Origin of the sequence: Nostoc sp. LEGE 06077 (assembly GCF_015207705.1) — a bacterium.
In the GTDB taxonomy this organism is placed as follows: domain Bacteria; phylum Cyanobacteriota; class Cyanobacteriia; order Cyanobacteriales; family Nostocaceae; genus Nostoc_B.
On record NZ_JADEWI010000047.1, the window covers coordinates 1 to 57,671 of the forward strand.

At 40.2% G+C, this 57,671-nt stretch carries 51 protein-coding genes and 1 tRNA gene (1 of these 52 running past the window's edge); 34 read left to right on the top strand and 18 right to left on the bottom strand.

Annotation, left to right across the window (positions count from 1 at the left end; all coding sequences use genetic code 11):
* Positions 1-96 precede the first annotated feature (96 nt).
* Together IQ244_RS23720 and IQ244_RS23725 are read right to left on the bottom strand one after the other, a co-directional pair.
* Entirely contained in the window at positions 97-534 is a 438-nt protein-coding gene (locus IQ244_RS23720; protein ID WP_193898551.1) for a hypothetical protein, read from the bottom strand.
* Positions 535-547: 13 nt separating this feature from the next.
* The gene (locus IQ244_RS23725) at positions 548-1,513 is read right to left on the bottom strand and encodes a hypothetical protein (protein WP_193898553.1); all 966 of its coding nucleotides are present in this window, start codon (positions 1,511-1,513) and stop codon (positions 548-550) included.
* 371 nt (positions 1,514-1,884) lie between these two features.
* Between IQ244_RS23725 and IQ244_RS23730 the strand changes: the two genes are divergently transcribed.
* From IQ244_RS23730 to IQ244_RS23745, 4 genes are all read left to right on the top strand, one after another.
* Complete coding sequence (locus IQ244_RS23730; RefSeq protein ID WP_193898555.1) at positions 1,885-2,199, top strand: DUF6825 family protein; 315 nt, start codon at positions 1,885-1,887, stop codon at positions 2,197-2,199.
* A 179-nt stretch (positions 2,200-2,378) separates the two neighbouring features.
* Positions 2,379-4,067 carry an ABC1 kinase family protein gene (locus IQ244_RS23735; protein WP_193898557.1) on the top strand — a complete coding sequence of 563 codons (1,689 nt, stop codon included), beginning with the start codon at positions 2,379-2,381 and terminating at the stop codon, positions 4,065-4,067.
* An 18-nt stretch (positions 4,068-4,085) separates the two neighbouring features.
* Entirely contained in the window at positions 4,086-4,814 is a 729-nt protein-coding gene (locus tag IQ244_RS23740) for a PP2C family protein-serine/threonine phosphatase (protein WP_193898558.1), read from the top strand.
* Between the two features lie 618 nt (positions 4,815-5,432).
* Positions 5,433-5,630, top strand: a complete 198-nt coding sequence (locus IQ244_RS23745) for an NblA/ycf18 family protein (protein WP_190684639.1) — start codon at positions 5,433-5,435, stop codon at positions 5,628-5,630.
* Between the two features lie 403 nt (positions 5,631-6,033).
* Here the strand turns inward: IQ244_RS23745 and IQ244_RS23750 are convergent, their stop codons facing one another.
* The 4 genes from IQ244_RS23750 to IQ244_RS23765 all read right to left on the bottom strand — a co-directional run bounded on the left by IQ244_RS23750 (position 6,034) and on the right by IQ244_RS23765 (position 12,713).
* A complete protein-coding gene (locus IQ244_RS23750) occupies positions 6,034-7,599 on the bottom strand; it encodes a serine/threonine protein kinase (RefSeq protein ID WP_193898559.1) in 1,566 nt (521 codons plus the stop codon).
* Between the two features lie 309 nt (positions 7,600-7,908).
* Entirely contained in the window at positions 7,909-8,358 is a 450-nt protein-coding gene (locus IQ244_RS23755) for a hypothetical protein (protein ID WP_193898560.1), read from the bottom strand.
* Between the two features lie 82 nt (positions 8,359-8,440).
* Positions 8,441-9,604 carry an anhydro-N-acetylmuramic acid kinase gene (locus IQ244_RS23760; RefSeq protein ID WP_193898561.1) on the bottom strand — a complete coding sequence of 388 codons (1,164 nt, stop codon included), beginning with the start codon at positions 9,602-9,604 and terminating at the stop codon, positions 8,441-8,443.
* Between the two features lie 388 nt (positions 9,605-9,992).
* Entirely contained in the window at positions 9,993-12,713 is a 2,721-nt protein-coding gene (locus tag IQ244_RS23765; protein WP_193898562.1) for a DUF3536 domain-containing protein, read from the bottom strand.
* Positions 12,714-13,467: 754 nt separating this feature from the next.
* On the opposite strand from IQ244_RS23765, the gene cax reads away from it, so the two are divergent.
* Together cax and IQ244_RS23775 are read left to right on the top strand one after the other, a co-directional pair.
* Entirely contained in the window at positions 13,468-14,559 is a 1,092-nt protein-coding gene (cax, locus tag IQ244_RS23770) for a calcium/proton exchanger (RefSeq protein ID WP_193898563.1), read from the top strand.
* 414 nt (positions 14,560-14,973) lie between these two features.
* Positions 14,974-15,576 carry a peptidoglycan-binding domain-containing protein gene (locus tag IQ244_RS23775; RefSeq protein ID WP_228059115.1) on the top strand — a complete coding sequence of 201 codons (603 nt, stop codon included), beginning with the start codon at positions 14,974-14,976 and terminating at the stop codon, positions 15,574-15,576.
* 45 nt (positions 15,577-15,621) lie between these two features.
* On the opposite strand, the gene IQ244_RS23780 is transcribed toward IQ244_RS23775, so the two are convergent.
* Positions 15,622-18,042, bottom strand: coding sequence for a sucrose synthase (locus tag IQ244_RS23780; RefSeq protein ID WP_193898635.1), 2,421 nt, complete (start codon positions 18,040-18,042; stop codon positions 15,622-15,624).
* 1,101 nt (positions 18,043-19,143) lie between these two features.
* Positions 19,144-19,216 (bottom strand) — tRNA-His (locus tag IQ244_RS23785).
* A 128-nt stretch (positions 19,217-19,344) separates the two neighbouring features.
* On the opposite strand from IQ244_RS23785, the gene IQ244_RS23790 reads away from it, so the two are divergent.
* The 4 genes from IQ244_RS23790 (at position 19,345) to IQ244_RS23805 (ending at position 23,684) form a co-directional block, all read left to right on the top strand.
* A complete protein-coding gene (locus IQ244_RS23790) occupies positions 19,345-19,725 on the top strand; it encodes a DUF4359 domain-containing protein (RefSeq protein ID WP_193898637.1) in 381 nt (126 codons plus the stop codon).
* Between the two features lie 59 nt (positions 19,726-19,784).
* Complete coding sequence (locus IQ244_RS23795; RefSeq protein WP_193898567.1) at positions 19,785-20,507, top strand: sirohydrochlorin chelatase; 723 nt, start codon at positions 19,785-19,787, stop codon at positions 20,505-20,507.
* A complete protein-coding gene (gene cobA, locus IQ244_RS23800; protein WP_193898569.1) occupies positions 20,504-21,328 on the top strand; it encodes a uroporphyrinogen-III C-methyltransferase in 825 nt (274 codons plus the stop codon). Before IQ244_RS23795 ends, cobA begins: the two co-directional genes overlap by 4 nt.
* Before the next feature lie 1,402 nt (positions 21,329-22,730).
* Positions 22,731-23,684 carry a hypothetical protein gene (locus tag IQ244_RS23805; RefSeq protein WP_193898571.1) on the top strand — a complete coding sequence of 318 codons (954 nt, stop codon included), beginning with the start codon at positions 22,731-22,733 and terminating at the stop codon, positions 23,682-23,684.
* 218 nt (positions 23,685-23,902) lie between these two features.
* On the opposite strand, the gene IQ244_RS23810 is transcribed toward IQ244_RS23805, so the two are convergent.
* Entirely contained in the window at positions 23,903-24,280 is a 378-nt protein-coding gene (locus IQ244_RS23810; protein WP_193898573.1) for a response regulator, read from the bottom strand.
* Between the two features lie 53 nt (positions 24,281-24,333).
* On the bottom strand, positions 24,334-25,434 hold the full coding sequence (locus IQ244_RS23815; RefSeq protein ID WP_193898576.1) for a response regulator: 1,101 nt from the start codon (positions 25,432-25,434) through the stop codon (positions 24,334-24,336).
* 1,369 nt (positions 25,435-26,803) lie between these two features.
* Between IQ244_RS23815 and IQ244_RS23820 the strand changes: the two genes are divergently transcribed.
* The 18 genes from IQ244_RS23820 (at position 26,804) to IQ244_RS23905 (ending at position 41,480) form a co-directional block, all read left to right on the top strand.
* Complete coding sequence (locus IQ244_RS23820) at positions 26,804-27,742, top strand: RluA family pseudouridine synthase (protein WP_193898578.1); 939 nt, start codon at positions 26,804-26,806, stop codon at positions 27,740-27,742.
* A gap of 782 nt (positions 27,743-28,524) precedes the next feature.
* A complete protein-coding gene (locus IQ244_RS23825) occupies positions 28,525-29,043 on the top strand; it encodes a phycocyanin subunit beta (protein WP_193898580.1) in 519 nt (172 codons plus the stop codon).
* Positions 29,044-29,116: 73 nt separating this feature from the next.
* Entirely contained in the window at positions 29,117-29,605 is a 489-nt protein-coding gene (locus tag IQ244_RS23830) for a phycocyanin (protein ID WP_015113949.1), read from the top strand.
* Between the two features lie 136 nt (positions 29,606-29,741).
* Positions 29,742-30,578 (top strand): phycobilisome linker polypeptide, encoded by an 837-nt coding sequence (locus IQ244_RS23835; protein ID WP_193898582.1) that lies wholly within the window; start codon positions 29,742-29,744, stop codon positions 30,576-30,578.
* A gap of 118 nt (positions 30,579-30,696) precedes the next feature.
* Positions 30,697-31,467 carry a HEAT repeat domain-containing protein gene (locus IQ244_RS23840; protein WP_193898585.1) on the top strand — a complete coding sequence of 257 codons (771 nt, stop codon included), beginning with the start codon at positions 30,697-30,699 and terminating at the stop codon, positions 31,465-31,467.
* A 380-nt stretch (positions 31,468-31,847) separates the two neighbouring features.
* Positions 31,848-32,477, top strand: coding sequence for a HEAT repeat domain-containing protein (locus tag IQ244_RS23845; RefSeq protein WP_193898587.1), 630 nt, complete (start codon positions 31,848-31,850; stop codon positions 32,475-32,477).
* Between the two features lie 590 nt (positions 32,478-33,067).
* Complete coding sequence (locus IQ244_RS23850) at positions 33,068-33,589, top strand: phycocyanin subunit beta (RefSeq protein WP_015113944.1); 522 nt, start codon at positions 33,068-33,070, stop codon at positions 33,587-33,589.
* Between the two features lie 78 nt (positions 33,590-33,667).
* Positions 33,668-34,159: a phycocyanin subunit alpha gene (cpcA, locus tag IQ244_RS23855; protein ID WP_015113943.1), complete on the top strand. Its 492-nt coding sequence runs from the start codon at positions 33,668-33,670 to the stop codon at positions 34,157-34,159.
* A 156-nt stretch (positions 34,160-34,315) separates the two neighbouring features.
* Positions 34,316-35,176, top strand: a complete 861-nt coding sequence (locus tag IQ244_RS23860; RefSeq protein WP_193898589.1) for a phycobilisome linker polypeptide — start codon at positions 34,316-34,318, stop codon at positions 35,174-35,176.
* A 46-nt stretch (positions 35,177-35,222) separates the two neighbouring features.
* On the top strand, positions 35,223-35,465 hold the full coding sequence (locus IQ244_RS23865; protein WP_015113941.1) for a phycobilisome linker polypeptide: 243 nt from the start codon (positions 35,223-35,225) through the stop codon (positions 35,463-35,465).
* A gap of 10 nt (positions 35,466-35,475) precedes the next feature.
* On the top strand, positions 35,476-36,306 hold the full coding sequence (locus IQ244_RS23870) for a HEAT repeat domain-containing protein (RefSeq protein ID WP_193898591.1): 831 nt from the start codon (positions 35,476-35,478) through the stop codon (positions 36,304-36,306).
* Between the two features lie 73 nt (positions 36,307-36,379).
* Complete coding sequence (locus IQ244_RS23875; protein ID WP_193898593.1) at positions 36,380-36,979, top strand: HEAT repeat domain-containing protein; 600 nt, start codon at positions 36,380-36,382, stop codon at positions 36,977-36,979.
* A 40-nt stretch (positions 36,980-37,019) separates the two neighbouring features.
* Positions 37,020-37,859: a phycobilisome rod-core linker polypeptide gene (locus IQ244_RS23880; RefSeq protein WP_193898595.1), complete on the top strand. Its 840-nt coding sequence runs from the start codon at positions 37,020-37,022 to the stop codon at positions 37,857-37,859.
* A 118-nt stretch (positions 37,860-37,977) separates the two neighbouring features.
* Positions 37,978-38,721: a phycobilisome rod-core linker polypeptide gene (locus IQ244_RS23885; RefSeq protein ID WP_193898597.1), complete on the top strand. Its 744-nt coding sequence runs from the start codon at positions 37,978-37,980 to the stop codon at positions 38,719-38,721.
* Between the two features lie 220 nt (positions 38,722-38,941).
* The gene (locus IQ244_RS23890; protein WP_193898599.1) at positions 38,942-39,628 is read left to right on the top strand and encodes a phycobilisome rod-core linker polypeptide; all 687 of its coding nucleotides are present in this window, start codon (positions 38,942-38,944) and stop codon (positions 39,626-39,628) included.
* 112 nt (positions 39,629-39,740) lie between these two features.
* Complete coding sequence (locus IQ244_RS23895; RefSeq protein ID WP_193898601.1) at positions 39,741-40,508, top strand: phycobilisome rod-core linker polypeptide; 768 nt, start codon at positions 39,741-39,743, stop codon at positions 40,506-40,508.
* A gap of 117 nt (positions 40,509-40,625) precedes the next feature.
* Positions 40,626-40,790: a hypothetical protein gene (locus IQ244_RS23900; RefSeq protein WP_193898604.1), complete on the top strand. Its 165-nt coding sequence runs from the start codon at positions 40,626-40,628 to the stop codon at positions 40,788-40,790.
* A gap of 228 nt (positions 40,791-41,018) precedes the next feature.
* A complete protein-coding gene (locus tag IQ244_RS23905) occupies positions 41,019-41,480 on the top strand; it encodes an orange carotenoid protein N-terminal domain-containing protein (protein ID WP_193898606.1) in 462 nt (153 codons plus the stop codon).
* A gap of 131 nt (positions 41,481-41,611) precedes the next feature.
* Here the strand turns inward: IQ244_RS23905 and IQ244_RS23910 are convergent, their stop codons facing one another.
* Positions 41,612-42,421 carry a carbonic anhydrase gene (locus tag IQ244_RS23910; protein ID WP_193898608.1) on the bottom strand — a complete coding sequence of 270 codons (810 nt, stop codon included), beginning with the start codon at positions 42,419-42,421 and terminating at the stop codon, positions 41,612-41,614.
* Between the two features lie 32 nt (positions 42,422-42,453).
* A complete protein-coding gene (locus IQ244_RS23915) occupies positions 42,454-43,965 on the bottom strand; it encodes a hydroxysqualene dehydroxylase (RefSeq protein WP_193898610.1) in 1,512 nt (503 codons plus the stop codon).
* A gap of 451 nt (positions 43,966-44,416) precedes the next feature.
* On the opposite strand from IQ244_RS23915, the gene IQ244_RS23920 reads away from it, so the two are divergent.
* Complete coding sequence (locus IQ244_RS23920; RefSeq protein WP_193898612.1) at positions 44,417-45,130, top strand: tetratricopeptide repeat protein; 714 nt, start codon at positions 44,417-44,419, stop codon at positions 45,128-45,130.
* Positions 45,131-45,401: 271 nt separating this feature from the next.
* Here the strand turns inward: IQ244_RS23920 and IQ244_RS23925 are convergent, their stop codons facing one another.
* The 3 genes from IQ244_RS23925 to IQ244_RS23935 all read right to left on the bottom strand — a co-directional run bounded on the left by IQ244_RS23925 (position 45,402) and on the right by IQ244_RS23935 (position 49,708).
* Positions 45,402-45,812 (bottom strand): hypothetical protein, encoded by a 411-nt coding sequence (locus tag IQ244_RS23925; RefSeq protein WP_193898614.1) that lies wholly within the window; start codon positions 45,810-45,812, stop codon positions 45,402-45,404.
* Between the two features lie 297 nt (positions 45,813-46,109).
* Positions 46,110-46,553, bottom strand: a complete 444-nt coding sequence (locus IQ244_RS23930) for a hypothetical protein (RefSeq protein ID WP_193898616.1) — start codon at positions 46,551-46,553, stop codon at positions 46,110-46,112.
* 170 nt (positions 46,554-46,723) lie between these two features.
* Positions 46,724-49,708: a valine--tRNA ligase gene (locus IQ244_RS23935; RefSeq protein ID WP_193898617.1), complete on the bottom strand. Its 2,985-nt coding sequence runs from the start codon at positions 49,706-49,708 to the stop codon at positions 46,724-46,726.
* A 109-nt stretch (positions 49,709-49,817) separates the two neighbouring features.
* Between IQ244_RS23935 and IQ244_RS23940 the strand changes: the two genes are divergently transcribed.
* From IQ244_RS23940 to IQ244_RS23955, 4 genes are all read left to right on the top strand, one after another.
* Positions 49,818-50,207, top strand: a complete 390-nt coding sequence (locus tag IQ244_RS23940) for a GxxExxY protein (RefSeq protein ID WP_193898619.1) — start codon at positions 49,818-49,820, stop codon at positions 50,205-50,207.
* A gap of 47 nt (positions 50,208-50,254) precedes the next feature.
* Positions 50,255-51,523, top strand: a complete 1,269-nt coding sequence (locus tag IQ244_RS23945; protein WP_193898621.1) for an AmpG family muropeptide MFS transporter — start codon at positions 50,255-50,257, stop codon at positions 51,521-51,523.
* Positions 51,524-51,529: 6 nt separating this feature from the next.
* The gene (locus IQ244_RS23950; protein ID WP_193898623.1) at positions 51,530-52,471 is read left to right on the top strand and encodes an N-acetylglucosamine kinase; all 942 of its coding nucleotides are present in this window, start codon (positions 51,530-51,532) and stop codon (positions 52,469-52,471) included.
* 75 nt (positions 52,472-52,546) lie between these two features.
* Entirely contained in the window at positions 52,547-53,365 is an 819-nt protein-coding gene (locus tag IQ244_RS23955) for an Rpn family recombination-promoting nuclease/putative transposase (RefSeq protein WP_193898625.1), read from the top strand.
* A 45-nt stretch (positions 53,366-53,410) separates the two neighbouring features.
* Here IQ244_RS23955 and IQ244_RS23960 read toward each other — a convergent pair whose 3' ends face one another.
* From IQ244_RS23960 to IQ244_RS23970, 3 genes are all read right to left on the bottom strand, one after another.
* Entirely contained in the window at positions 53,411-53,650 is a 240-nt protein-coding gene (locus IQ244_RS23960) for a hypothetical protein (RefSeq protein WP_193898627.1), read from the bottom strand.
* Between the two features lie 156 nt (positions 53,651-53,806).
* Positions 53,807-54,355 (bottom strand): phosphate-starvation-inducible PsiE family protein, encoded by a 549-nt coding sequence (locus tag IQ244_RS23965; protein WP_193898629.1) that lies wholly within the window; start codon positions 54,353-54,355, stop codon positions 53,807-53,809.
* Positions 54,356-54,441: 86 nt separating this feature from the next.
* A complete protein-coding gene (locus tag IQ244_RS23970; RefSeq protein ID WP_193898631.1) occupies positions 54,442-55,368 on the bottom strand; it encodes a tetratricopeptide repeat protein in 927 nt (308 codons plus the stop codon).
* Between the two features lie 266 nt (positions 55,369-55,634).
* Between IQ244_RS23970 and IQ244_RS23975 the strand changes: the two genes are divergently transcribed.
* Positions 55,635-57,671: the 5' portion of an elongation factor G gene (locus tag IQ244_RS23975; RefSeq protein WP_193898633.1), read on the top strand. 9 nt of this gene lie beyond the right edge of the window; the window shows 2,037 of its 2,046 coding nt (coding positions 1-2,037); its start codon is at positions 55,635-55,637; the stop codon falls past the right edge of the window.

The following is a 57,671-nucleotide window of genomic DNA, read 5'->3' on the forward strand; positions in this document are numbered from 1 at the left end:
ACCCTGCCCTTGGCAAGGGGAGGGTGCGCGACAGCGCGGGTGGGGTGTATTTCATCTGCTTGGGAATTGCTATATCAACTACATAGCCAAATTTTTCTAAAGCAAAATTCGCCCAGATAATAGCTTACGCAAAAAGCTAAACAAACCAATTGCTACATTAATCTGCATCTGGGTTTTGCGTGCTTCATCGATATTTGCTAATATTTTTTGCATTTCTTGGACATTTTCGGAATTTACCCCGATCACAATTTTATTAATAATTGCGGCTCTCACACTATCTATTGTGTATTTGCATTCATGAATTGCTGGTCTTAATGTATTCACTAAATCCCAATTACTTTTATCTTTAGCTTGCTTCAATTCAAATTGCAGTATGAGTAATATATCTTCTAATTCATCTTCGGTTTTTTGTAATTTCGTTAAATCAATACTATCTCTCGGCTCTGTTTGCAACTGAGCGATGATTGTCGTTAAACCATCGATTGTTTTATTACCTACCGCTGATACTATGTTATTAACAGGTTGATTATCCATAAAAATTACTTTTTTAAATTTGGCATTTAAGTTGAGATTGATCTGGCTTTGATTGCCCATTGACAACATCTATAAAAAAACTACTCAGAGTTCTATCTGATTTTATCTCTTGCTCAACAATGTTGATTCTACCTGTCAATGAACTGTAATTATTTCCAGTAATATTTGTAGTTAAACTTAAAATTTGGGTAATTCTAGCCGCTATCACATTAAAGCTAAGACGAGGATATTCATCAATCAGTTTTGATAGTCTTTGTCCTTTATCTGCTGCTACTATAAATTTAGCGATCGCAGCTTCGATTATTTCTTTTTCTTCTATATCTAAACTGCGCCATTTATTAATTAATAAACCTACTTGCTTTTCAATTTTTTGCTTCTCAGTTTCAGATATATTTGCTTGTCTATATTCTTGACGCAGCTTAATTAACTCTAGCCCAATTTCTGCTCTTTCAGGATTCTTCGGCTTTGGCGGATTTTTTTGCAAGAGTTGAGCAAGGCGGAGCATTTTTACTGTTAAACACCTTGCAGGTTGAGCAGTTTGCGCTACTATCCGACTACTTCCATAATCAACTGTTTCTAGATTTGTAAATATCTCCACAGCCTGATCATATTCTGCTTGTAAATTATCTAATGCTGTATCAAGCTCTGATGGCTGCTTTTTCTCACCTAAAATAATTAAATCTAACTGTTGAAAATTAATACTACCATCATCACTATTATTTTCAATAATCGGATTATTAAGTAATTCATCGATCATTTGCTCTAGATCATCTCCAGTTGAGTCTCTCAGTTGCAGTTGATTAATTTCTCTATATGACGTAATAGCTTCAAATGCTTGATTCCGAAAGTTTTCCGCCGTTGCTCTGAGTATGGCTCTTTTTTCAGGTGTACAGCTACTAATAGTTAAACTAAGCGCCACAAAAATTAAGGCTAATTTACAGACTGGACTTTTTGGCAATCGACAAAAACTAATAGACATAATTATTCTAGAGAAATATGCCAATTTTAAAAATCGTTATTATTGAATATTTTTTACTATAATCTTTTAGTCGCTAGATTTTTTAAACCTTAAATAAAATTCAGTAGTTTATCTTTTTTAAATGCCATTTTTTTCTAAAGAAATCAGCACATTAGGGGAGCTTTTAGGGAAAATAACCTAATATTTTTAGATTTTCTTAATATATGAGTTATTAGTTAATTGCTTTAATGGATATATATTTATATAGTTATAAATAAAAATAGTAAAGTTTATAACTTTAACTTGTACAATTAACTCCGAACTCTCAGATAGAAGCAGCAACGCATACGAGCAAGTTATAATTTTCTTGCGGACGAGCGTAACAAAAATTTATGAGTAACCCTCTTTTACAAGCCTTTTTCGTAGGCAGAGCAGTAGCTGAAGTCATTAATGAGCGCCTAGAAGTTGCTTTGACCGATGCGTTGAGTGAATTAGGTAAGTTTGATGCCGAAGCCAGAGAGCAACTGCGTCAGTTTACAGAAGAAGTCACACAACGAGCAAATCGGGCATCAGAAGCAGCTAATGTTGGTCAAACAACTGCTTCTGGGCAAGATCCTGTTGATTTGCAAGCAAATATTGATGAGCTACGAGCCGAAATTGCTCTATTGCGTAATGAATTACAGCGCTATCGCAGCAGTTCTGTATAGTCAATAGTTATTTAGTCAATAGTCAATAGTCATCACAAATGACATAGACGCGTTAGCGACTTCCCGCATGGTATGACAAATGACAACTAACAAATGACACCTTTATCAAACACAGTTTAGGAATCAGAGTGTCTTATCTTCCAGTTGATTCAGTGACAAACCAACGGTACGCAAAAGATATGGAACAGAGTTATTCAGACAAAGCATACCGTTGGAATCGTGAAAACTACTCTAGCAAACGCCGCTTTGTAGACATTTGGTCTTTTGTGTTGACCTTTATGTTCAAATTGTGGCGTTACAACAAGTCTTGGAGTTATCCAGGTGGTGTAACGGAAGCAAAACAAGCAGCAAGGCGCAAAGCCCAAGCCATTTGGGTTCGTAACACCCTACTAAATTTAGGGCCGACTTTTATTAAAGTTGGGCAATTGTTTTCGACTCGTGCTGACATATTCCCTAGTGAATATGTTGAAGAGTTATCGAAGCTGCAAGATAAAGTTCCAGCGTTTAGCTATGAGCAAGTAGAAACGATTATCGAGCAAGAACTGGGAAAAAAAATTCCTGAACTTTTCCAAAGTTTTGAACCTATTCCTCTAGCGGCTGCGAGTCTAGGACAGGTGCATAAAGGTGTGCTGCACAGTGGGGAAGCTATTGTAGTCAAAGTACAGCGTCCCGGACTAAAGAAGTTATTTGAAATAGATTTACAAATTCTCAAAGGAATTGCTCGTTACTTCCAAAACCATCCCAAATGGGGTAAGGGACGAGATTGGATGGGGATTTACGAAGAATGTTGTCGCATTCTTTGGGAAGAAATCGATTATCTCAGTGAAGGTCGTAACGCTGATACATTTCGTCGCAACTTTCGTGGTTATGACTGGGTGAAAGTGCCAAGAATCTATTGGCGTTACACTTCGCCACGGGTTCTAACTTTAGAATATCTTCCGGGGATTAAAATTAGTCAATATGAAGCGTTAGAAGCTGCGGGTTTAGACCGTAAGTTAATTGCGCGTCAAGGCGCTCAAGCTTATTTACACCAACTGCTGAATAATGGCTTTTTCCATGCTGACCCCCATCCAGGAAATATTGCTGTCAGTGCAGATGGTGGTGGGTTGATCTTCTATGACTTCGGCATGATGGGGCGAATTAAGTCCAATGTCCGAGAAGGATTGATGGAAACTTTGTTTGGGATTGCTCAAAAAGATGGCGATCGCGTGGTAGAATCACTGGTTAATTTAGGAGCGATCGCACCAGTTGATGATATGGGGCCAGTACGGCGTTCTGTCCAGTATATGCTGGATCATTTTATGGATAAGCCGTTTGAAGCCCAATCAGTAGCAGCAATTAGTGATGATCTATACGAAATAGCTTATAATCAGCCATTTAGATTTCCCGCAACTTTCACTTTTGTGATGCGAGCTTTTTCCACCCTAGAAGGGGTAGGTAAGGGCTTAGATCCAGAATTTAATTTTATGGAAGTTGCCCAACCTTATGCAATGCAGCTTATGACAAATATGAATGGCGCTGACAGTAATAGCTTCCTCAATGAATTAAGTCGTCAAGCAGTACAGGTGAGTACGACAGCATTTGGGCTACCACGTAGGCTAGAAGATACACTGGAAAAATTAGAGCGTGGTGATATGCGCGTGCGGGTGCGTTCTATAGAATCAGAACGCCTGCTGCGGCGACAGGGCAATATTCAACTAGGAATTAGCTACGCTTTGATAATCAGTGGATTTACTCTGTCAGCAACCATTTTATTGGTGAATCATTATGTATGGTTGGCACTGCTGGCTGGTTTGATTGCAGCAGCAGTCTCAGTAATCCTGATCCGCTTACTTATTCGCCTCGATCGATATGAACGTATGTATTAATTATTGCCTTAAAAAATTATGAAATTGAAATTCACGGGTTTTAGTGATCCGGGACTTATTCGTTCTAGTAACCAAGATGCTTATTATGTTGACCCTGAAGGGCGATTTTTTATCGTTGCTGATGGGATGGGTGGTCACGCTGGCGGTGAAGAAGCAAGCCACATTGCAACACGAGAAATTCAAGCCCATTTAGTAGCCAACTGGAATTCTGGGGAATCAGACCCAGAATTGCTCGAAAAAGCTTTGTGGCAAGCTAATGAGGCAATTTTACTAGATCAGCAAAACCATCCAGAACGCGCTGATATGGGTACTACTGTGGTTGTAGTACTTTTTCGCCAAGCAGAATCTCCTTGGTGCGCTCACATTGGCGACTCTAGATTGTATCGCTTGCGAGATGCACAACTCACCCAAATCACGGAAGACCATACCTGGGTAGCAAGAGCAATCAAAATTGGTGACATCACTTCCGACGAAGCCCGAATTCACCCCTTCCGCCATGTTTTATCGCGTTGTTTGGGTCGAGAAGACCTCCATCAATTTGATGTGCAACCACTGGATGTTACAGCAGGCGATCGCTTGCTATTATGCAGTGATGGTCTCACCGAAGAACTGGTAGATGAAAAGATTGCTGACTGTCTACAAAACATTCCCTTGCTAGAGAAAGCCTCTGTCTCCTTGATTGAAGCGGCTAAAGAGCAAGGAGGACACGATAACATCACAGTCGTCATTGTAGAATTACAAGGTTGAACTACAAAACAGTCAAGAGTCACTGGCCACAGCCGAGAACAGGGAATAAGGAAATCTCCTTATTCCCTGTTCTCGGCTGGGTATAAGTTACTTTTGACTTTGGAATTTTGACTTTGGAAATTTTTTAGTAAATATACTTAGCAATTTGTTCAGCCTGAGCATTTTTATTCTTTACAACTTGATAAAAATACTTTTAACTTCCAAAATTTAGCTGTTGGAGGCTGAGTTTATATAATTTGTTGAATTGACATCTTGCAGATAATACGGTAGGGCGCATATAATTCAGGTTTAATACCTTTCACTTCCCCTTGCTTCTATAAGTTTCTCCCTGCCAGAGAAGCTTCAACTCTGCATGGTTAAAGTGAGGTATTTAATTTCACTATTTGTGAAATTTCCCGGAATTTGCCTGAGCATACTTGAGTTGTATACCAGTAGGTTTAGGCAAAAGCTGTTAAAGACACCCAAAGTTTATCCCAAAGAGTGTGGGCAAACAGTCAAACAATTGTTATCTTTCTTAATACGTAGGAACAAATGTAGAGCTACTGTTAGTCCCATATCAATCCTTTGTAGGATTTTCCCCCTAAATCTCTCTTTTACGCGTTGTTTTCGGAGTTTACTATGAACCAACCAATTGAATTATCTTTGGAACAACAATTCAGTATCCGTTCATTCGCTACCCAAGTGCAAAATATGAGCCATGACCAAGCTAAAGACTTTTTAGTCAAGCTCTATGAGCAAATGGTTGTGCGGGAGGCTACTTATCAAGAGTTACTCAAGCATCAGTGGGGCTTAGATTCTGGTTCCACTCTGGCATAGAGTTCTTTTGTGTCTTAGTGGCGACCTCCTTCTCTTGCTCGGTTCCAAGAAGGAAAGGAGCTGGGGATGCTGGGGCGTCAACTTTAGTTCAAGAATTGTAAATTGATTGTTTTTAATCTAACTCTATGCCTAGCCAAAATAAAGGCTGCACATATTTGTTAAGACTAAATTTGTATTGTAGGGGATAAATTAGCAATCATAACTAGCCAAAACATTGTAGTTATGGCTATTTAAGTAAACTAATTTATGTGCTGTATTGGATACATAACACGATTTGCGTAGATCCAATTAATCACAGTTGAACACTTGCCATCGCTAATCATTATATTTGCTATAACGTAAGGCTTACAACCGAATATAGATTTATTGTTATAAAAGTTTACACTTTGCAATCAGCCACATTCTAGCTCGAAAGATCGAGGGGAACGTCTGTAGCCATTGCTTCTAATTTAGACAAGATTTGGGGTTTAATTTTTTCGTACTCACTTTTTAGTACATTTTTACCAAGTTGCGGATCTACAGATGAAGCTGAGACTTTACTTTCTTCTGCCCACTGTTCTAGGTTTTGGCGTTGAGCCGTAGCGATACTAGAAAGTAGGATATGAGAACAGCGACTGGGTGCTTCCCGCGCAAAGAATAACAACCGATAGTAACCAGTTTTTGCTAATAATCTAGCTACTTCTTGCCCGAAACTAGTCTTGAGATCCAGATAGTAAGGCAACCACTTAACACCGTGTTTGCGATTGTAGATAACCGTAATCCATAGTGCCATAGGGTGAGGCGCAGGCAGAAATAGGAATTGATTATAACGATCGCAGGCAAACCTTTTAAGAATTTCCCGCTGTGGTAGCATCACCCAGAGAGTTGGTAAAACCTCATTATTAACGCGCATCGTCTGGGGAAACACAATATCAGCAATTGGCTTATTGTCTGGCCAAGCAGCAGAACGTAGGATTTCATCATGTGAAGACAACACCTGGACATCAACTTTTGTCTTTGGCTGCTGCTCAACGGGAATGGTTAAGCTACGAGTAGCCACAGGTTTAGGTGTTGGGTTACTTGGTTGAACTATGGGTGAGCGATAATTCTGTTCAATAGATTCTAGCGCCTTTAAGATTTCACTCACCTTCTGAGGGCGATCGCTTGGTGCTTTAGCTAAACAACTCATCACTAAATTTTGTACTTCTTTGGGAATTTGCACCCCAGGATTAACTTCAGTAAAGGAGCGTGGTTCGAGACTGTGATGGGTTTTATACCATGCGCCAAAGGAATGAGTAGGTGCTAATAACGGCATCTTGCCAGTCAGCATCTCAAACATCATCACACCTAAACTGTAAATATCCGACCGATTGTCTAATTCCTTACCCTCCATCTGTTCGGGAGAAGAATAAGCCAAAGTTCCTAAATAAAATTTTGTCTGGTCGCTATTGGCTTGGAGTAACTTAGCAATGCCAAAATCCAGAATTTTGATTAATTCCCCAAAGCTGGAGTCCTGAATTACCAGCATATTACTGGGTTTAATATCACGATGAATGATGGGATAAACAGTGCCATCAACTGGTATACCATCATGGGCGCACTGTAAACCGAGTCCGATTTGACGCACCATACTCAAGAATCTGGGTAAAGCTAGATAGTGCTGACGAATAATCTGACTCAGGCTATGTCCTTGAAGATATTCCATCACGTAAAAGGGCGTATTATTTTCATCTACGCCATAGTCCATGACTCGCACAATGTGAATGCTTTTTTGCCCTAGCAAAGCACAGGTTTTCGCTTCTCGCTCAAAGCGTTCTTGTAACCGCATTTTTTCATTTTGAATCGAGAGGGCGAGAAACTTGACAGCAACAGGTACTCCTCCCAACAAAATATCTTTAGCACGATAAACTCGACCCATTGCTCCAGTACCAATTAATTCTTGAAGCTGATAGCGTTTGCCGAGTAAGCGTCCAATGTTGGGGTCTGACATAAAACATTCGACTCCAAAAGCAGATTGATTGTAAGTGTGTAGGAAAATAAGTACGTTAAAACTGGCATTTTTTGATTTATCTAGAATCTGTTTCTAGATAAATCACTGTTGACAATTGCTGAAAGATGGCAATTCAAACCTACGGAATGGTAGATTCATCCTGAAGTTTGCTAACATTCCGCACTCTGATGTTGATGTATTTTTAGTCTGCCCAAATTTAACTAAATAATTATCTATGGTTTCTATTGATTTACAATCGCTCGTCCTGGCTTCAATCCCCTAGTTTTAACTCTGGGGTTGTACTCAGCACTATTTCAGCGGTTGACGTTCTAAGCTGGCTTCCATTGTGCTAGTTAAAGAATGACCTGACATAACACCACAACTTAAATAGTAAGTGTCATTGGAGAGACGATAGATTGTTTCAAAGCCACTGCGACGTTGGCGATCGCTCAGTACCCAATAGCGCTGGACAATTGTATCTAGACCAATCCAGCCTTCGCCTTCTATTTGCCCGAAAAGATTATGCTGAAGCAAGAAAGTATACTGGCGTTCGCCTTCATGCAAACGCCCTTTGTATTGTAAAGAGATTTCCGAGCGATCGCTGCCGGGAAAAATCAGCTTTGTGGCCATTGTGAACCAGTTATCTCGATTCCAAGCAACTAAGGTCATACCCTTTACGCTGATTGGCATCCCATTGCGTTCTAGCCAATTGCCTTGTAATATCCAGCGTCCTGGTTCCATTAGAAAAGTGTGACCCACCTTCTCAGTTCCTTGTCTTGATCGAGTACCCTTACGACTCAAAGATATATTTGAAACCTGAAAATGTCAGGTGCTTAAGTCATCAAAACTTATTTTCAGCTGGGTGAATTTCGCCGAGTAGCACTTCATGGGGTGCGCCTGTTGCTGATGGCAGGTTGCCGGGGATACCTAGCTGTCGCCAGTAGGCTAAAACTGCAAATGCGATCGCTTCTTTAAAATTTGCACTCAAGCCGATTTCATCGGTAGTTAAGACGGGGATTGTTTTTAATAATGATTGTATTCTTTGTTTTAAATACAAATTGCGACTACCACCACCACATAAAAAGATGCGTTCTGGCATTTGTGGCAAAAACGTTTGGTAACTGTGAACAATAGAAGCCGCTGTCAGTTCTGTTAAGGTTGCAAGAAAGTCGGCTGGGCTGAGTTGGTATGGCCCGGCATCTTTTAAACATTGATTTAAGTAATCTACACCAAATAATTCCCGTCCTGTAGATTTGGGTGGTGGTAAATGAAAATAATCTTGCTGTAACCATTGGTCAACTAAAAATTGGCAAGCAGTACCAGTCGCCGCCCATTTACCATCTTCATCATAGGTTTTTGTCCCATTGGTTAAATGCTCCACAGCTAAATCTAACAGGCTATTTCCTGGGCCAGTATCCCAACCACGCATTTTTTCCAACCAATTATCGCGGCGAGGTGGGATATAAGCTACATTACCAATCCCGCCAAGATTTTGAATGCAACGTCCTTCTTCTGGATGACTAAGTAAATAAGCATCAACTCTGGGTACCAGTGGTGCGCCATGACCACCAATAGCAATATCAGCCACACGAAAATTACTGATAGTGGTAATTCCGGTGATACTAGCGATCAAATCACCACGTCCAAGTTGCAGAGTATAACCTAAACAGGAGTTCTGTTCTCCTGTTTTGATTGGTGGTCGATGGAAGACTGTTTGTCCGTGGGAACCGATTAAAGTGGCTGGCTGATGACCTGTTTGAATATTCTCAGCAGCTTGAGCGAAATTCAAGGCGATCGCATCATCTAATTCGGCAAATTCTGCCATTGAGATGGCTTTACCGGCACAGACAGCTAAAATACTTTCTCTGAGTTCAGCCGGATAAGGATATGTTTGTCCTGCTAACAACTCCACATTTAGATCTAAATCTGTACCAGAAATATCTACTAAAGCCGCGTCAATGCCATCTACTGATGTGCCACTAATTAAACCGATAATCCGAGTCATAAATAATTTGTTAATAGTTGTATTGGTCAATAGTCATAAGTCAACGGTGTGCTTTCAGTCAAGTATTACTGCATCAATCAAAAATCACAATCTACCCAAGAATTCTGACAACTCATTGAAGATGGCCATATCAGCCTAATGATATATAGTAAATCTATCCTAAGTATATTAAATAAGATTGCTACTCAGTAGATAATTGCGAATGTTCCACTTTTGTTTGTGCAGCGATCGCTCCTCTAAATTTAGGCTAATAGGAGCGATCATTTTTCTAGTGCAGGTGAAATCTCGCTCAATGCGACATAATGGGTGAACAAAAAAATCCCCAACTTCTTTGATAAATTGGGGATCGGAATATATTGATGGACAATGCAACATTTCTCGGCAGTACCTAATCCAACTGTCTTAAAATTGCATTGACATCAACACCTAATTTTTGACCCAATTTCAACAACTGTCGACACTGATTAGTATCTTCTTGATTAATCAGGCTGGTCATACAAGCAGGTGCTATCTGACTGTGCAGACAACTGAAATAGAGTTCTTGGGAACGATAGAGAGAAATACCCAAGTTGAGTTGATATCCGACATCAATCAATCTTTCTAACAATTGGATATCTGTAGTAAAACTACCGTTGGCATCGTGTAATAATTGCCAGAGCGATCGCAAAATCAATTGCTCTAAAATTTGCTTACCTTCAGGAATATTTAAGCGACAATGCAGATGTTTAGCTTCTGTGGCGATCGCGTTTAGTTCTACAATGTGATTCCAACAAGATTGTGGTTCAGCGATATCTTGCTCTAGCGATCGCAATGTGGTCATACAGCGATATCCTAAAGCAATCTCTGCTGCTACTTGCAATTCTTGGGGTACTTCTAGTTCATCCCGATGGAATGCCATGAGTACGCCGTAATTTTCTCGGTATGTCTGAGTATATAGTTGGTCTAATCGGTTCAATGTTTCTTGATTAATTAACCGCATAATTCGATGACGTTCTTCGGCAAAGAGATTCTGTAAGCTGAAGGTTTCATTGCCAAATAACTGTGTCATCACCAAAATGGTGTGGGCTGCGCTGGCTTGTTGGAATGCGGTAAACAATTTTTCTTTAAATTGGCTGTAATCACGTCGCCCAGTAAATTGTTGAATGCAGCAGTGAAAATCCCAACCGCCTAAATGCAACACGGCAAATACTAAATGTTCACTTTCCCAAGTAATTTCGGAAACTAACTTTAAATGTCCAACAACCAAAGTTAGCGCCCCCATACTTTGCCGTTGGTAGTCTAACTCATTGCTGGTGTAGCAATAAACTCGCTTTTGGCAAGGATGATGCAGAGAACTCGAAGTATCTAGTCCTGGGAAATTGCAAGTTTCTGCTGGTCTGTGATTATTAAACAGTGAAGTAATCGCATAGTGGGAAGCAACTTGCTTGAAGCTAACTTGAGCCGTTAGTACCAACTGACGATAAATTTCGCCACCATGCTTGAAAAAGTCTACATTGCTGGGTGCTAAACCCAGGCGTTTGACGAAACCTTTTTCTAATTGCACACCAGCCACATCTCCCGCCAGTTCTAACGCACGGGAGGCGTAACGGAGAATCTGAGTTCCTTCGGGGCGAGATAGTTCTTCAAAAAACCAGCCGCAACTGGTGAACATTAACAAGGCGTGACGCTGCATTTCCAATAAACGCAAAGCATCTACTTGTTCGGCGGCGGTGAGTTTGTGCGTTTGATGACGGGACAGGAAGCGGCTGACATTGGTAGAAGAGCGATCGCGGATAACTTTGATATATTCATCTCTGGCTAACCAGGGATCTTTGAAGAAGTGCTGGCCATATTCTTCATACACTTCAACTAATTGATCCCGCAGCCAATTTAAGGCATTGCGTAAAGGCCGCCGCCATTTTTGATGCCAAACACCACCTTCACCACCACAACCACAGTCATCTTGCCATCTATCGACACCGTGAGCGCAACTCCAAGCCGTGATGGGCTTGAGTTCTACTTCCCAGGTGGGAGGATTTAAGCTGAGGTAGTGGGCAAAGTTTGTGACTGTCCAATCATGACGCGGGAATTCTTGGGTAAAGGCGTAAGCTAAGGTTTTTTCGGTACCTTTTTTATGATGTCCAAAAGTTTCCCCATCGGTGGCGACAGAAATCAATTGGGCTGGCCGATGATCCCCACGCACCGCTGAACCAATACGTCCAGCCAAGTAATTGGAACTGTAGGTAACATCTGTAAAACCCATATCCCGCGATATCGGGCCATCGTAGAAGAAAATATCAATATAAGGTAGTCCTTCTACGGATGCGTCAATACTCTCTGTGGCAGAGATCATACTCAGCGGTGAAGCCAGATTATTTAAAGTCGGCTTCAAATAGCAACGATAAGGACGGGTGGGATCAATCTGACTACCACCAACTTCATACCATTCTGGCTGGGGATCATTTTTGTTTGGTAAAGGACGGCAACGTTGTGCTTGCGATGGTGCCAAGATAATGAAACGAATACCTTCAGCAATTAAAGCTTCTATGGTTGCGTAGTCTACACCTGTTTCTGCTAACCAAATACCTTCGGGATCGCGGCCAAAGCGGGATTTGAAGTCTTCTTTGCCCCAGCGAATTTGCGTGTATTTATCGCGTTCGTTAGCCAGAGGCATGATGATGTGATTATATACTTGCGCGATCGCATTACCATGACCTTGCAAACGTTTAGCGCTTTTGGCATCTGCCTCTAAAATTCGTTGATAAACCTCCACATCGTAGCGTTCTAGCCACGACATCAAGGTAGGGCCAATGTTAAAGCTGAGATACTCGTAATTATTCACGATCCCCATGACTTCGCCCTGATCGTTCACGATTCTAGCAAAGGCATTAGGACGATAGCATTCATAGTGAATGCGCTCATTCCAATCATGGAAAGGTGCAGCACTAGGTTGACGCTCAATTGCGTCTAGATAAGGGTTTTCGCGCGGTGGTTGATAAAAATGACCATGCACTGTGACATACACACCAGTAGATGTTCTCAGGGGATCATTATGGTGAGTATTTTGGGCAGTAGGATGATGAGTAGACGTAGTACCAGAGCTTCCTGGCAATTCAGCAGCAGAAGTCATGTATGTATATTTATCCAAAACAAAAAACTTGTAGCAACGCTTTTAGCGTTGTATTCCAACCTGATCTACACAGGGTTGCCGACAAAATCCGGTATAGACTAAAACTATGTGTCTAGGATACAGTCTAATTCCTGAGAAAGCAGTCTGACTAGAGTGGGAAATCTGCGTTATCTGATGGCTGTTTCTCAAGTATCACTAAATTCTCAGCCATCTAACAACACCTTTATTAAGGTTTTTACTTTGGCAGTTCCAATGCCAATAAAAATTTCATCGTCTTTTAATCTATTAAACTCGATTTCTTGTGTAGTTTGCTACTACTAAACTGATATTTTTGCTACAAAAGATTGCAAAAAATCTAGAAAACGCAATTTTAATTTACATAATCTGACAAAACTAATTTTTATCCATAGGGCTGAGTTTAGTAAATTCTCTCAATGGGTTAACTGATGGTTGAGAGTATCCTATTGAAGTGCTGAGTTATGAGTACTGCGGAGGATGAGACAGATAAGCAAAATTGGGAAGAATAATTCAAGACTGATCGCGTCTCTATTTCGTTGAGGTTAGAGTCTAGTTAATTAGGGTGTACATCATACAATGGGAAACTGCTATATACAATGAGACTTTTCAAATTGGGAGAATGTGTGTGTTTAAAACCCTGACATCCTAAACCCCAAACCCTAATTCCCTTAACTTTCTCATCTTCCCCATACTTCATTCAGCGTTTTTCTAGGATAACTTTAACTAAAGTAACCAAATGTCAGCTAAAAACATTGTTTTTTTCGTGCTGTTGCTATTTATTCCAGTTTCATTAGCGGCGCATTTTCTCGAATGGGGAGATTTAATCGTATTTGTCGCCGCTGGTTTAGCTATTTTGCCTTTAGCGGCTTGGATGGGGACAGCTACTGAAGAAATTGCGGTGGTAGTAGGCCCAACCCTGGGCGGATTATTAAACGCCACCTTTGGGAATGCGACAGAATTGATCATTGCTTTAATAGCTTTGAACGCTGGACTGGTAAATGTAGTTAAAGCCAGTATCACAGGCTCGATTGTCAGTAACTTATTGCTGGTGATGGGTCTTTCGATGTTTTTGGGAGGGCTACGCCACAAAGAACAAACATTTCAGCCCATTGTGGCGCGGGTGAATGCTGCTTCGATGAATTTGGCGGTGATTGCCATTTTGCTCCCCACGGCCATGAACTATACTTCCCAAGGTATTGATGAACAAACTCTGCAAAATCTTTCTCTGGCTGTGGCAGTGGTGTTAATTTTGGTCTACGCCTTGACGCTGCTGTTTTCCATGAAAACCCACGCCTATCTATATGATGTGGGTGTTGCTGAGGCGGAAGATAAGGAAGATTCCCACGAAAAACCAAATATTTTGTTGTGGACTGGGGTGTTGTTGGTATGTACCTTACTAGTCGCCCTCGAATCAGAAATGTTAGTGGATTCTTTAGAAGTCGCTACATCTCAGCTTGGTTTGACAGCATTGTTTACAGGTGTAATTTTAGTTCCGATTGTGGGTAATGCCGCAGAACACGCCACTGCTGTTACCGTAGCGATGAAAGATAAGATGGATCTTTCTGTATCTGTGGCGGTAGGTTCCAGTATGCAGATTGCCTTATTTGTCGCTCCGGTGTTAGTAATAGCCGGGTGGGTACTTGGTAAACCAATGGATTTAGATTTTAATCCCTTTGAATTGGTAGCTGTGGCTGTGTCGGTATTAATTGCTAACAGTATTAGTTCTGATGGTAAATCTAATTGGTTGGAAGGCATTTTGCTGTTAGCTGCATATACCGTTTTAGGCTTTGCTTTTTACTTCCATCCTGTTATCTCTAGCATTGGATAGTGACAATTATCAGATAGCGATCGCTTGTTACTTTTATACAGCGATCGCTTCTGTTTATCGGTAGAGTTAATTTGGTACTTTGTTTGCTATGTAACCAGAATTTTGTATCTTCATCAAGTCTAAAACATTCAAGTTATTTTCTTATTCAAATCTTATTAACCGTTAGAGATACTGCTTAAGATAGAATATTTTTTTTATTATCTAGAGTTTATTATTTTCAAGGAAAGCAGGGACATAAAAACAGCAAACGAGTGATTGTCGATTGTATAAGGCATGATTAAGCATTGCTTGGCGATCGCTTCTGTTTCTCGTCACACAAAATTATTATATTTTTTTATTTTTAGGACACACCATTCCGGAATCACGAAAATTTTTCTGTCAAAGGAAATATGGGTGTTAATAACATCAAAAACAATGAGTGATATTGTCCTGCTGATGACGGGTATGTTAATTGCAAAACAACCATCTCCGTCTCATGTAACCCAGCAGCCTGTAATTCAGCTAGACAATGGCGTGCAGACAACAACACCAGGGCAGTCATCTCAATTTGATCAAGATACAAATATCACGCCATCTGAATTCACGCAGCTCAAAGAAAAGCCTCAAGCTACTCTCGTAGCTTTTAATTCTGAGCCTGAAAAAATTCTAGTCAAAAAAGCAGAGAAAAAACCTACTAAAGATTTATATAGTTTATCTGAATTTAAGAATTTTCAGCCTGTAAATGTCAAGTTTCCACGTTCACAACGCCTGATAGCTCAACGGCTTAATGATGAAGAAATTCTGTTAGCCAGGGCTTCAAGATTTTCTGGACGAACTGTCCCTAATCTACGTTTTGGTAATTCCGGTTTAGCTGTGAGAGTTTTGCAAAAGCTACTTATCGCTAACGGCTATGCTATGCGCGTCGATGGAGTTTATGGGGCGGTGACAGAAAGCGCTGTGAAAGCCTTTCAAAGCCGCCGCAATTTAACCACAGATGGGATCGTTGGGCCGAGAACTTGGTTGTATTTGACAAGATAATTAATAGTCAATAGTCAATGGTTTTTACTATTGACTATTGATCAATTACCGATATTTATGCTGCTCTAGAAGTTGTTGCGCTCTGGGTTTGTAGATTAAATAGAACAAACTTTCTAGATAGCGTAATAAATCCTCACGGTTTTCTTTAGATGTAAAGTTCCAGAAGCCGTAAATTCTGGCTAAAGATAACAGCTTTGTAGTGTGAATTTTCCAAGTGTATGTAGTGTAAACTCGGTCAATTGCTTTCTGAGAAATTGATTCCCAATACTCAGGATTTTGTTCGCATTTAGTCACAAAATCTAATATTTTTGTGGCTGTTTCTGTTAAATTAGTGGGGTTAATGTAAAATCCGTTAACTCTATCTTGAATAATTTCTAAAGGCCCCCCAAATTGAGTGGCAAAATTAGGTAATCCAGAAATCATGGATTCTAAAATTGTTAAACCAAAGGCTTCAAATAAAGCTGGTTGGACAAAAACACCTTTACGGTCAGCAATCACGCGATAGATTTCGCCAGAGTCACTTTTGGACAGGCGCACACCTAACCAGCGAATTTTGCCATGTAAATTGTATTCATCAATAATGTGGTAAAGTTTGACAATTTCATCGCGTTCTTCATTATCATCTGATTCTTCGGTGCGTAACTTACCTGCGACTAAAATTAAGTTACAATGCTCTTGCAAATCTTTGCTTTGACCAAAACATTCGGCTAAACCAGTCAAGTTTTTAATGCGGTCGAGACGCGCCATTGAAAATATCGGGCGCTTGTTGCGGTCATCAAGTTTACCAAAAATTTGACTAGAGTCTTCTAAGGTAAATAACATTTCGTCCAAGCGCAAGCGATCGCTTTCTACCCGTTCTTGCGTTCGCGTATAGGGAAAGTAATAATTTTCGTTCACCCCAGGCGGAACAACATTAAATTTAGGGCTAAATAATTCAATACCATTCACCACATGATACAACTCAGGCATGGTGAAGCATTTATAGGACTCATATTGTCCCACACTATCAGGTGTACCAACAATTTCTTGGTAAGTGCTACTGACGACAAAGTTAGCAGCATTCATGGCGATCAAGTCAGCAGTAAATTGTAATGAGAAATGATATTTCTCATCTAAATCTTGCCAATAAAGATTACTAAACAAGTATTTGGATTTTTCTAAAGCATGGGCGATATTACACTGGGTAACTTTCATCCTTCGCGCCAAGAGAAAGGCGACTAGGTTTCCATCAGTATAGTTACCCACAATTAAGTCGGGTTTACCGTGGAATTCAGCTAACAGTTCTCTTTCTGAGTCAATGGCGAAGGTTTCTAAATAAGGCCAAAACTCAAATCGAGAAATCCAATTTTGTGTCATCTTGGGATTAAAGTCCCGCAATGGTACACGCAAAATCCACGCATTATCTGTACCGTGAACTTTTTCGAGTCTTTGGTTACATAGTGTACCATCGCTATTCGGAATCAAGCGGGTGAGGATAATCACTTTTGGTTGAACATTCAGCCCGTCTAAACCAGCAAGTAAGACATCTTCTTGTAGTTGCTTTTCTAAATTTCTAGCTTGGTCGAGAACGTAAACAACCTGACCACCTGTATCGGGTCTTCCTAATACTCCCTCTTGTCCAAACCAACCGTGTGCGGAAACCAAGACGATTCTAAAAATCATCGGAACACGGGAAATAAATGCTTCTAGAGTTTGGGGGCCGGGTGAATCAATTAATTCGTCTAATATGTTTAAAGTTTCTTCTACCCTTTGCGCGGTGTTTCCCCAACCTGGTTCAAAACCCAATGTTTGCAATTGAAAGCGGAATTCATCGTAGAGTTCATCACTAGGGCGTTCGTTAACAAAAGCGATGGCTTTTTTAACTTGTTGCGATAGTTGTTGCTGTGATTGAATCCGATTATTAATTAGTAGTTGAATGCCATTATATTGATGCAGGCGTAAGAAACTAAATAAGCTTTCTAGCCATTGTTTGGGGTCTTGGAAGAGTTTGCTAGAAAGATAACGGTTAAGATATTGTACGCCCTTACCGATATTTTTGGGGTCGCGGATGACTGGTGTGTAGTCGTAAAAAGGGCCGAAGTCTAATTCTAGCAAGTCGCCTTCGTTGGGGTGGAATTTGTTGACGAGGCGATCGCGCAGATCCAGCAGTTCTTGTACTGTCATTGCTTCTACACTCAAGTCTGCTGTCAACCGATAAACTTCTTGACTAGCAATCTGAGGACGGATAATAAAACAAAAAGTGGAGTCTTCTTGAATGATTTCTTGAGTGTAGTAGAGGAGTTTCCCTAAGAGTGAAAAAGTGTATAACTTTTCGGGCTTTTCAGTTTTCGAGCAATATTCACTATATACATACAATATGTCATTCCGCAGCAAGTAATTTTTGTCTTGTTGGCGTAGTTGACTAAGAAAGGCACGTAAATCATTTTTTTCTTCACTCTCTAGGACTGCTTGGATCAATTCAGACATATTCACCTCGAAATCAATAGGTACAAACACAAATAAACACAGATAAACTATTTCTATCTGTGTTTCCAAGTTTACGGGCTTCATTCGTGTTCTTCTTTACTTAAAGTAGCGATAACTCAGTATTATTCCCTCTAACTAAAGGTGGACAATTTTCCTAACTTCAGGATGATTCAGTTTATCTAATGCTTTCAATACCTGAATTATCAAAGATGGCAATTTTTATCTAAAAGCTATCTCTTGATGGATGCCGATCATTTTCATCTTGGTTAATGACTTAAAAAAAGCTAATTTCTAGCAGCGGACAGATGACAGGTGACAGAGTTAAAAGTCTTTTGGTGTCTAAGTTTTATCGTTTACCAATGTCCTAACTACTTTGGTTACGGCTACAAAATTAATACGTATGTTTAGTCAGCATACTAGTCATCGCCTATACATTTTTTGACAATTAACTACACTAGCAATCTATTCAAGATTAACTTTTATCAATAGACTAAATATTGCCGAGCAAATCGGTAAGAAAAGTTAATATTTTTATCTTAAAACTGACAATAAGTTTGAACTTAAATCAAATAAAATCAACTTTTGATATTAGTTAAATTAATTCAGATTTGTCCTAGCTATAATTGCAGCACATAATGATTCAATCAGGGACGGTGTATATGCAAGACCATTCGCATAAATTCCCAACAACCGACCACAGCATTGGCAATATCTTGATTATCTCATTCATCCTATTCTGTGGGATGACTTTTATCTTTCTTTTAGGAATTTTCTAATAGTGATTTTTGCAAATAAGAAATTTATTGGGAAGCAAAAAAATCAATTTGCTTCCCTTTTTAATGTTATGTAGCGTTTCCAACTCTGGTTGGGTGTATTTCATTTGCTTGGGAATTGCTATATTTCTAACTTAAGCAAGATTGGATATGCTTTTGTGCGTTTATGTTGTGTGATTGAGGCTGTTATTTGCCAATACTAATGACAACCTTTACAAGTGGTTATTTATTAAAATTAAAGTGTTTACAAAGGTTTAACCGGAATTGCCAAAATCACATTTAGCTATTCCGGTTTACACCGTTGATGTTAGTAATTTATATTAACTAGGGCGAACGATGGGAATTGAACCCACGAATGGTGGTACCACAAACCACTGCCTTAACCACTTGGCTACGCTCGCCATTCATTTATCGCTTACTAAACATAGCATCTATTTAGTGATTGAGCAAGCATTTTTTTCAAGGAACGGACTTTACTAATGTATAGTCCAGGAACACTAATGACTATCAGAAGATGACAGTGAGAAATATCAAGCTTTTGACCATAATGGCATTGGCGATCGCTACCAGCATAGCTATAGTTGGCGTAGCAATGTCTAAAACCAATCCCACTTCCGATGAATATGAAGAGTATGCAGTACACCGACTGACACAATATTTAAAAAATGATGTGTGTAAAAAAACATCTAAGCTGATTGAAAGTTTACTTAACTCTAACTGTGGCAAACTAGTAGATTCCACTAATCCTCAGATGCGAGAATTGCTGGCTAAGACGACGGAAAGACAAGACTTTTTGTTGTTTAGTGTGTATCGCACAGATTTAACTCTTGGTGCTTGGCTACCTGGGTACAAGTTTGAAACGGTGGGAGCTTTTCATAATTTTTATACTTACAGCGCCGAAGAGCAATAATCTTCACCAACTCTTCCATCTAAGATTAAGCTTAGTTAGCAAGAGTTACACTTTTACCAATGTCATCTGCATATCTGCTGGTATCTCATGGAAGCCTTGACCCACGTCCAGAAATTGCTTTGCAGCAATTGACAGAGTTGATAGATAGAAAGCAGCAAAGTTACGCATCAGGCAAAAAACTAGTAGGCTTGGCTTATTTAGAAACACGTCCTGAACCTCTGCACATCCAAATCAAAGAGTTTGCTTATAGTGCGGTTGTGGCTGGATGTAACAATCTCAAAATTATTCCGCTATTTCTGTTACCGGGAGTCCATGTTATGCAAGAAATCCCTGAAGAAGTAGCACTAGCACAACAAACTGTAGGAGAAGATATCAGCCTGGAATTGCTTTCATATTTAGGTAGCAACCCTGGTTTGACACAGTTGTTATCCCAACAAATGGCTGATATCACAACCCAGGCATGGATTTTAATTGCTCATGGTAGTCGTCGTCCAGGATTTCAACAGCCAGTGGAAACTATAGCAGCAAATATAGGTGCAATAGCTGCTTATTGGTCTGTACCTCCTAGTTTAGAAACACAAGCAGAACATCTGGTAGCTGCTGGTAAAGAAAAAATTGCGATTTTGCCATATTTTTTATTCGCAGGTGGCATAACCGATGCGATCGCCCAACAAACAGAAACGCTAAAATTAAAATTCCCTGCTGTGACTTTCCAATTAGCTCAACCTTTGGGAGCAAGTGCAGAGTTAGCTGATTTGATTTGGGATTTGATGAACGAATGAACTGCACAGAAAAAAAAGAGCAGAAGAATTTGGGAAAAGTTTATTTAGTAGGTGCAGGGCCGGGAGACCCCGGCCTCATGACTCTCAAAGGCAAAGGTTTATTAGAATGTGCCGATGTCGTGATTTATGATGCGTTGGTGAGTCCGGCAATTTTAGCAATGATTAATCCCCAAGCAGAACAAATCAACGCTGGTAAGCGCATGGGGAGACATTCGTTATTACAAGATGAAACCACGCAATTATTAATTGATAAAGCGCAAGATCATGCCATAGTTGTGCGACTCAAAGGCGGCGACCCGTTTATCTTTGGTCGCGGTGGCGAAGAAATGACAGATTTAGTCAAAGTTGGTATTCCTGTAGAAGTTGTACCAGGAATCACATCGGGAATTGCGGCTCCAGCCTATGCAGGTATACCTTTAACTCATCGCTTGCATAGTTCTTCAGTAACTTTTGTCACTGGACATGAGTCTGCTGGCAAGTATAGACCGAAAGTCAATTGGCAAGCGATCGCCCACGGTTCAGAGACAATTGTAATTTACATGGGTGTTCACAATCTATCGCACATTATTGAAGAGTTAGCAGCGGCGGGTTTAAGTTTAGAAACACCAATTGCTTTAGTGCGTTGGGGTACAAGACCCGATCAAGAAGAATTAATTGGTCAGTTAGGCACAATTGTAGAGCAAGTTGAGCAAACAAAATTTGATGCCCCCGCGATCGCGGTTATTGGTTCTGTAGTGAATCTGCACGGTATATTATCTGGTTGTCGTCCAGAACATTCATCTTTTCATTTAAATACAAACAATCAATCACCTACCTGTTGAATCTGAACCTCAGAAAGAGTCAGTATCTTCATCTCAATCCGCTTGGTTTCAAGAAACGAGATTTTACCTCTCAGCGCTTATAGGTTTGATCTTATGGATTTACTATCAAGCATTGTTTTCCAGACTAAGTGTAGTTATTGATATTTGTGTTTTGCTATTGGTTGGTCTACTCATAACAATTATGGCTGGTTTTCCCGTTCGTCAAGCGTTCAACACCATTATTAAAAGCATATTACAAAGTATCTAAATCCTAAACTGCACGCTAAATATTGCTTATACGATTTCGTCTTGATAATAATGCGTCTCAAAATATCGCTCAAAAGTGATCTACTTCTCAAAAGCAAGTCATTATCACTGATGATGACTATTTTTACCCCCTTTATTTCTGCTGTAAAAATTGACATCAGCAGTTAACTTAACATACTAGAAAATAAATATAGTTTCGTTAAAGATTAAAGAAAAAATTTAAAGTTAATCGAAAGAACATATCAGTAATATCTATTATCTTTAAAATGTTTCTTACTTAAGTAAATACACAAATTTAAATCAGTTTAAATTTACATAGGCTTTTTAATAATACTACAATTTTAAAAACTAATTAAAGACTAAGAATCATAAAAGTAGCTTTTTCAATCGAAATTTACGGAAAAATAGTTGATTTGATTGACATTACATCAGGATTTTACATAAACCTACATACTACTGATGGATATTTAATTTATGTATTACCACTGACAGTAATGTGTTAATAAAAGTTAGAGGTTGTGTATAAAAAGCAGCATTATAGCATGTTATTTCAATCGCTCTTTTATTATTTTCGAGAAATCCGCATGATCTTACTCGTTAATAATTTATTTAGAATACAAAAAAGCTAAGTTATACTACTTACTAGTTTCGATTGAATTAACCTTACTCTTAGAAGATATCTGAAAACTTTTTGATGTTGTAATGAACCCTAAAAGATTACTCTAAATTACCCCTAAAAAATGATACTTTGAAGCATTTCAGGGTAGTGAGTATAGGTACTGAATCCTCTAAAGAGGATGTTTTTAAAGCCTTCTTGACTATTAGCAACAAGTCTTAGATTCTCTCAAATCCTCCCGCAAAAGAGAAGCCAGTTTGTTGAATATCAATAGCTGTGTTAAGGCAGTGCAGTCTTAGGATTTCCCTGGGAAGAACTGCTGCAATCATCTGCTGTTGTCGTATATAGCAACTTCTGGTCAGACTCTGCGTGCCTATTCATACTCTATAAACATACCTAAATAGGGTCGATATTGGGGATGAGAGGAAGACAAAATGCTGATAATTACAGGCAAATTCTTTTGAAACAGCCTCCCAACTTTTCTGCTAATTGTTCACTTTGGTCAGAATCAACACACCTACTTGTAGAGATAAAACCATCATGAATACACCCTTGATTAAATTGGAAGAATTGCAACAAGGTAAAATTCTTGTTGATGAGTTGGGATTGCTAACCGAGATGCCTGATGAGTTAGTCCAACTCTCTCATAGAGTTAAACAAATTATGGCTGGTTCTCATGTAGTACAAGGGATGTGTGCAGGTGATTATTTTTCTCTAGTAACATATTCAGCAATTTATTGGGGAATAGTTAAAACTTTTCCTCGCACTGTGATTAAAAACGTCAGAAAATTCTTGAATCGTTTTTCTGACAACAATTCTAGTCGCAATTTGCTTTTAGTCTTCAACTATACAGGGAAAGAACGAGAAAAAATCTTAGCTTCTCTACAATATGGAATATCTGGTATTGCTAAAGATTATGGTTTTGAAGAAGGTAGCCATTTAGATTATTGGAAGAAGTTAATGGCTTCTGTAGGAATAATGGTTGATTCCAATACAGGCAAACTTTCTCCAGAAGGAGCTAAACTCATAGCGCAGCTTGAGCGGGCAGAACCAATCATGACAATGGATACCTTAATTAATAAAGAAACTGATATGCGAAACGCCTTAATTGGGATGTTAGCTGTTGAGTTTATCGCTGTAAGTATTTCAGAATGTGTCATTGACTCTCCAGCGGCTCAAATACTGTTTTCTCCAAATGGCAGAGGAATACCACGGGATTGGTTTGATGTCCATTATCATTCTGGAGATCAGCACATATTAGAGGATGGCGAATATGATTTAACGCCAGATTTTGACCAGCTAAAATTACCTCATGATACTATTAACTACAATATGTTAAAAATGGCACATATTGCTGATTATGCAGGTGAAGAATTGCCGGATATCTTGCAAGAAAAAGTGTTAAATGTAGCCACAGCTTTTGCTGCTGCTGGTAATTACAATTGTAAATTTGACGACGAGTTAATTAATCTGAGTTTGTCTGTTAAGCCTTAAAAAATTTGGGCTAAACTCTACGAGATTAATCTCGTGTATGTAACAGTTCTAAATCATTCATTAACAACAAGATACCTGACTTCTTTAAGAAGTCAGGTATATATGGCAGTATTGGATACAGAATTAGATTCTAGATTGTTTGTTAAGTAATATTTCGCTAACGGTATCAGTAACTCATTTCGATAGCATTTTAATTACAAAGTGGCGATCGCCGCAATCTATCTCTTAACGGATTGAATCGCACTCAGTAATTCTGCTGCTGTGTAAGGCTGAGTTAAATAAGCATCTGCACCTTGCTTTCTACCCCGCACAAGATGACTCATCTGATTTTTAGCACTACAAATTAAAATCGGTACTTTCGCTTGGCTGGGATGACTTTTGAGGAAGCGACACAATTCAAAACCACTCATCCCTGGCATAAATACATTAGTAATAATTGCATCGGGCTTTTCTTCTAAAGCAATTTCTAAAGCCTCTTTTGCAGTTTTAGCTTGAATAATTTTATAACCCTGAACTCCCAAATCATGAGTGACTATTTCTAGTTCACTGAGAGCATCTTCCACAATCAGAATTGTACCCACCCAAGTAATACTCAATTCTGAATCTCCCGGAAAATAATTTAGTTGCTTTATTCTAACTAAGTCGGAAATTACATAATATGTTGAAATATAATTTTCATTAAATCTCCTTGGGTAAAAGGTTTTGTTAAATAGCCAGAAGCTCTGACTATTTTAGCTTTTGCTCTATCGATAAGACTGACTTTTTCCGTCACCATAATTATGGGTGTGTTTTTAAAATAGGCGTGTTTTCTTAACAAAGTGCATAACTCATAGCCATCTAATTCAGGCATATCCACGTTTAATAAGATAATGTCTGGTTTAGTCCGAAGAACTTCCATTAAAGCTTTTAAAGAATCTGTAACTCCCACAACCGAAAATATTTGCTCATCTAAAGAATTTTTAATGACATTTAATAAAGCAGGGCTATTATCAATACAAAATATTGTGTAGACTTTTTTTTCTGTCGATGGAGAAGAGTTTGCTTGGTAATTATGATGGCCAGGGTTAGCAGGCTGTGATGGATAGCGGTTAATTTTGGGTAATTGGGGTTCAGGTTTAGGTTGAGGTTTTGGTTTGGTGTGCAAAAATGACGATCGCAACCCTTGATAATTAACCCCAGATGTACTACTTTCTGTATATTGGGAACTATCTTGATAAACCCCATCTCTTCCCCGCTTTTGACATCGTTCGACTAATAAGCGGAGATTAAGATGGCAGAATTTAGGCATATCATCCAAAAAGCTTTCGGGGATGAATTCATAACTACCCTCTTCTAAGTTCAAAAATGAGTCTAGAACTTCTAAGGCCAGTTGTTCTATGAGTATGGCTGCTTCTATTGGACTAATATACTTTTGATTAACTAACCAGCAAATCGCTAAATAATCTGGGTTAGGGATGGCTTGACTACCAGCGCCAGTTTCAAATATTGCCCTAAGTTGAGCATCAATACCACAAGGTAGAGTAGAAATTTGCTCACTCAAGCGTTCCAAATTTCTGTAAAGCGGCTCAAACATCTTTTCGGAGTAGCACGCATAAATTAACTTACCCTCATCTATATATATTGACCAAGCACCAGATGTGCTAAAAACCTGTAAACAACCAGTCACAGATTTACTGGTGATTTTTTTCAACAGAGATAACGGCTGGATTTTTTGAAAGAATCTATATCTACTAATAGGCAGGGTTTTCATAGGAATATCTTTAAATATAAGTACATATCGGCAAGTCAAATTAGTGAATAACCTAGGCGTTATTCACAGCCAAATATTTTGGCGATGCTATTCAGCTAAATATAGCGGTCACATTTCAGTTAGTACAGAGATTCTTTACCCCTAACACTAAAAGAGTCAATCTCTGATAAGATGTTGCTAACATAACTACACCTAACTAAGAAATACCAAACGAATCTATTGCCCAATAGTAAAATATCTGAATTGGTGCCTGTAAACAGTATCCAAAAGTCAACTTTACTTTTTTCACTTGCAATAATTTGGCTAGTTTAACAGTACAGCATATTTTGCATTTAGAAGTATTGGCTCCAACCCATCAGTAGCAAATCTATCCTTAATATACGTATAAAATTGCTTAACTGATAGCTTTTTTAGGACTAAAACCTGAATTTAGATATATACTTACTCTGGAAAAATCAAAAGCCAAAAAGTATATATCAAGACTCAGTGATAAAAATAGCCTCAGTAAAAGGTAGGAAACTTACTCTAGATAACGTTTGCACCATGTAATTGAGCCACACGCACTCAAAACTTGTTTTGGTTTTATATGTCAGTAAACATTTCGCCAGCACTATATCTGAGTTTTATAAATTAAAGCTGATGGAAAAACTCAAAAAGTGTAGTCAATACAAGTACAGGAGCTAAATTCAGCAAAATGGTAGATAGTCACCAAATTTATTTTTTGCCATCAGATAAAAATATATTAGCTTTATGATAAACAAACTATAAAAATATGAATGTAATGATTATTTAAAGGTTTTAATTGTCTGGAATTCAGCAGAGTATCCGGAGAATCTAAAGAAGTACTGTAATGAATCATATTTGGTAAGGCTAGAGAAAATTTAAAATATTTTAAATAGGGAAATCTATCTTTGCGAATCAATATGCAAAGTACAATCCCATAATTTAGTAGCACAATATTAGAAAATTGGACTATTGAACTATTAAGCTAAAATTAACTATGCCACTTGTGTAAAAGGGGATTACGTTCATGGTGACTCAGTTACCTTCTTCTACCAAAAAAGACATCATCTACCCGGAAACTGTATGAAGTCTGTTCACACATATCTTGCAATAGCTAGTTTATGGCAATTAAATTTAGGTGGGCAATACGGAAAAGTTCCTCAAATCTTATTTTTACGTTGTGGACATTGCCCACTCTACGGTTATTGAGAATGATGCAAGATATCAATTTACCCTTGGGGTTCCCACCCACGCAGTGTGTGAAGGATGAAATTTCATCCTAGTAAGTTGTAATACCAAAAGTTAACAGTCTTTGTTTTTTACTGTTTATACTTCAATCTCTCTATTCCCCACTCCCTAATTCCTGATGCAAACCGAAATTAATTTACAAGTCGAAGAAAATAGTGAACGTTTAGACCGTTATCTTGCGGAAGAATTACCCGACATTTCTCGTTCTCGCCTTCAGCAGTTCATTGAAAAAGGTAACGTCCAAGTTAACGCTCAAGTCTGCACATCTAAAAAGGTGAATGTGAAAGTAGGCGATCGCATCACTCTACAAATACCAGAAGCGCAGCCCCTAGAGATACTAGCGGAAGATATTCCTCTAGATATTCTTTACGAAGATGACCAGTTAATCATTCTCAACAAACCAGCCGGCTTAGTTGTTCATCCTGCACCGGGACATCCTGATGGCACACTAGTAAATGCTTTGTTGGCGCACTGTCCAAATCTTCCCGGTATTGGCGGAGTTCAGCGTCCGGGAATTGTGCATCGATTAGATAAAGATACAACAGGTGCGATCGCTATTGTCAAAACTGACATCGCCTATCAACATTTACAAGCACAACTCCAAGCCAAAACCGCACAGCGAGAATATTTAGGCGTAGTTTACGGTGCGCCTAAAACTCAAAGTGGGACGATAGATTTACCCATTGGTCGCCATCCCCAAGACCGCAAAAAAATGGCTGTTGTCCCTGTAGAACAAAGTGGACGCGCATCTGTTACACATTGGCACATATTAGAGCGCTTAGGTAACTACACATTAATCCATTTTCAATTAGAAACAGGGCGTACTCATCAAATTCGGGTTCACAGTGCCAAAATCGGACATCCCATTGTTGGCGACCCTATTTATAGTCTTGGTCGTTCTGTCGGTGTGAATCTTCCCGGACAAGCATTACACGCTTGGCGGCTAAAATTGCAGCACCCTATTTCTGAAGAGTGGATTGAGGTGACAGCACCACCACCGCAAACATTTACAACTTTGTTAGAAGTTCTCCGCCGCAGAGGAGCAATCTCTTCTTAAAAAGAGAATCTAAAGAATTTTTCGATTTCCCTTCATTTACCTTTACAAAAGCTTACACATTGATTTTTGCCAAAAATCGCAGTAAGTAATAGCAATACTGGATGAAATGCTTATAAATAAAAAGTTATAAGTAAATTAAGAATATATCTGCTACTTAAAATCAAAATTGTCTTATTTAGCCCATAAAAATAAAATATTGTGATATAAGTTACAGATTTTATCTAAAAATTTTGAACAAGCTACTAATGCTCGACGAAAGAGAAAAATAAAAACTTAAAAGTTAAAAGGCTTGAATTTTCAGCTTTTAGTTGGTCTTGAGCAGTAGCTTGATTCCTGCTGTATTATGACATATTCACAAGTCATACTGTGAGAAAACCCTGTTATATAAGTGGTATTTTTTACTTAGCTCAAAAAAGCTGAGAAACTGTATGAAGTAATATACTCAAAAGTGTCTAATTGTAAAGTAAATCTAGACCGAATATCAGCAGAAGCTTTGTAGAGCAACACTTTAGCTAAAAAGCTGTATGGAGTAACACTATTTTACAAAACTTAAAAATAAAGTCACTCAACCAATATATAAAATACAAACAAGGTTTTAAAAGCAATTAGAAAAACCAGCAAAATTAGCTGTCTTTGGGAATAGTTGATTGCCGCAAAATATTGTTATTTCAAATTAGGATTTGAAATAGCTATTCTGTTATGCAATAAGTTTTTTTCAATAGATTAATTGCTATAGCCTTCATATAATATCTGCAATGAATGACCTTTAGGAGGAATAGAAAATGCTCGACGCTTTTTCCAAAGTAGTTGAACAAGCCGATAAAAAAGGTTCATATCTTACTGGTGAAGAAATCAACGCATTATCAGCAGTAGTTTCTGATAGCAATAAGCGGTTAGATATTGTTAATAGACTAACAGGTAATGCTTCTTCAATTGTGGCTAATGCTTATCGTGCTTTAGTTGCGGAACGTCCGCAAATTTTTAATGCTGGTGGTGCTTGTTTCCACAATCGTAATCAAGCTGCTTGTATTCGTGACTTAGGATTTATTCTACGTTATGTCACTTATTCTGTACTAGCGGGTGATGCCAGCATCATGGATGATCGTTGCTTGAATGGTCTCCGCGAAACCTACAATGCTCTAGGTACTCCTGGTGATGCTGTAGCTTCAGGCATTCAAAAAATGAAAGATGCAGCGATTGAAATCGCTAATAACCCCAATGGTATTAGCAAAGGTGATTGTAGCCAACTAATCTCTGAATTAGCCAACTATTTTGATCGCGCCGCTAGTGCTGTTGTTTAATAAACTTTTTGGGCAAATTTTTCGCCAACTGGTTGTTAGTAATTAGTCGAAAATCGAGGAGATTAGGAGAATTATGAAAACGCCTTTAACTGAAGCGATATCTGCTGCTGATGTGCGCGGTTCTTATCTCAGCAATACCGAAATGCAAGCAGTATTTGGTCGTTTCAACCGCGCTCGTGCAGGTTTAGATGCTGCCAAAGCATTTAGCAATAATGGCAAAAAATGGTCAGAAGCAGCAGCAAATCATGTTTATCAAAAATTCCCCTACACAACTCAAATGAGTGGCCCTCAATATGCCTCTACACCCGAAGGTAAATCTAAGTGTGTACGCGATATTGACCACTATCTCCGCACCATTAGTTATTGTTGTGTAGTTGGCGGTACTGGCCCTTTAGATGAATATGTAGTTGCTGGTTTGAGTGAACTCAATAGTGCCTTGGGTTTATCTCCTAGTTGGTATGTAGCTGCTCTTGAATTTGTGCGTGACAATCATGGTTTAAATGGTGATGTAGCTGGTGAAGCTAACATCTATCTCAACTATGCAATCAACGCATTAAGCTAATACAAACTTATGGGTCTTTGGAAATAGATAACTGCTCAATAAGTAGAATAATTTTCTACTTTAGTTGCGGCATTTTTCTACTACCGAAGACCCAAATTTATTGCGAACAAAAATTTAAACAGGAGCGATTGTTAAAATGAGTAGTTCAGTCGCAGAACGGCTAGGAATTAGAGATGAAATTGGCGTTAAAGTTGAGTTACGCCAAAATTGGAGCGAAGACGAATTACAAAAAGTATTTCGTGCTGCTTATCAACAAATTTTTGGTCGTCAAGGATTATATGCCAGCCAAAAATTTACTAGTGCCGAAGCTTTATTACGTAATGGCAAAATTAGTGTCCGGCAATTTGTCGAGACTTTAGCAAAATCTGAATTTTACAAAGAATGCTTTTTTTATCAAAACTCCCAAGTGCGGTTTATTGAATTAAATTATAAGCACTTGCTGGGACGCGCACCCTATGATCAATCAGAGATTGCTTTCCATGTAGATTTATATGCTGCTCGTGGCTACGATGCAGATATTCAGTCTTACATTTATAGCCCAGAGTATGACAATGATTTTGGGAATTCTATCGTTCCTTATCATCGTGGATTTCAGTCAATTCCCGGAATGAAAACGGTAGGTTTTAACCGCATATTGGAACTTTATCGCGGTTGTGGTAACAGTGATAATGCCCAAATGGGACGGAGAAATTCTCGTCTGCGGACGAAAATCTCCTTAAATTTGGCTAATGGAATTTTGCCACCAACTTCCGCAGGTACAGGTTTTGTCTCAGAAGCACCGGCTTTAATTAGTTCGGCTGCCAAAGGAGATAGCCGAATGTTCGTTGTTGAAGCGATCGCTGGTAAAATCGGTTCTCAATCCGCAGTCCGCCGCAGCCGTCAGACTTACACTGTACCTTATGAACGTCTCTCAGCTATATACCAAGAAATTCACAAGCGTGGTGGTAAAATAGTCAGCATTTCGCAAGTGTAAAAAGTTCTAAGTAGCTTCAGCGGACAATCCTTGAAACTGGGTGTGGGGGTGTAGGGGTGTAGGGTGTAAAAAATCTCTATACCCCTACACCCTTAACCCCTTATACCCTTATTTCATCATGACCACTAACACAGCCGAACCAATTCTTTCACCAGAAACAGCGATCGCCGCATTATCTAGTGATGATAATCAAATTCGCTATTATGCGGCTTGGTGGTTAGGTAAACATCAAGTGCAAGCAAGCTGTATGGCGTTATGTGATGCTTTATTTGATGAACGCTATCGCATCCCATCGGGGGGTTATCCGTTGCGTCGTCAAGCTGCACGCGCTTTAGGACAATTGAAAAATCCCCAAGCTGTAACAGCGTTAGTGACAGCGTTAGAATGCGACGAGGATTTGCGTCTGCGAGAAGCGGCGATCGCTGCTTTAGCCGTTATTGGTGACAAAAAAGCCGTAACTCCTTTACTCAATCTTTTGCAAACCAATCAAGAACAACCCTATGAAGCTTTGATTGAAGCATTAGCAACGCTCCAAGTTTGGTCAGCACAGCCGCAAATTGAACGGTTTCTCAAACATCCTTCTGAGCGAGTGCAATGTGCTGCGGCTCGATATATGTATCTTTTAACTCAGGAACCCCAATACATCGAACGTATCGTTAAAAACCTCAATCATGACAATATGTATTTACGTTGGGCAGCGGTTTTTGACTTAGGTGCAGTTGGACATCAACAAGCTATACAGGCAATCTTGAAGGCGCAGGTTCCTAATAGTTTGAAGCTGTTAAATTTAAAGCGCATTTTAGAGACTCTTTTGGAAAGTAATAATTATGAACCAGACACCGCTTTGTTAATTTTTCAAGCGATAGATGATTTATTAATCCAACTTTAAAATTCAAAAATAAAAAATCAAAAGTAAAAAGGCAAAAGCTGATTTTTTGTCATTTTTACTTTTGCCTTTTATACCAATTTTTTATGAAGCTGCATAGAATTTGCTCACCCCTTAAAAAGGGCTACAGTGTACACACAAATATTCGTGTAGTACATCTATCTCGCCTCGGAATTCATTCCGAGGCGAGATAGTGCAAGTCATCTCAAAATGACTCAAGCAAAAATGTCTTCCAGTCCACCCTTTATGGACTTTGGCTATGAGCCTGGAACGTTAGTTATAGGCCGGATGTGTTTGAACTGGAATGCTCTCAATTGGTATTACCTTTTAACTTCTCATAACCAGTCTTTTTGCCATACAATTTTTTATCAGTGAGCAAAACCATGAATATAACTAGCAATATTGAAGAATTAATTGCCCAAATAAATCATGCCTCGACACCAGAAACACTAATAGCAATAATCACCACTATAGGTTCTAGTAACACACAAAATCTAACCGTGATTAACGCTTTAATTGCAAGTTTGAGTCATCATCATCCAACTGTGAGAACTGTGACTGTAGATGCGTTAGTTAAGCTAGGAAATTCTACAATAAAGCCTTTAATTGACGCATACAAAGCTTCTGGTGATCAAGGTTTACAAGCTCATATTATTCAAGCCTTAGCTCAAATTGGTTCCTCTGATGCTTTGAATTTGTTAGCGGAAGTTGTGGGTACAGCAGTCGCTAATCATTGCCAAGGGAATGTGCGCCGAATTGCTGTAAGAGGATTAGGGAAAATTGCGCTTAATTCTCCCGATGCAGAAGTTATTGGTCTTGTTCAAGAAAAGCTAATTTGGGCTTTGCTTAACCCGGAAGATTGGGGACTGCGTTATGCTGCGGTGGTGTCTCTACAAGCAATCCTCACCCCCGAAGCCCAAGTTGCTTTACAAACTGCGATCGCCCAAGAAGCCGATAACGTAGTGCGATCGCGCATCGCCTTGGCCTTGGAGTCAGGAAAAGCGGACAAATGACAAACGACAAATGACGCATGACAATCGTCCCTTGACCCTAAACCAAGCACTCACAAAAATGTTGCGAAATATTTATTTTATGTTTCTTCACAATAACCATCCGGATGCGAAAACTGGTGTAAAACTGCAATATCTTGCTTGGTAAGGGTTGTAGGAAAATTAAGAAAATATTAAACGGGACATATTTACAGAAAAACTTGTCAAATATAAAGTTGTGTAACAAAAAATTTGGACTTTTCTCAGTTACAGCCCTTGTATGTAAAGGATTTGAGGGGGTTCTTATGACTGCAACTTATTTATTCATAATTTGTAACAAATAAAGGATCTATAGCGTTGTATAAACATAAGCTGGAGGGGTAAATAACAGACAGAACATAAACAAGGCAATCAATTCGTAAAGTTTGCTCGTTTCTCATAAAACCAACCCTGGTTCTCATAATTTTTTTCATGATGTAGCAGGCGAATCTGAGAGCGGCAAAAATACAAATAGGTACTTTGGTCTGTTATGTTCCATCCCGACCAAAATTGATAAAACATTACCAGTTTTAATCGAGACATCTCTCAACTAAGGAATTAGGAGATTAGAGTCCATGACATTAGATGTATTCACCAAGGTAACTTCTCAAGCTGATGCTAGAGGCGAGTTCTTAAGCAACGAACAATTGGATGCTCTATCTAACGTTGTTAAAGAAGGCAGCAAGCGCTTAGATGTTGTTAACCGCATTACAAGCAACGCTTCTGCTATCGTTACCAACGCGGCTCGTGCTTTGTTTGAAGAGCAACCCCAATTGATCGCTCCTGGTGGTAACGCTTACACCAACCGTCGCATGGCTGCTTGCTTGCGCGACATGGAAATCATTTTGCGCTATGTAACCTACGCTATTTTAGCTGGTGATGCAAGTGTCCTGGATGATCGCTGCTTAAACGGTTTGCGTGAAACCTACAACGCTCTAGGTACACCTGGTTCTTCTGTAGCTGTTGGCGTTCAGAAGATGAAAGACGCGGCTGTTGCGATCGCTAACGATCCTAACGGTATCACCAAAGGTGATTGCAGTGCATTGATCTCCGAAGTAGCAAGCTACTTTGATCGTGCTGCTGCTGCTGTTGGTTAATAGCAGTCCCAAAGTCTAATACACAAGTATTAGGCAACTAGGTAAAAAGACTAAAAAATACCAAGGAGATTTGAAAAGATGGTTAAAACACCAATTACCGAAGCTATTGCAGCTGCTGACACCCAAGGACGTTTCTTAGGCAACACCGAATTGCAAGCTGTTAACGGTCGTTATGTACGTGCTGCTGCTAGTTTAGAAGCTGCTCGTGGTTTGACCTCCAATGCTCAACGCTTGATCGATGGTGCAACCCAAGCTGTTTACCAAAAATTCCCTTACACCACCCAAACACCCGGCCCTAACTTTGCTGCTGACAGCCGTGGTAAATCCAAGTGCGCTCGTGACGTTGGTCACTACCTACGGATCATCACCTATAGCTTAGTTGCTGGTGGTACTGGCCCATTGGATGAATACTTAATTGCTGGTTTGGCTGAAATCAACAGCTCCTTTGATTTGTCTCCTAGCTGGTACGTAGAAGCTCTGAAGCACATCAAAGCTAATCATGGTTTGTCTGGTCAAGCTGCTAACGAAGCTAACACCTACATCGACTACGCTATCAACGCTCTCAGCTAGATAGTTTTTTGCCCGGGGAGGGATGCAAGTGCTGGATGGAATCACCTAGCAGTTGGATCTAGCCCCGGGCATAGTTTTTATGTGGGAATAAATAAAAGGCTTTATTTCAGCAAGCAGTCGGCTCTAAACAGCCGAACATCAATAGGGGGATAGAAAATGGCAATTACAACAGCAGCATCTAGGCTAGGGACAGAGCCATACAGCGAAGCACGTAGAGTTGAACTGCGCCCCAACGCCAGCAAAGAAGAAGTCGAAGCTGTGATTCGTGCCGTATATCGGCAAGTCTTGGGTAATGATTACATCATGGCATCAGAACGCCTCGTAAGCGCAGAATCACTCCTGCGGGATGGAAACCTGACAGTGCGGGAGTTCGTGCGTAGCGTTGCCAAATCAGAACTCTACAAAACCAAGTTTTTCTATAACAGCTTCCAAACTCGGTTGATCGAACTCAACTACAAACATTTGTTGGGTCGCGCTCCTTACGATGAGTCAGAAGTTGTTTATCACCTCGACTTGTACCAAAACAAAGGTTACGACGCTGAAATTGACTCTTACATTGATTCTGTAGAGTATCAAAACAACTTCGGCGACAGCATCGTACCTTACTATCGTGGTTTTGAAACTCAGCCTGGGCAAAAAACAGTAGGCTTTAACCGGATATTCCGGTTATACCGAGGCTATGCCAATAGCGATAACGCCCAAGTAGAAGGGAAAAAATCACGCCTAGCGCGGGAATTAGCCAGCAATCTAGCTTCCTCAATAGTTGGCCCATCCGGCAGTAATAACAACTGGAGTTTCCGAGCCACCGCAGATCTAGCTCCCAAGCGGAATTTAGGCAACGCGGTCGGACAAGCAGATCGTGTTTACCGCATTGAAGTTACAGGACTTCGCAGTCCCGGCTACCCCAGCATCAGAAGAAGCAGCACGGCTTTTATCGTACCTTACGAACGGCTTTCTGAAAAAATTCAGCAAATTCATAAGCAAGGCGGCAAAATAGCCAGCGTTACACCAGCTTAGATTGCTGCAATAGAGAGTTTACAACCAAACAGGAGATATAGAAGTAATGTTCGGTCAAACCACATTGGGTGCTAGTAGCGTTTCTTCATCTGCTAGCCGGGTATTTCGTTACGAAGTTGTAGGCTTGCGGCAAAACTCCGAAACCGACAGAAATAAATACAATATCCGCAATAGCGGTAGTGTATTTATTACAGTGCCATACAGCCGGATGAACGAAGAATACCAAAGAATTACCCGTCTGGGCGGCAAAATCATCAAGATTGAGCCATTAACAGCTGAAGAGGAATAATCTCCTGGTAATGATAGAACCCAGTGGGGAAGAATTTCCCGCAGAGAACACGCCACAGCTCACACCAGAGCTAGCAATTGCTAACCTGCAATCACCAGATTTAAGTCTCCGCTATTATGCAGCTTGGTGGCTAGGCAAGTTCCGGGTTAACAGAGCCGATGCTGTCGATGCCTTGATTGCAGCATTAAACGATGAAGCCGATAGGACAGAACTCGGAGGTTATCCACTACGCCGGAATGCAGCTAGAGCATTAGGTAAGTTAGGCGATGCCAGAGCAGTACCCAGCTTAATTCAATGCCTAGAATGTTCTGACTTCTATGTGCGTGAAGCCGCCGCCCAATCCTTAGCAATGCTGCGCGATCGCACTTCTGCATCAGCACTGATCAAAATGTTAGATGGTGGTGTTGCCGAGGCCGTGCAAGTAGCGGGACTCCCCCACCTAACCCAGCCCTACGAAGCAGTTATCGAAGCCTTAGGAGCCATTCGCGCTACTGAGGCAATTCCACTCATTCAGCCTTTCCTAGAGCATCCAGTACCACGAGTACAATGCGCCGCCGCCAGAGCCATGTACCAACTCACACAAAACCCCATCTACGGAGAAAGGTTAGTGCAGATGTTGGCAGCAGGTGATCTGAAATTGCGCCGTGTTGTCTTAGGGGATTTGGGTGCAATTGGGTATTTGGCAGCAGCAGAAGCGATCGCTCAAGCTCAGGTCGAAAATAGCTTCAAACTTATTGCCCTTAAAGGATTGTTAGAGCATCAAATGACAGATGAATTAGAGCATCTTGTTATCTCTGATGACGCAATTCGGGTAATGAACTTGATGGATACACTTTTATAGTCACTTGTCATTTGTCTTTTGTCCTTGCCCAAAAACTGATGACAAGTGACTAATGACAAATGACTGATGACAAATGACTGATGAACTAATTCGTGCCGTAGCTGAAGCAGACACACCAGCAAAAATGGTGGCAGCAGTGCAAAACCTGGCAGCAACAAAAGATATAGCTGCAATTCCTACCCTAATTGCTGTGTTTGGTTATAACAACCCAGTCGCCGCAGGGGTAGCTGCAACTGCCCTCACAGAAATGGGAGAAGTCGCAGTACCACAGCTAATATCTCAAATTGATGACTATAACTATGGCGCGCGGGCTTATTCGATTCGCACTTTAGCTGCGATCGCTGACCCTCGTGCTTTAGATTTATTAATCAGTGCTGCTGCTACAGACTTTGCTCCTAGTGTGCGCCGTGCTGCTGCCAAAGGACTAGGAAACTTGCACTGGCATAAGCTTGATTTTCCCGCCAGCCATACAGCACCCAAAAGAGCCTTAGAAACACTTGTATTTATTTCTCAAGACTCTGAATGGTCAATTCGGTATGCCGCTGTTGTTGGTTTACAAGCCTTGGCACAAAATAGCGATTTGCAACAGCCTATTTTTGCCAGACTCAACCAAATGCTAACAACCGATACCGAAAAAGCAGTCCGCGCTCGCGTGCAACTAGCTTATCGTTAATAAGCTTGTTTAAATACCATAAAACAAGGTAAAAGTAAATATGTCAATACCACTACTTGAATATTCACCAAGTTCCCAAAACCAGCGGGTAGAAGGTTACGAAGTACCCAACGAAGATACCCCAACTGCTTATCGCTTATCTGCTGCTATTGATGACAAAGATATTGATGCCATCATCTGGGCAGCTTATCGGCAAATCTTCAGCGAACATTTAATTATCAAAAGCAATCGCCAATCCTTCTTAGAATCACAACTGCGGAATCGGGCAATTAACGTCCGAGACTTTATCCGAGGATTGGGTAAATCAGAAGTTTTTCGCACACAGGTAGCAGACATCAACTCCAACTACCGGTTAGTTGACATCATCTTAAAGCGCTTCTTAGGACGTGCTGCCTATAATAAAGATGAGGAAATTGCCTGGTCAATTGTCATTGCTACCAAGGGTCTACATGGGTTTATTGACGCATTGCTAGACAGCGACGAGTATCAACAAAACTTTGGTGACGACATCGTACCTTACCAACGCCGTCGCTTCAAAGACAGACCCTTTAACTTAGTTAACCCACGCTACAACAATTACTGGCGCGATCGCCAGACCCTCAACTTCCTTGGTGGACGTTCCTTCTACAGTGCGCGTACCACAGGTTATGCCTCCAAAGAAGAAATCCGTCGCGTCATTCCCAGCAACTTCATGGCAATGGCTGGAAACATAATTACCAACGAACGCAATTATCAACGCATCACCGCTTCCGTTGTCTCCCAAATCAGAGACATGAAGATTCCCGACACCAGCCGTGAAGGTGGGACTCCCCAACCAACAGTCAAACCCACAGCCGTTGCCCTACCTTACCGTTATCTTCCTAGTACTAAGACAACCTAGAAAGCAGAAGGTAAAAGTCAAAAGTTAAAAGTCAAAAGACAGAAGAGAAATATTAAATTTCAGACTCAGACTTCAGACTTCACACTTTTTCCATGACCAATGACAAAACCCTAAAACTATGGCAATACCTCTACTAGAATACAAACCCAGTTCGCAAAACCAGCGCGTACCTGGTTACGAAATCCCTAACGAAAATACCCCCCGACCCTACCGCATAGAAAACTGTGCCGATGATGGTGATGTTCAAGAATTAATTTGGGCAGCCTATCGTCAAATCTTTAGCGAACACGAAATCCTCAAATTCTTCCGCCAAGGCAACTTAGAATCTCAGGTAAAAAACCGCGCCATTACTGTGCGTGACTTTATTCGGGGTTTAGCTAAATCTGAAGCTTTTCGGACTTTAGTTATCCAGACAAACTCTAACTACCGTTTAGTTGAAATTGCCCTCAAACGGTTTTTAGGTCGTGCGCCTTATAATAAAGACGAAGAGATTGCTTGGTCAATCAAAATAGCAACAGCTGGTTGGGATGGTTTTGTTGACGCTTTAATCGATTCTGAAGAATATCTCACCAACTTTGGCGAAAACATAGTTCCTTTCCAACGCCGCCGCTATAAAGATAGACCTTTCAACTTAGTGACCCCTCGCTACGGTAACTATTGGCGCGACAAACTAGAAGATGCTCGCTATATAGAAGGCGACATCAAAAACTTCTTGGCTTTGGCTAATTCCATCAATATTAGAACCGTCACCTATACACCGGTTAACCTAGCCAACATTAAAATTCCCGACACCACCAGAGATACCACACCCCAAGGTATTCCGGTGTCTATCAGTTCCAGCGCTAATTTCCCCGTGCGGTAAGGGCTTTTTTTCAGTGGTTTGATAAAGGTATAAGAAGGATTATTGTTTGCAATAGCCAACTCACAACCTTCTAAATGTTTTTCCGTCGAGTTACTCAATCACCAATTAAGAGTAACTCATACCAATAGGAAAAAATCATAGATCTAAAATCTAAAATCCAAAATGGTATAAGACGGACTGGGTATAAGATGCCAACCTTATTCTCAAGGCGGTATTTAGTATGGCATTACCTTTACTCGAATACAAACCCACAACTCAAAATCAAAGAGTTAGTAGTTTTGGTACGGCAGATATTAACGAAGATACACCTTATATCTACCGTATAGAAACAGCCAACTCTCCTAGCGAAATTGAAAGACTAATTTGGGCAGCTTATCGCCAAGTCTTCAACGAGCAGGAAATTCTCAAATTTAACCGCCAAATAGCCCTAGAAACCCAACTTAAAAATCGGTCAATCACGGTTAGAGACTTTATCCGAGGTTTGGCCAAATCAGAGCGATTTTATCAGCTGGTTGTCACACCCAATAATAACTATCGGCTGGTAGAAATGTGCCTGAAACGTTTGTTAGGTCGCGCTCCTTACAATCGGGAAGAAGAAATAGCCTGGTCTATTCACATCGCTACTCGCGGTTGGAATGGATTTGTCGATGCTCTGATTGACAGTGAAGAATACACTCAAGCCTTTGGTGACTACACTGTACCCTATCAGCGCAAGCGTATGAACGTAGACCGACCATTCAGCTTTACTCCCCGCTATGGTGCTGACTATCGAGAACGTGCAGCCACTATATATCAAACTGGACGAAAACTTGATGGAACTGCACTATTGGCCGTATTACTAGTAATGTCCGCAGGAATAACTCTCTTGTTGGTACTAAATTGGTTAGGAATTAATACTGGCTTCTAACCTAATGCGGGACAATAGATAAAGCATGAGTGAGGATTTTGAGTAATCAAACCTCCTCATTTTTCACCAACTAAATCTCTGTGTAGTCTTTTAATAAGAGGAAAAAAGCAGCATGGCTCTGCCATTACTTGAATACAAACCTAGCAGCCAAAACCACCGTGTGAAAAGCTTTGGTGTTGCTGACCAAAATGAAAATACACCCTATATCTATCGTATAGAAGATGTCAGTTCTTATACTGATATTCAAAGCATCATTTGGGCAGCCTACCGCCAAGTTTTCAGCGAACATGAAATTCTGAAGTTTAACCGCCAAGTCACTTTGGAATCTCAACTCAAAACTAACGCAATCTCTGTACGTGACTTTATCCGTGGTTTAGCCAAGTCTGAAGCGTTCTATCGTTTGGTTGTTTCAGTCAACAATAACTACCGTTTAGTTGACATTACCCTCAAACGCTTATTAGGTCGTTCTTCTTACAACAAAGAAGAAGAAATTGCTTGGTCAATTGTGATTGGTACCAAAGGTTTTAGCGGTTTTGTTGATGCGTTATTAGACAGCGAAGAATATAACCAAAGCTTTGGCGAAAATACCGTACCATACCAACGCAAACGCTTGGTAGACCGTCCACACAACTTGGTTACACCTCGCTACGGCGAAGACTTCCAAGAAAAAGCAGGTACAGTTCAAACCGACTGGCGCTTTACTTTGGACAAATTCTACAGCCGCAAATCCAAAGAAAAACGGCTTGCAGAAGGCGACCCACGCAAGTTTGCCGATTTGGCAGCCGCCATCAATCCAAGTGGTAACTACGGACAAAGACTCTCGTCTTTTGATATCGATTATCTTGCCGCAGTGCCTTACCGTGGTGGTAACAGACGCTAAGATTAAAAATCTAGGTGTCTAAATTTTATACTGGGTCTAGTTTTTGCGTTGATGTAATAACCAGCAGCTTATGTGTAGTTGGATGTTGCATTGAGTGAAGACTAGACCCAGTAGCTTTTGAATTTAGATGATGAATTAAGTAAACCTAATTTTGTAGTGGAAGGTGCTAAAACCAAAGTACGGTTTGATAAAAACCGCGATCGCCTAGTTAATGAACAAAACATTAAAGATTTGGTTTTTTTAGTTTCACCTAAAGATGGTGAGTTTCAAGTAATTAAATAAATATTCATTTTTGTGTAATTTCAGGCAAGCTCATCTATTTGAGTGTAAACCATGATTTATTAGCTTTTAATGTATGATTTACATCTGTCAAAAGCGGCAAAACTCATTTATGTCTCCAGTAGGGTTAAACCACAACGCTTGATTTATAGGATTTTGAGAGTGAGTGACAGCTAACTGTCCTGAGTAATTTTCATTACTTAGTTTAATTCAAGCGATCGGAGATATTTTATGACTTACGCAACCGACGAAAGCACCAAACAAGCTGTAGAACAATTTCGCCAGTTTGATGTTGATACACAATTAGCTTTACTGTGGTTTGGCTATCTTGATATCAAAGATGAATTGCTTCCGTCAGGAAACGACAATGCTGAAGTAGATACAGCTAATGCTGTTTACGATCAAATCCTGGCTTTGCCAAAAGAACAGCAGTTACAAGCACAACGTGATATCGCAGGACATACAAACAGTGATATTAGTCGTGCTTACACCGCTTTACATTCTAGTGGCAAATTAGAATTGTGGTTACGCCTAGCACAAGGTATGGAAAGTGATCAGATTATTATTGTACCTTCTGATTATGAATTACCTGAAGAAACAAATGATTTTGTCGAAGGCGTGGAAAACCTAGATTTGGAACAGCGCATTGATTTTATGCGTAGTGTTGTCTTAGAAATGGGTGCAAAGCAATAAGCCGCTAATTCAACAATTAACAGCAAAGTTTTTCTGAGCGATCGCAAAAGCTATTTCGGTAACTCCTGTTATAGAAAATGCGATCGCAAAAGCTATTTCGGTAACTCCCGATCTAACAAATCAGCACTAGCTCAAGTTTTATCGGTATTGGCGCTTTCAAACACCACCCGTTGGTTTAAAGCTTGAATTGGGCGTGCATTATCAGGAAATAGCTCAGTAAATTTAGCTATCTGTTCCTGAGATACTTCAATGGGATTTTCCATGATGTACCATGTCACATTTTCCGAGCAAGGTGGAGTGGTAAGAGAACCAGAATAAGTTAAAAATCTGCGTTCGGCGGGTAAGAGCGAAGACGCATTGATAATTGTATCTTTGACTTGGTGTGCTTCTCCTGATGTTTGCGGTATAGCATCCCAAATAGTTTGCAGATTAGGGTTAAACTCTCCAGATTTTAACAATACACCAACTACTGCTAAATTACCTGCTTGACTGCGGTGAACAAAATGCAGTTCCATATCATATTCTTTCCCGTTGATGTGGTGTTCGCTGGGGTGGTGGAAATGGAATTGCAGCAGCTGGTAAACTTGGCGATCGCTCTCAATCAAACTTCCTGGTTGATAATTAATTTGAATCGTTTTGCCATTATTAATTAAATTTAAAGGCGTTGGCTGATATTTAACTACCAATAAATCTTGATTATTTTGATCGAGACTTTTTACATTACTAACTTGTAAATCAATCGGTGTTTGTCTTTTACCTGTATAACAAAGTTCAAAATCTGGTGAAAGTTTACCCCAATATTCTGGCCCTTGTTTGCCGATATATCCCCAATTCGTTGTTTTGGCTGCGGCTGGGGAGGTTACACAGTTAGAAACCGAAGTTCCTAAAGCCGTCATACCTAATAATTTTAGTAGTCGCCGTCTGTTTAAAGTATCACTCATAGCAATTGTAGATTTTGAGTTACATTTTTGGGTTATGGCAACCAAAAATCAGGCAAGATAGACTTGCTTATCTGGCGGACTGTTTCGTTAAGCGATCGCCCAATTTTGATATGCACTTCATCCTCTTGTACAGGTAAAATCTCAGCAGGCTGACCTTCTCCCAAATATGATATGACAAAATTTGCTGCTTCTAAACCTGTCACATAAGCTTTTTCTTGCGACCATGAACCGTGACGATTAATAATCCAATCACCACTCATAAATACATTGGCAAAACTTGTTCTGGCTGGCAACATATACTGATAGCTACCCGGTGCAAAGTGCGTTACTGCATTTGGCAAGCGAATTACGCTACTATCAATTACTTTCGCCTGTTTAAATGCTGGGATACAAGTTGCTAAATAATTCTGAACTATGGGAATAATTTCTGCATCACTTAAGTTGAGAAATTGATTAGCGTGATAAAAATCAGCTTCAATAACTGTTCCCGGTTCATCTTGATATTCATCATGCAGCGCATTTAAATCAAAGAATGTCCATCCGGTAGTTGTGTCAAAGCCAAAGCAAGCATTAGAAGGATGCGGAATATCAATTTTCCGGTCAAACCATAGCCGTGTTGCCAAAACATCAATTGCGCCTAAATTACCTAAATTCTGAAATTCTTTGCGACTTTGTAGACTAGGACTGGAAGAAATAATTTTCTTCATCCCAGTGATACCAACTGCAAAGATTACGGCATCAGCCTCAAATACTTGCTCACCGCAAATCACACCAGTAGCGCGATTATTATCATCAACAATTACGTCAGTTACACGATGCTTGGCTAATACTTTGCCGCCCGCTTTTTCAATTTTTTCCACCCAAGGACGGAAGATTTTTTCGCCTACAGTTCCCCGACACCAAACCACATCAAAATTAGGTTGATGCGCCAAAATAAAATAATAAAGCATTCCTAATGTGGCGGCGGCAGAACATTGTTCACCAGGGGCAAATAAGCCTACCAACAACATCGGCTCAAAGGCATCACGATAAAGCCTTGCAGATACACCAAAATCTTTGAACAATTCTCGCGCCGTGACGGAATCATAACGCCGCCAAGCCGCATCGGAGTTATCAAAATCAATTAAAGAATACAGTAAAGGCAAGGCGCTGAGACGGTCAATTAGTGGTAGGCGCTGAAAGTGAGTGTAGAGAAAAGTGCCTAAAGGTGCAGGTAATTGGGGTAATTCTTGAAAAATGGGTGATTCTACTTCTAAACCTGCGGGTGAATATTGAGCCGAACGAGTCCAGGTGGTGAAAGGGTTAATGTCTAATTCGTTGATGAGGGCAAAAATATTTCTGTAAGGATACCAAAAGCCATGAATCCCGGCTTCTACAGATTTACCGCCGGGAGTTTTCCAACCTGCTACCAGCCCACCAGGATAGGGGCCAGCTTCTAGAAGTGTCACATCATACCCTTGCTTGGCTAAATGGTAACTTGCGCCTAAACCAGCCCAACCTCCACCAACCACTACCACACGTTTTTGTTGTGACGCTTCTACCATTTTGCTCTCCGATTGTTTCCACCCATCAATTAATGTATACGAACTTGCGTTCAGCCGGAGATGGATATTTGCTGTGGCGAAATAGTTTTATTGTCTTGAAGACGATGGGATAGTTTCGACAATCAAGCACTGCTAAGGTTTAGACGAATATTGCGCGATCGCCGAAACAGTGTCAGGACTCAACGAATATTGAGAATTTCTCATCCCCGTCAAGATTTATCTTTATTTTTTTCTGGAATTCTACTTGCGAGTGAAGTATCTATTAGTAAGTTAGTGCATGAATTGTAGGTGTAAGACCAAATATTTTAATGGTTGTAGTACCTACTATGGAAGCTGAGATACTTGTAAATAAGTAGTCAAAAGCACATTAAAAATAAAATTAGGGCAGAACTACCACCATAGATAAAACTCTAAATTAATTTCAAAGTGCAAGCATCTGAGGCAGGTAAATATGAATAGTCACTCATTTCTAACTTCTGGTGATCAGCAAAATAACTGCTATCAATACGTCGTAAATAATACATTAGGTTTTTCCCAACATGAGACTAATGGTAGCGGTCAATCTGCGGTCAAAGAAAGTTATTTACGCTCTTGTGCTTTGAAATCAGCGAAACAAGGAGATTATATTCAAGCGATCGCCCTGTTGAATGAATTAATTCGTCGTTATCCCCACAACGCTGCTGATTACAACAATCGTGGGTTAATTTATTTTCAGAGTGGTGAAAAGCAAAAGGCTTTTTGCGATTACAACACAGCCCTAGATTTAAATCCCAATTTAGCCAGTGCTTATAATAATCGCGCCAATTACTACGCAGCTTGTGGAGAATTAGCTGCGGCTTTGGCTGATTATGACCAAGCCATTGATTTGAATCCTCGTTATGTGCGAGCTTGGATCAACCGAGGTATTACCTTCCGCGACTTGGGACAATATGAAGAAGCAATTAATAATTTAGAAATTGCACTGCTGTTTGGTCAGTTAGAAGCGCATATTTGGGCAGAACGCGGTAGGACTTATCATCTTTGGGGTGACTGGAATTGTGCGATCGCCGATTATCGTCGTGCTATGGCAAAACTACCCACACTTGATAATAGCGTTGATATTTCCGCTTATCGTTTGCGCTTACAAATCGAAACTTGGTTAAATGATCTACTATCGGAAAAATAAGTAGTAGGGATTGGGGGAAAACAACCATTCTCATTTTTGATTGGGGTTTTTCCCTTAATTAGCTGTCTGAAAAGTCAGGTTATAGACTTACAAATTACGAATTAGTATAACGACCCTGGATTGCTAATGGCTAATAGATGATCACTGCATTGATTGTCAAAAATTAGCTATTAGCATTCTAGATATTTTCGATGTGTATACATCTATATACTCAAATATTCATAGAAAGAATTGCCATCATCGCAATTTCTCAAATCAAGCAAAATTTTGCTTAGGGTAAAGAATTTATGACATCAATTTCTTTGCCGTCTTGATTCATCAACACAATGGGACGTTGATTTGGCGCAAATCTATATCCTTGCTGTTCTGTCATCGTTTTAGTTTGGCGGGGATCAAAATTGCGGACAAATTCTGCTTGTAAAGTACTTACTCGTCCTTCCATAATTTTGACTTCAGTGCGAACTTCGCGCAACCTTCCTTGCTGTGACCAATAATAAGGCAAAAGTTGTGTTAGCGCCGATGCAGCTGCTCCTAAAATTGCCAAATTAACTCCGATCTTAACTGTGGTTTCGAGAGCCATTATTTGATGAGAACGCTGGCGAAGATGCCGTTTTGGTCGAGGTGTAGTTCGAGGCTGCTGTATAGGTTGTAACGGCTGTCTAGATGGTTGGAAGGCGTTCATAATACTAAAAATAACTTTACTTGGAACAAGGTGATCAACAGTCTAATGTGCCTAATTAAAGCTGAAGTTAGCTGTCATATTACTTCATTTTTCTGAGATTGCTACACGTATGTTATTTGTTAAAAAAATAACTTAATATACGTAAGCAATTAAAGGTTGACAGTTTGCGGTAACTAGCTATCATGCTTAAAAACTGCACCTTGTATCCCAGGATTATTAATCGTTTGTGATTTTATGTCAATTCCTCAGCAAGATGTTAATGGTTATCACCCCATACAGGTCATGATGGTGCATTCTTTAGCTATCGCCAGCCTCATCTTTGTGATATCCATTTCTCTCGCGTTTGAGACTTTCTTCTAACGCTTGAATTTGTTCACGACGGGCTTCCAATTCTAGAGAACGACGAGCCAAGTCTTGATTTTGCAAAGTTAGAGATTGTCTCCACTGTTCAGCACGTTCTGCTTCTTGTTGTAACAGTTCTGGGGTAATGCCTGTAGTGAGGTAAGATTGAACTAAGCTCATTACCCAATTACTAGCTTCTTCTAACTTGGCGATTTCACCTATAGCAGAAAGTTCAACTAAAACCAGTAATCCTTCACTCATAGTTTTGCCTTTCCCCAAAAGAATAAAAGCTTCTTCAGGAATAATTGCCCAGAGGTGATCAGTTTCTTGACGTGCTAACAAGCGCAACTGGTACTGGTCTAAAAATTCGTTTTTATGTACCTGAGCTAGATATAGCATGATCGTCTTTTGGCTCCAGCTTACAATTAAAAATTAAAAAATAAGTACAAAAATTTATATTAAACAACAAAATTAAAATACTGATTTTGTGTGAAAAATCATCATTGAGTAATGGGTAATTGCTGAGTGCCATTACCCATTACTGTGATGCTAGACCATGCAGACAATACCTACCGCAAAGTCTGAAGGCGATCGCGCAAAATTTCGGCTTGTTTTTCCGCCTCGGCTAAGGCATCTTTTGCTCCTTGTACTACTTCAGTTGGGGCTTTATCGACAAACTTAGGATTGCTTAACCTACCTCTGAGAGACTGGGCTTCGGCTTCAACTTTGCTGATGCTTTTCTCTAATTTGGCACGTAGGGTTTCAATGTCAACTACACCAGTCAAGGGAATGACGACTTGAACTGTACCAATTACCCCAGCAATGGTTTGTTCGGAGGCTTGTATGGGTTCTAAAACTGCTGGCGGCTGTTGTTGTAAAGTAGTTACTGGTTTAGCTTTGGCAAACAATACACTGCGGGCAATAAACCAAATACTATAACCTAAACCAACAATTTCAAAGAAAGTACCAGCCAGGGGAATTTGATTAACGGTGTGCGCCACAGCTAAACCTATTCTCAAAAACACCAGCCCTGCAATTACTAAGCCAATTGTCTTCCAACTCCACTGTTGTTTTGATGGCGCTAGAGTTTGGCTTTTTTGTACTTCAGCAAAAGTTAAAGTTTCTACCTTGGCTAAATCTTTGATATACGCTTGTCCCGCCGTTAAAATCTGCTGTTCTTTGGGGCTATCAGTTTGCAAATTCACCTTCACTTTCGCCCCTGGCTTCACATCCGCCTCCGCCCGTAAATTACGAATCGTGCGGATAGTGCCAATTAATAGTTCAAACTGTTCTTCTAATGCAGCATTAATTAAGTTGGCATCGGCTTGAGGATAAGCTTGTAAAGCCAAAGTTTGTTGAGAATCTGCGGGTTGTTGGGTGAGGGTTTGCCAAATTTCCTCAGTGATGTGCGGCATAAAGGGATGTAGTAATTTTAAAATCCCTTCCAGTACGTAGGCGAGGACTTGTTGGGCGGCGCGGCGGGATGCGGGATTGGCACTTGGTTGTAAGCGGGATTTCACCAACTCAATATACCAGTCGCAAAAATCGCCCCAAATAAATTCGTAAATTCCCTTGGCTGCTTCCCCTAAACCGTAGTTATTAATGTAATTGGTAGTTTGGTTAATAACTTGATGATAGCGAGACAGAATCCAGCGATCGCTTAGTTCACTAGCAACAGGTTGACCTAATTGTGCAGGGGTCTGTCCATCCAAATTCATCATTACGAACCGCGCCGCATTCCACAACTTGTTGGCGAAGTTGCGAGAAGCTTGCACGGATGCTGATTCATCCTTGTCGCGATCGTATTCTAAGCGGATATCTTGACCAGCACCAGCAACTTCCTTCACTAAGGTGTAGCGTAAGGCATCTGTACCATATTTATCAATTAATAATAATGGGTCAATGCCATTACCTTTAGTCTTAGACATTTTCTGACCTTTTTCATCCAGCACTAACCCGTGGATGTAAACATCATGAAACGGCATTTTCCCGGTGAAATGACCAGCCATCATCGTCATTCTGGCTACCCAGAAAAAGATAATGTCAAAACCTGTCACTAAGGTAGTCGTCGGGTAATACTTAGCTAAATCGGGGGTTTGTTCTGGCCAGCCCAAAGTAGAAAACGGCCACAGTCCCGAAGAAAACCAAGTATCTAATACATCTGGGTCTTGTTGTAGCTGAACATTTTCACCAAATTGGGCTTTCGCTTTTTCCCACGCCTCATCAGCAGATTTCGCCACTACAAACGGCGTAGTATCAGTAATTTGTCCGTTGGTTTCACTCACAGCGTACCAAGCGGGAATTTGATGTCCCCACCACAATTGACGGGAGATACACCAATCTCGCAGACTCACCAACCAATCACGATAAACCTTCGTCCAGCGTTGAGGAACAAACTCAGGAGAATTTTGTTGGTCGAGGAATTCTAAAGCGTTGTCCGCCATTGGGCGAATTTTGACAAACCATTGAGTAGACAGGAGAGGTTCAATGGGAACTTTACCGCGATCGCTATAAGGAACGGTATGCTTATAATCTTCAATTTTGACTAAAACCCCATCAGTTTCCAGACGCGAAACTACATTCTTTCGCGCCACAAAGCGGTCTTGTCCTTGAAACTCCCCAGCATTGGCATTCAGAGTCCCATCCTTATTCAAAATATTAATAAACGGCAAATTGTGACGCTTACCCATTTCAAAATCATTGGGATCATGGGCTGGAGTGACCTTCACACAACCAGTACCGAAAGTTGGGTCAACCAATTCATCGCCAATAATCGGAATTTCGCGCTGCATAATTGGCAAAGTCAAAGTTTTACCAATCAGATGCTTATATCTATCATCATTGGGATTCACCGCCACCCCAGTATCACCCAGCATCGTTTCTGGCCGAGTCGTCGCCACCTCAACATAACCAGAGCCATCTGTCAGCGGATAGCGAAAATGCCAAAGATTGCCATCAACCTCTTGTTTTTCCACCTCCACATCCGACACCGCCGACTGAGTAGCCGGACACCAGTTCACCAAATATTCACCACGATAAATTAACCCTTCCTGGTAAAGACTCACAAAAGCTTCCACCACAGCTTTAGATAAGCCCTCATCTAGCGTGAACCGTTCCCGCGACCAGTCCACCGACACACCCAAGCGGCGTAACTGATTCACAATTGTGCCACCAGACTCCGCCTTCCACTGCCAAGCGCGTTCAAGAAATTCCTCACGCCCCAACTCAGCGCGAGTTTTACCCTCTTTTTTGAGTTGTCTTTCTAGCATCGTATGTACAGCGATACTCGCGTGGTCAGTTCCCGGTAGCCACAAAGTATTACGTCCCTGCATCCGGTGATAACGCACCAGCACATCAATCAGCGCACTTTCAAAGGCGTGACCCATGTGCAAACTGCCAGTAACATTGGGCGGCGGAATCACCACACAATAAGGTTCACCGCCGTGATTCGGGTCAGCTTTATAAACTTGGTTTTCTTCCCAGAATTTTTGCCACTTAGCTTCAGTGGTAAACGGATCGTAGAGACTGGGGAGATTTGAGATAGTTGCGGTCATGCTGGGAAAATTAACTGTGGAAGAACTTTAATAAATTTTGCCACAGGGTTGAGATGGGAACGAACCGCAAAGGACGCGAAGGGCGCAAAGGAAGAGAGGAAAAGATAAGATGAGACATTTAAATGAGCAGTTAGAGAAATTATCTTACGAAGTAATTGGGGCAGCCATTGAGGTACATAAAGTTTTAGGTGCTGGGTTTTTGGAGGAAGTGTATCACAAGGCTTTGAGAGAAGAATTTATCATGCGTGGAATTCCTCACAAGTTTGAATATCCAGTGAAAATACACTATAAAGGTCGTCCAGTAGGTGAAGGGAAATTAGATTTTTTAGTTGGAGACTCTTTAATTATTGAATTGAAAGCTGTACAAAACTTAACGCCTCTTCACGAAGCTCAAGTCCTCTCCTACCTTAAAATGACTAACTACCCTTTAGCTTTACTCATCAACTTCAACGTTACTCTTCTCAAAGACGGCATCAAACGCATAATCCTCTCTTCTTAACTCTTCCTTTGTGTCCTTCGCGTCCTTTGCGGGTCGTTAACTAAAATATGTCACGTTCACCTTCCCCCTGGCTGTACATCCCCACCTTATATTTCGCCTCCGGTGTACCTTACATTATCATCAACACAGTCTCCGTCATCTTTTACAAAAAACTCGGCGTAGACAACACCCAAATTGCCGTGTGGACAAGTCTGCTTTATCTCCCTTGGGTCATTAAAATGTTCTGGGGGCCAATTGTTGATACTTATTCCACCAAACGCACCTGGATACTGTATACCCAACTAGCAATGTTCTGTTGCTTGGGTTTAATTGCCTTTTGCTTACAATTACCTAATTTCTTTTTTATCTCTCTCGCAGCCTTAACAGTGGGAGCATTTATTTCCGCTACTTATGATATCGCTACAGATGGCTTTTATCTATTAGCTTTAAGCCCCGAACAGCAAGCCTTTTTTGTCGGTATTCGCTCGCTATTTTATCGACTTGCGGTGATTTTTGGTTCGGGACTATTAGTTGTGTTAGCTGGTCAACTGGAAGGATATCTCAACAATATTCCCTTAAGCTGGACTTTAGCGATTGGTTTCTCGGCGGTAGTTTTAGCCATACTTTGTATTTTTCATCGCTTCAGTTTACCTTTACCAGATGCAGATAAACCAAGACAATTACAAAACACAGATAAGATACCATTTTGGACAATTATTAGTTCCTATTTTGCCCAAGAAAAAATTCCAGTCATCTTAGCATTTATTTTACTTTACCGATTTGGTGAGGCAATGCTTGTCAAGTTTGCTTCTTTATTTTTGTTAGATAAACCAGAAGTGGGCGGGCTAGGTTTATCGACATCAGATGTTGGTTTAGTATACGGCACATTTGGTGTGATATCACTGATTGCAGGTGGAATATTAGGAGGACTAGTAATTGCTAAATATGGCTTAAAAAGATGTTTATTTCCTATGGCTTTAGCCTTGAACTTGCCAGATTTATTTTATGTATATATGGCTTATCATCAACCTTCGTTGAACTTAGTTTATCCGCTAGTTTCATTAGAGCAATTTGGTTATGGTTTTGGGTTTACAGCTTTTAGTGTTTACTTAATGTATATTTCTCAAGGCGAATATAAAACCTCGCATTTTGCTATATCTACTGGCATTATGGCTTTAGGAATGATGCTACCCGGAATCGTCAGCGGCTATTTACAACCATTATTAGGATATCCATTGTTTTTTAGCTTAGTTTGTTTACTAACTATTCCCGGAATGATTGTTTTATTTTTCCTTCCTTTAAAAGCAGAAGCACAGAAAAAATCTCCTGCACATTAAGAAGCTATGAGTTATGTTTTAGGAATAGATGGTGGTGGGAGCAAAACTGTATGTATTTTGATGGATGATAGTCGTCAAGTGCTGGGACGTGGCGAAGCAGGCGCATCAAATTATCAAAGTATCGGTATTGCAGCAGCAGCCAAAGCAATTCACTTTGCTATTGAAGCATTAAAGTTAACAAATACAATCAAAATTTCAGCCATCTGCTTAGGTTTAGCAGGCGTTGGACGTTCGGGAGATATTGAAGTAGTTAGAAGTATGGTGCAGGAATTACAAAAGAGTCAATTCTTGCCAATTACTTGGGATTTACAGCCAGCTAATATTATCATTTGTCATGATGCTTTGATTGCTTTAGTTGGCGGAGTTGGTCATGATGTGGGAATTGTCGTGGCTGCGGGTACTGGTTCCATAATTTTTGGTCGAAATCAACAAGGGAAAACTAAACGAGTCGGCGGTTGGGGGTACATTTTAGGTGATGAAGGAAGCGCCTATAAAATCGCTGTTACTGGTATGCAAGCAGCACTAAAATCCTATGATGGGAGGGAAATGCAAACGAGTTTAGTAGAAGATTTTAAACAGCATCTTGGTTTGCAGAATATAGAAGAATTAATCGAAGTAATATATCGGAGAGGATGGGGAGTTAAAGAAATAGCATCTTTAGCGCCAATTGTAGATTTAGCAGCATCTTCTGGTGATGAATTAGCTAATAATGTAATTGACGATGCTGTTGAAGAGTTTGTAATAGCCACATCTACAGTTATTGATGCACTTTTTAGTTCTAATTCAAGTTGTGAAATAGTCATAACAGGTAGTGTGTGGCGGGGTAAATCTCAAATACATGAGAGATTTACAACAGCTACAGTTAATCAGTTTCCGCAGGTAAAGGTAATTTTCCCAAGGTATGAACCTGCTTATGGTGCTGGGTTATTAGCTTTGCAGAGCTTATAAAATATTGGATTAAAAATTTAATTAATCTATATTAAAATTTTGATTAACTTCTAATATCTAATTTCCATAATCCAGGTGCAAACTGACAAAATATTCTATAACTTATTTCAATCTTTCCCTAGCATATTTTTTGCTATCATTGGCAAAACAAATGTCAATGCTAGTATTTATAAATTTGTTTCTGTTGAAATTAAAGATACTGCCTTTCGTATTGATGGAGTATTCATCCCCAACAATGAAAGTATAGAACAACCTTTATACTTTGTCGAAGTCCAGTTTCAACTGGATGCAAATTTTTATAGGCGTTTTTTTGCTGAGATATTTCTTTACCTGCGGCAAAATCCATCTGTCAATTTTTGGCGTGCTGTTGTTATTTATCCTCAAGGCAGTTTAGATCCAAATGATCAACAGCCTTATCGTTTGCTGCTGGATAGTTCCCAAGTACAACGCATCTATTTAGATGAATTGGGTGCAGTAGCAGAAAATTCACTGCAAATGTCTATTGTGCAATTGATTATTGCCAGTGAAGAAACAGCAGTTAACCAAGGTAGAGACTTAATTTTACAAGCAAGAGAGCAACTGACAGATGAAACGACCAAAAAACAAATTGTAGAATTGATAGAAACTATCCTGTTGTACAAGTTAACTCAGTTAAGCCGGGAGGAGTTGGCAGCAATGTTAGGTATAGATGACGAATTTAAAAAGACTAGAATGTATCAGTCTATCAAGCAGGACGGCTTAGAAGAAGGTCGTCAAGAAGGTCGCCAAGAAGGCCGGAGGGAAGTGAAGCTAGAAACTGTACCTCGGTTGTTGGCTTTGGGTTTGAGTGTAGAACAAGTAGCACAAGCTTTAGAGTTAACAGTAGAGCAAGTGCAGCAAGCAGCTGATAATTAGTCTGTCTGATGCTATCAGCTGCTTACTTTATTTCAATTTTTAGCTTTACATCTTGCCGTGTTGCAACACTTGTTGCAGATGCTGGCGAATTTCTTGTGCGTGTTCTATATCAGACTGGCGCAGTTTTTGGAATAATTCTACGCAAGGCTGAGAGTTTGCTTGTTGTGCATCTTGGATGTAGGTGTCATAAGCTTTGACTGCTTCAGCTTTATTGTGCAGTACTGTGACAAAATCGTACTCTAGGTTACTGATAGGTTCTTGAGATTGTCCGTTACCTGTAGTCATATATTTATCCTCATGTAGGTTTCTATCTCATTTCTACTTACCCTACAAGTGCAGTTCATCTCCCTAAAAGCGTAGAAAAAAGCACAAAGGCTGCTAACGCAGCCTTCAACAAAAGTTGAGTTTTTATAACCACAGAGTTATCACCTATTGGGTAATTTATGTCAGGGGTTGATTTTTATCACACTTATGTGAATACCGGAATTCTAGTTCGTCTTGTTTTTCTCTACCTCCTTGATAGACAATAGGACAGAATTTGGTATTAGCACTCATACAATCCATATGTGGTGTTTTGGCACATACAAGCAATAGACTTCCCAAGACAAATAATAAGCCGCAAATTGCAGCCGTTTGAATCCAAGAAATTTCTAAGGCTCCGTGAACAACTACTTCTCGGAGAACTGAAACAATTGTGACTTCAACTGCTACACCCACAGAAATACTATGTTCCTGCAAGTAAATCATTAATAGTCGAAATAACTCAACTAAAATCAAGACAAAGAGTATTTTGGCAGTGACGTGTTTATAGTCTAATGTTTGTGTTAGGGCAACAAATATGCCCAATATTTGCATAATCATGACTGCAAATAAAGTTAAGCACAAGACAATCACAAGTAAGTCTTGAAAAGCTTCCATGTTACGAGCAATTGAATGTCGATCCAGCCAGCGATCGCAAAATAAAAATCGACTCTTGAAGCGCTTTTGCATTGGTATGTTCCCATTAGGTCAATTTCACACCACACCAGCTAGTCTACCCATTACTTATATTTTGACCTAATGTTAAAATTTGCGCCTCAGCGTGGTTGGTAATTTAAATTTTGTACTTGTTGCAACAATTTTTCGGTATTTTGTACCCACTGAACATTATTTTGGGCATGATATAAATCTCTGGCATATTGTAAGACTTGTGCAGCTTCGGCGTATTTTTTTTGCTGCATAAAAACCAACCCTGCACCATAATAGGCGTTGGGATAATTCGAGTTAGCTTCGGCAGATTTTCTAAAAGCTGCTAAGGCTTCTTGGAATTTGTTTTGGCTAAACCAAATTGTCCCCAAATTATAATGAGCTTCTGTATATTTAGGATTAATTTTAATAGCTTGGCGAAAGGCATTTTTTGCTTGATCAAGCTTACTTTGTTGTAGATAACATATACCCAAATGATAGTAAGGTTCAGGTGCATTCTTGCTATATTCTGCGGCTTTTTTAAAGGAGGCGATCGCTCTTTCCCAATTTTGTTGCTGTTGCTGTACTAAGCCCAAGTTATAGTGGGCAAAGCCAAGTTTGGGATCTAATTCTATCGCCCGTTGTAAATAATCATTCGCCTGTTGGACATTATTACCTTCTAATAAGGCTCCCCCTAAATTGGCGAAAGCTGGCGCAAATTGGGGATCGGCTTGGGTGGCTCGATAAAATGAGTCGGCAGCTGGCTTTAATTGCCCTATTTGTCTGTAAGCTAATCCTAAATTATAGTGTGCTGGTGCTAGTTTTGGGTCTATCTGAATCGCTTTTTGAAAAGAGGCGATCGCATCTTGAACTCTTCCCGCTTGAATTGACTGTAATCCTTGATTTAACCAGTCTACAGCGGCTTGATTAATTGATTGTGTTAGCAGCCAAGCAGGTTCAGCACTAAAACCTTTGGGAGTGAGTAACAAAATACTCCCACCCAATAAACTGAGATTTATTAACCCAATTATGGGATATTTAAAGAATGATAATGGCATTTTTACGGCAAATTTTAAGTTAGATTAAGCTAATAATTGGATAATGCTGAAAGTTTTAACAAATATTTTAAATTGTCCATTAAAGTTCTGATAGCTTAATATTTCTTAAGCCAAATCTTACGACTAACTACAATTTTTTTACCATCTGATTAAAGAGAGGATAATTACAAGTTAAAGCAGGGATCATTCTCTGTTGAGAGAAGATTATTTATCCCTGAAAAATACAGGTAGTGCAGGTAAGGATAACTTACCGCAAGGGAGGTTGTATGAACGAAAAAGTAACATCGGGTTCGCGGAATGTTGCAATTGTCGGCCCTTATTTAAGTGGAAAAACTACCTTACTTGAAAGTTTATTGTTTGTTACTGGCGCAATTTCTCGCAAAGGCAGCGTTAAGGATGGTAACACAATCGGAGATAGTGCAGCAGAATCGCGCGATCGCCAAATGACTGTAGAAGTTAGCGCCGCCAGCACCGACTATAACGGGATTCGTTTTACCTTTATTGACTGTCCCGGAAGCGTCGAATTTGCCCAAGAAACATACAATGCTTTAATGGGAGTTGATGCGGCAATTGTAGTTTGCGAACCCATAAGAGAACGCGTCCATACCCTTGCTCCTCTATTTAAATTCTTAGACGATTGGGAAATTCCCCATCTTGTCTTTGTGAACAAAATGGATCGGGCAAATATCCATGTTTTAGAAACATTACACGCCTTAAAAGCTGTTTCTAGTCGTCCTTTAGTCGCGCACCAATACCCCATTATGCAAGGGGAAGAGTTAACCGGTTTTATTGATATGGTGAGCGAACAAGCTTATCAATATCATTCCGGCGCACCAGCTGATCAAATACCTTTCCCCGAACATTTAAAAGCAGAAGAATATACTGCAAGAGCCGAAATGCTCGAAGCTTTAGCAAATTTTGATGACCACTTACTCGAAGAATTATTAGAAGATATTGAACCACCCCAAGAAGAAATCCTCAAAGATTTAAAAATGGAATTAGGGGCGGATTTAGTAGTACCCGTCTTCTTTGGGGTTGCAGAACAAGATTATGGCGTAAGACCGTTATTAGATGCACTGTTAAGGGAAGCACCAGAACCAGAAACCACAGCCGAACGGCGTTTAAAAAACATCACCAGCAAAGCACCTTTAGCACAGGTATTAAAAACTTACTACACCCCCCAAGGCGGTAAACTTTCTCTGGTGCGAGTTTGGCAAGGTAAATTAACAGATGGGATTGTTCTCAACGGTGTGCGTGCGGGTGGACTTTATCGCCTGATGGGACAACAACAGCAATCTGTAAATGAAGCTGTGGCTGGAGAAATTGTCGCCCTCAGCCGGATGGAAAACATCAAAACAGGGGATACACTCTCTACACAGCCAGTTAAGGAATTCTCGCAAGCCGAAAAGTTGGAACCCGTATATGCTTTGGCAATTACTCCCGAAAAGCGCAATGATGAAGTGAAACTCAGCAGTGCGATCGCTAAACTATTAGAAGAAGACCCCTCTTTGGCTTGGGAACAACATGGTGACACCCACGAAGTTATCCTCTGGGGACAAGGTGAGATTCATTTGCAAGTCGCCTTAGACAGACTGCGCCGCAAATATAACTTACCGATGACTACTCATCTACCGCAAGTACCTTATAAAGAAACAATTCGTAAACCTGTGACTTCAGTACATGGGCGTTACAAACACCAAAGCGGTGGACATGGACAGTTTGGTGATGTTTTCCTCGATATCAAACCTCTACCACGGGGTGAAGGCTTCAACTTTAAAGAAACCATTGTCGGTGGTGTAGTTCCCAGACAGTACATTCCTGGGGTAGAAATAGGCGTGCGGGAATTTTTGGCACATGGGCCTTTAGGCTTCCCCATCGTCGATGTCGCGGTGACACTCACTAACGGTTCTTATCACAACGTTGATAGTTCCGAACAAGCCTTTAAACAAGCAGCGCGTTTAGCAATGCAAACTGGTATTCCCCAAGCGCAACCCACCTTACTAGAACCAATTTTGCGCGTGCTAGTCACAACCCCCAGTGAATTTACCGCGAAAGTACTGCAACTGTTGAGTGGGAGACGGGGACAAATTCTCGGTTATGAAGGTAGACAAGATTGGCAAGGCTGGGATAATATTTCTGCATATTTGCCCCAAGCAGAGATGCAAAACTTTATTGTTGAGTTGCGATCGCTCACTTTAGGCGTTGGTTCCTTCCACTGGAATTATGACCATCTCCAAGAAGTACCAGAAAAACTTGCCGAACGCATTTTGACTAACAGTAATGGCAATGGTAATAACGGCAAT

Bases quoted from the DNA above. Each gene is read 5' to 3' on its own strand.
- IQ244_RS23720 (WP_193898551.1), bottom strand. From the start codon at position 534: ATGGATAATCAACCTGTTAATAACATAGTATCAGCGGTAGGTAATAAA.
- IQ244_RS23725 (WP_193898553.1), bottom strand. From the start codon at position 1,513: ATGTCTATTAGTTTTTGTCGATTGCCAAAAAGTCCAGTCTGTAAATTA.
- IQ244_RS23730 (WP_193898555.1), top strand. From the start codon at position 1,885: ATGAGTAACCCTCTTTTACAAGCCTTTTTCGTAGGCAGAGCAGTAGCT.
- IQ244_RS23735 (WP_193898557.1), top strand. From the start codon at position 2,379: ATGGAACAGAGTTATTCAGACAAAGCATACCGTTGGAATCGTGAAAAC.
- IQ244_RS23740 (WP_193898558.1), top strand. From the start codon at position 4,086: ATGAAATTGAAATTCACGGGTTTTAGTGATCCGGGACTTATTCGTTCT.
- IQ244_RS23745 (WP_190684639.1), top strand. From the start codon at position 5,433: ATGAACCAACCAATTGAATTATCTTTGGAACAACAATTCAGTATCCGT.
- IQ244_RS23750 (WP_193898559.1), bottom strand. From the start codon at position 7,599: ATGTCAGACCCCAACATTGGACGCTTACTCGGCAAACGCTATCAGCTT.
- IQ244_RS23760 (WP_193898561.1), bottom strand. From the start codon at position 9,604: ATGACTCGGATTATCGGTTTAATTAGTGGCACATCAGTAGATGGCATT.
- IQ244_RS23765 (WP_193898562.1), bottom strand. From the start codon at position 12,713: ATGACTTCTGCTGCTGAATTGCCAGGAAGCTCTGGTACTACGTCTACT.
- cax (WP_193898563.1), top strand. From the start codon at position 13,468: ATGTCAGCTAAAAACATTGTTTTTTTCGTGCTGTTGCTATTTATTCCA.
- IQ244_RS23775 (WP_228059115.1), top strand. From the start codon at position 14,974: ATGAGTGATATTGTCCTGCTGATGACGGGTATGTTAATTGCAAAACAA.
- IQ244_RS23780 (WP_193898635.1), bottom strand. From the start codon at position 18,042: ATGTCTGAATTGATCCAAGCAGTCCTAGAGAGTGAAGAAAAAAATGAT.
- IQ244_RS23795 (WP_193898567.1), top strand. From the start codon at position 19,785: ATGTCATCTGCATATCTGCTGGTATCTCATGGAAGCCTTGACCCACGT.
- cobA (WP_193898569.1), top strand. From the start codon at position 20,504: ATGAACTGCACAGAAAAAAAAGAGCAGAAGAATTTGGGAAAAGTTTAT.
- IQ244_RS23805 (WP_193898571.1), top strand. From the start codon at position 22,731: ATGAATACACCCTTGATTAAATTGGAAGAATTGCAACAAGGTAAAATT.
- IQ244_RS23815 (WP_193898576.1), bottom strand. From the start codon at position 25,434: ATGAAAACCCTGCCTATTAGTAGATATAGATTCTTTCAAAAAATCCAG.
- IQ244_RS23820 (WP_193898578.1), top strand. From the start codon at position 26,804: ATGCAAACCGAAATTAATTTACAAGTCGAAGAAAATAGTGAACGTTTA.
- IQ244_RS23825 (WP_193898580.1), top strand. From the start codon at position 28,525: ATGCTCGACGCTTTTTCCAAAGTAGTTGAACAAGCCGATAAAAAAGGT.
- IQ244_RS23830 (WP_015113949.1), top strand. From the start codon at position 29,117: ATGAAAACGCCTTTAACTGAAGCGATATCTGCTGCTGATGTGCGCGGT.
- IQ244_RS23835 (WP_193898582.1), top strand. From the start codon at position 29,742: ATGAGTAGTTCAGTCGCAGAACGGCTAGGAATTAGAGATGAAATTGGC.
- IQ244_RS23840 (WP_193898585.1), top strand. From the start codon at position 30,697: ATGACCACTAACACAGCCGAACCAATTCTTTCACCAGAAACAGCGATC.
- IQ244_RS23845 (WP_193898587.1), top strand. From the start codon at position 31,848: ATGAATATAACTAGCAATATTGAAGAATTAATTGCCCAAATAAATCAT.
- IQ244_RS23850 (WP_015113944.1), top strand. From the start codon at position 33,068: ATGACATTAGATGTATTCACCAAGGTAACTTCTCAAGCTGATGCTAGA.
- cpcA (WP_015113943.1), top strand. From the start codon at position 33,668: ATGGTTAAAACACCAATTACCGAAGCTATTGCAGCTGCTGACACCCAA.
- IQ244_RS23860 (WP_193898589.1), top strand. From the start codon at position 34,316: ATGGCAATTACAACAGCAGCATCTAGGCTAGGGACAGAGCCATACAGC.
- IQ244_RS23865 (WP_015113941.1), top strand. From the start codon at position 35,223: ATGTTCGGTCAAACCACATTGGGTGCTAGTAGCGTTTCTTCATCTGCT.
- IQ244_RS23870 (WP_193898591.1), top strand. From the start codon at position 35,476: ATGATAGAACCCAGTGGGGAAGAATTTCCCGCAGAGAACACGCCACAG.
- IQ244_RS23875 (WP_193898593.1), top strand. From the start codon at position 36,380: ATGACTGATGAACTAATTCGTGCCGTAGCTGAAGCAGACACACCAGCA.
- IQ244_RS23880 (WP_193898595.1), top strand. From the start codon at position 37,020: ATGTCAATACCACTACTTGAATATTCACCAAGTTCCCAAAACCAGCGG.
- IQ244_RS23885 (WP_193898597.1), top strand. From the start codon at position 37,978: ATGGCAATACCTCTACTAGAATACAAACCCAGTTCGCAAAACCAGCGC.
- IQ244_RS23890 (WP_193898599.1), top strand. From the start codon at position 38,942: ATGGCATTACCTTTACTCGAATACAAACCCACAACTCAAAATCAAAGA.
- IQ244_RS23895 (WP_193898601.1), top strand. From the start codon at position 39,741: ATGGCTCTGCCATTACTTGAATACAAACCTAGCAGCCAAAACCACCGT.
- IQ244_RS23905 (WP_193898606.1), top strand. From the start codon at position 41,019: ATGACTTACGCAACCGACGAAAGCACCAAACAAGCTGTAGAACAATTT.
- IQ244_RS23910 (WP_193898608.1), bottom strand. From the start codon at position 42,421: ATGAGTGATACTTTAAACAGACGGCGACTACTAAAATTATTAGGTATG.
- IQ244_RS23915 (WP_193898610.1), bottom strand. From the start codon at position 43,965: ATGGTAGAAGCGTCACAACAAAAACGTGTGGTAGTGGTTGGTGGAGGT.
- IQ244_RS23920 (WP_193898612.1), top strand. From the start codon at position 44,417: ATGAATAGTCACTCATTTCTAACTTCTGGTGATCAGCAAAATAACTGC.
- IQ244_RS23925 (WP_193898614.1), bottom strand. From the start codon at position 45,812: ATGAACGCCTTCCAACCATCTAGACAGCCGTTACAACCTATACAGCAG.
- IQ244_RS23930 (WP_193898616.1), bottom strand. From the start codon at position 46,553: ATGCTATATCTAGCTCAGGTACATAAAAACGAATTTTTAGACCAGTAC.
- IQ244_RS23935 (WP_193898617.1), bottom strand. From the start codon at position 49,708: ATGACCGCAACTATCTCAAATCTCCCCAGTCTCTACGATCCGTTTACC.
- IQ244_RS23940 (WP_193898619.1), top strand. From the start codon at position 49,818: ATGAGACATTTAAATGAGCAGTTAGAGAAATTATCTTACGAAGTAATT.
- IQ244_RS23945 (WP_193898621.1), top strand. From the start codon at position 50,255: ATGTCACGTTCACCTTCCCCCTGGCTGTACATCCCCACCTTATATTTC.
- IQ244_RS23950 (WP_193898623.1), top strand. From the start codon at position 51,530: ATGAGTTATGTTTTAGGAATAGATGGTGGTGGGAGCAAAACTGTATGT.
- IQ244_RS23960 (WP_193898627.1), bottom strand. From the start codon at position 53,650: ATGACTACAGGTAACGGACAATCTCAAGAACCTATCAGTAACCTAGAG.
- IQ244_RS23965 (WP_193898629.1), bottom strand. From the start codon at position 54,355: ATGCAAAAGCGCTTCAAGAGTCGATTTTTATTTTGCGATCGCTGGCTG.
- IQ244_RS23970 (WP_193898631.1), bottom strand. From the start codon at position 55,368: ATGCCATTATCATTCTTTAAATATCCCATAATTGGGTTAATAAATCTC.